Below are 55,897 nucleotides of genomic sequence, written 5' to 3' on the forward strand. Positions count from 1 at the left end.
CCCGCACCACCCGGTCCATGTCCAGCAACGACGGCATATCCGCGGCATGGCTCACCGAATCGAGCGCACGGGAATACCAGGCGCCCATCTGCTGGCGATACACCGCCAGGCCCTGATGAAAGCCATTCAGCTCATGTTCGATAGAGGCAATGTGGGCGGCGTGGGTCATCCGTGACGTCTCGGCAGGGGGCAAGGCGTCGGAGTCTGCCGCAGCAAAAAGCGGCTGGATGAACGGTTGGGAAAATCAGAATGGGCTTACGACAGCGGCGTAAAAGTCAGCGCCAACTCGCGCTGAAGGGCTACTTCAAATAACGACCAAGCTCATTGACGAGCATTGTCCCTGCGCCTCTTTCAACTGGCTTTCAAACGCTGTCAGCCCTGCGTGCATTTTCTGCAACTCGGTAATCTGCGCGGCCAGCTCGCGTTTTTTGCTGGCGATGGCGTGGTCTGCCCGGTCCCAGGGCAAGGTTTCTCGTGGGCTGTCGCGCAGAATCTCCTGCAACTCCTTGAGCTTGAACCCCAACTGCTGCGCGCACTTGATAAACATCAGCAGCTCAACGCTCTGCTCCGAATAGACCCGGTACTGGCCCTGACGCTGCGGCGCCGGCAGCAGGCCTATGGCCTCATAGTGACGAATCGCTTTGATGGTGGTGCCCGACCGTTGCGCGGCTTTGCCGATGTACATGAAAACTCCCTTTTCCAAATAGTGCGCCGGCTTGTTTGAGCCATCTGTCCCGTTGTGCCGGTGTAGAGCCGAGTACCGGCCCGAACAGCAGCGTCTTGATCGGCTTGATGCCACAAAACGCCAGCGTGGCCTTGCGCATCTGATGCACGCCCGGCATGTGCTGGAACCAGCGGTAATACCACGGCGGTGTGTCCAGGGTCACTAACAAATGCGCAGTCTTGCCGTGTAATAGCTTGTCAGGGAATGCCTTGCCCGCACGGTATTTGAAGGCAAAACCAGGTAGGAAAATACGGTCGATAAACCCCTTCATCAACGCTGGAATACCACCCCACCAGATCGGGAACACGAACGTCAGATGAGTAGCCCAGAGGATGTCGGATTGGGCGCTTTGCAGGTCGGCCTCCAATGGCTGGGTCTGTGTGTAACCGTCGTGCAGGACGGGGTCGAACACCCGATCGCCCAAGCGCAGTACACGGACTTCGTGGCCGGCGGTTTTTGCTGCGTGGGTATAGGTGTCGGCGAGGGCTGAACAGAGACTGGTGTTGGACGGGTGGCCGAGGACGACCAGGATGCGTTGGCTCATGTGAACAGCTCCTGAAATGAGATTCAGGGTAGGGGGTGCCGTATAGGGGAGAGTCAAGAGAGAGGATTGCAATACGTCGATTTGCAAAGGCCAGCAGGACCGTTCCGCAAGGTTTGAAGGGCGCTTCCTGAAGTATTCATAAGCACTTGTGACGGCACAGGTCTGTGCCTAGTCTGCCGAAAACCCAAACGTGAGACGGGCATGAGCAACGTATCTACCGGCGTGACCGCATCGCCTGAGGGCTACAGCGATTGGCTGACCGACCTCAAGGGCCGTATTCATACGGCGCAGCAACGCGCAACATTCGCCGTCAACCGCGAGTTGGTGCTGCTCTACTGGAAAATCGGACACGATATTTTGACCCGCCAAAGCGAGCAGGGTTGGGGTAGCAAGGTTATCGACCGGCTCGCTCAGGATTTGCGCGCGGCTTTTCCCCAAATGAAGGGGTTTTCGCCGCGTAATCTGAAGTACATGCGTGCATTTGCCGAGGCCTGGCCGGATTTGGAGTTTGTGCAACAAGCTGCTGCACAATTGCCCTGGGGTCACAGCGTGGTAATGCTCGACAAACTTCCGGGCCCTGAAACCCGCCGCTGGTACATCGCCCAGGCAATCGAACACAACTGGTCACGCAATACGCTGGTGATGCACATCGAAAATCGTCTGCTGGAGCGCAGCGGCAAGGCTGTCAGCAACTTTGAGAGCCATTTGCCAAAGCCGCAATCGGATCTCGCGCGCGAGTCGCTGAAAGATCCCTATCGTTTTGATTTCCTTGGCCTGGCCTTGGATGCGCAGGAGCGCGACATAGAAAACGCCCTGATCAAGCACGTGACCGACTTTTTGCTGGAACTGGGGGCAGGTTTCGCTTTCGTCGGCCAACAGGTACTACTGGACGTGGGTGGCGATGAGTTCTTCATTGACCTGTTGTTCTATCACGTGAAGCTGCGCTGTTACGTCGTGATCGAACTCAAAGCCGGAAAATTCAAGCCAGAGCACCTGGGCAAACTGAGTTTTTACCTCGCCGCCGTGGATGCCCAACTCAAACATCCCCAGGATGGCCCGACCATTGGACTCTTGTTGTGCAAGAGCAAGAATGAAGTAGTGGCCGAATATGCGCTGCGCGACAACAATCGGCCGATTGGCGTGGCGCACTATCAATTAAGGGAGGCGTTGCCGGCAGCGCTTCAAACCAGTTTGCCGAGCATCGAACAGATCGAGCGGGAGCTGGCGGGATAGGAAGAGCTCCACACACCTGCTTTGCAGCACAGGTCAGTCGCCGGGTTTGCTTCTGATGAGCCGTCAGCGCTGCATAACCCTTCATCCAACGTGCGTAGAAAAATCTCACGCGTGAGCTATTGAGCATAGCGAACATTACCTGTAGATTTTCTCACGCGTGAGTTTTTCACAACGAGGTCAGTACCATGAAAAGCAGCTCTCCATCGAGCCCGCCAGCAGGGCCCGAGACAGATTCACCAGGCCGTAAGGGAGAGCGCTTGAAACCGTCCGCGAAAAAGCCATCGAGCTTTTACATGAAGCAGATGCGCGCGGGCCTGGCGGCGGCCGGTTATGTGAAACACGAAACTTGGGTGCTTCCCGAAAACCGAAGCCTGCTCAAGCAAATGGAGAAACAGCTCCGTCAGCCGATTCTGGCGGGCTCATTCATATCGGAGAACTACATGAGCGCAGGTACCAACTGGAACATCGACCGCCTCTTCAGTGCGCTTCAGGCTCTGGACGAAGTGGTTGCCAACGACATTACGCTGTCTCTGGTTCAAGGTTCCGAATCCAGTATCAAGCTGGAGATGAACGATTTCGGAGGCTTGCCGATTTACATCGCAGTAGTGGGCGAGCAGATCATCGTCGATACCGTGCTGGTCGACATCGAGTCCATCACTGACGTAACGGCATTCAATGATGCCGTGCTGCGCAGCCGGGAAATGTTCCCGCTGTCCTCGATCGGTATCGAGTCCATGCCCAACGGACAGGTGGTCTACAACATGTTCGGCGCATTGAGCTCCGACTCCAGCCTGACCAACATCGTGACCGAGGTGAAAACCCTCGTCGATAACGTGCAGCGCGCCAGCGAAGCCTTCGAACGTTTCTTCAATTAAGTATTCGGGAGTATCCAATGACTCAATCCATCTGGAGCAAATTGTTCACCGCGCTGCGTGGCGGTGCCAGCGAAGTCGGCGAATCGATCGTCGACCAACAGGCCCTGCGTATCCTCGATCAGGAAATTCGCGATGCCGACACCGCGTTGGCCAACGCCAAGCGTGAGCTGGTCAGCATCATGGCCAAGCACAAACTGGCGGCTGATCGCGTCGGCGAGTACGACGCCAAGATCAAGGACCTGGAATCCAAGGCGATGGCCGCTATTCAGGCCAACCGTGAAGACCTGGCCCTGGAAGTGGCCGAAGCTATTTCTACCCTGACCAACGAGCGCGACGTCGAGCAGAAGCAGACCACCGAATTCGGTGGGTACGCCGACAGCATGCGCAAGGACATCACCAAGGCCGAAAGCCGGATTAAAAGCCTGCGCCAGCAAGTGGACATGGCCAAGGCCGCGAAAGCGTACAGAAGGCCCAGGTCAGTGCGTCCATCGCCAGTGGCGGTGCCAACGGCAAGCTGGAAACCGCTGTCGGTACGCTCAACCGCTTGCAGGCCAAGCAGCAGCAACGCGCCGCCGAACTGCAAGCCCAGGATGAGCTGGCTGAGGCCTCGACGGGGACCGACCTGGAGCGCAAATTGCGCGAGGCCGGCATCACGCCGAACGAAGGCAGCGCGAATGCGATTCTGGAACGCCTGAAGCAAAAGTCGGCCGAGTAAACGACGTCGCCGCGAGAAGGGCATCAGTTGCCCTTCTTTTTTATGTCGAGGTGTCGAGGTCGGGATGGGTGCCCTTAAGGGTTTCAAGATAATCGCAGGCTTGGCCCTGTTCATGGTCGCGCTGCAATTGCTCAATGCCGTGACCGGTTACAGCCTTATGGCGTTCGGACTGATCCCGAGAACGATGCACGGGTTGCCCGGCATCCTCACCTCACCGTTTTTGCACGCATCCTTTGCCCACCTGAGTGCGAACCTGATTGCCTTTTTGATACTGGGCACCCTGGTCATCATCGAAGGGGGCAAACGGTTTATGGCCGTCAGCGCGATCATTATTGTGCTGGGCGGCTCGCTGGTCTGGTTGTTCGGTTTCGCAGGTCTGCACATCGGTGCCAGCGGCTGGGTATTTGGGCTATGGGCCTACCTGTTGTCTCGCGCCTGGTTTCACCGCAGTTGGAGCAACCTGATAACGGCCAGTGTCGTGGCTTTATTGTACGGCGGCCTGGTCGTTGGCTTTCTGCCTCGCCAGGGCGTTTCCTTTGAAGGCCATCTTTTTGGTGCGTTCGCCGGATTTATTGCAGCCAAGGTACTTCTCTCGACGCCGCGCAGCAGGTTTAATGCCGGCTGAATGCGCGATAGCCTCCAGACGTAGAGGCGACGCCATGAGGGATCAAGTACCCCAGGGAGCCAGGGACGATATGTCGATTTTTCTTTTATTGCGCCTGTACGCATCGTCCCTCTTTCACCGATTCGGCTGGGCAGGCCTGGTCGTTGCCCTGGGAATACACCTGAGCACGGCCTATCTGGGCCTTGTATTGCTGGGCGAACAGCACCTCACCGCTGCGGCCACGTTCGTTTACTTCTATCTCACCACCACGCTTACCGTCGGCTACGGCGATCTTGCGCCGCAGACAGCGGCGGGGCGCGTTTTTGTGGCTACCTGGGTCATGCTCGGGGGCATTGCGCTGTTGACGGCAGCCATCGGCAAAACCACCAGCAGTGTTATCGATGCATGGAGAAAAGGCATGAAGGGCAAAGGCGATTTCACCGGCAAGGTTGGCCATACGGTGCTCATTGGCTGGGAAGGGGCGTGCAGCGAGCGGGTCATTGAATTGTTGCTTCAGGACGAAACCTCGAACGACAACCTGATCGTCATCTGCGACTGCACCCTCGAGGAAAACCCGATGCCGGGCAAGGCGGCGTTCATTCGTGGTGAAAGCCTGTCCTCTACGGCGTTCTTACTGCGTGCCGGGGTTCCGGGGGCCGAGCGTGTGCTGGTGCGTACCCCGTCCGACGATCTGACCCTGGCCACCGTACTGGCGGTGAATCAGTTGAGTCCTGTCGGGCATGTGGTCGCCCACTTCAATGAAAGTGAAATCGCCGCCCTCGCCAGCTCCTACGCGCCCCGCCTGGAATGCACCTCAAGCATGGCTATCGAGATGTTGGTACGCGCTTCCCAGGATCCGGGTTCGTCCGTCGTCATTAATGAGCTGCTGTGCGTAGGGCAAGGTGCCACTCAATACCTGATGAAATTGCCCGAGGCTTTTGAAGCCACGTTCGGCGATCTGTACACGCAGATGAAAGAGCACCACAACGCTACCCTTATCGGCTATCGCGCCAAAGGTGACCGGCAGCCCTCGATCAACCCGCCCAGTGCAACGCGCGTTGAAGGCGGCGAACTCTTCTATATCGCCTCCACCCGCCTCAAGGAAATTTCCAATGGGATGGCTTAAACAATTGATGGGGCTTGAAGCCCCAAACGCAAATACAGCGTCCAAAGGCACTGCCGGCGCCACCCTGCCAACCACGGGGCCGTTGGGCCTGGCACCGGGCAAAGGCGTGATGTTCGACGCGACCCTGAGATTGTTGCTCGACGAGAAAACCTCGGTGGTGATCCCCGGCTCCCAGGAGATCTGGAGTAACGGCACCGTTGACCTGGGGCAGTCGACCTGGCTGTCGCGCTACTACATGAACGACGAAGATTACTGGCTGCAGGTACACACTACAGGTGACATCGCCGGGCAGGTCGAGTCGGTGATCCTGTTCAACTACCTGAGTTACGTCACTATCAGCAGCGAAGCGGAACTGCGTCGGCTGGCGGGTCCACAAAGCCTGATCGGGTTGCCGACCTACACCCACAACGGCGTGGAATACGCCCGCGTATGGGGGAGCGAGGAGGGGCAGACAGAACTGGTGGCGATGAGCGAGCAAGTGATCAATCCAGAAGATTCCTACATCGTCGAACACCGTTCAATGCTGTACGCCCGCGATACAGGCCTGACCGACCGTCGAGAGTTTTTGCTGTTTTCCGTCGAAGAAGACACCGAAGGCACCGTCAGCCTGAGCACGTCGCTGGGCATTTCGCTGTACACAACCGACCTGAATGCGCTCTGAAAAAGGAAGTCGTCCATGCTAGAAGCTCTCTCCATCTCCCTGAACAAAGCGGCTGTGTTCGGGTTTGTCAGCTACCTCCTGGGGGCTGCCGTACTGTTCGCGCTGTTTCAGTTCGTCTACACCCGCCTCACACCGCACAAGGAATTCGAACTGATCCGTGCGGGCAACGTGTCGGCTGCGGTCGCCTTGGGCGGCGCCATCATCGGCTTCGCCATTCCAGCCAGCAACGTCATTGCCTACTCGATCAGCATCCTCGACTTCGTGGTTTGGGCATTGATTGCGGCCATCGTCCAACTGTTGGCGTTCCTGGTGACCAGCCTGGTGCTCAAAGGCACTTCTGCGCGCATCAAGAAAGGCGAGCTCGCCGCCGGCATCTACGTGGCCGCGGTGGCCTTCAGCGTCGGCATGCTGAATGCCGCGTGCATGACGCCTTCCCAGAACTGATTGCGCACGGAGCCCACGATGAAACGAAGCAAGTACGTCCAGCTTTCGCTGGCCGCGTCGGTCGCCATGGCGATATCCGGCTGCGGGCCGACGGAAAAAACCTACGATTTGCAAAAGAAGTACAACTTCCAGTCGGTCCAGCAATGTGCCGATGAAAAGCTGCCGGTGGACGTGTGCTCGGACGCCTATATGACGGCCATGGCCGAGCATCGCCGCATCGCCCCGGTGTACGCCAGCCAGGCCGATTGCGATGCCGACTTTGTCGCCGGCTGGTGCCAGCTGGACTCCAACGGCCAGTTCATCCCCAAGCTGGGCGGTTTCGAACTGACCGCCGAAGGCCAAGTGACACAGTCCCAGGTGGACGCTGCCCAAGCGCAAGTGCCTGGCTCGCAAGTGAGCAATGGCGGCTCAGGCTTCTCCACCAGCAGCCTGCTGACCGGCCTGCTGATCGGCAACATGCTCAGTAGCAATCGCAACAGCTACCGCTCCGAGCCGGTGTATCGCTACCGCGATGATCGCGGCGACTATGGCAACTCGACACTCAATCAGCGCGTCTCCAATGGGGCGACATTCGGCCGGTCCAACCAGGCCAGGTATGGCAGCAGCGATTACGCCAATACCCTGCGTTCCTCCAGCAAGTCGAGCGCCGTTGCCTCGGCCACCTCCCGTGGCGGCTTTGGCAGCAAGGCCAGCGCACGCAGTGGCTGGGGCGGCGGCGGGTCGAGCAGTTAAGGAGCCCGGGCCATGAAGAAGATCCATTGCGCAGAGCGTCATGACTGGAAACAGACCGCCGACAGCCTGGGCTTTCTGTTCCATACCATCGACGGCGAACCTTACTGGGACGAGCGCGCGTATTACCAGTTCACCCTCGAGCAAATCGAGCGCGACCTCGAAGACCCGACCACCGAGATCCATGACATGTGCATGGACCTCGTGGCCCGTGTGGTCCAGAGCGAGGCGCTGCTGGGGCGCCTGAGCATTCCCGCGCCGTTCTACGACATGATTCGCACCTCATGGCTCGAAGGCCACCCGCATCTGTATGGCCGCATGGATTTTTCCTATAACGGCACCGGGCCGGCCAAATTGCTGGAGCTCAACTACGACACGCCAACCAGCCTGTATGAGGCGGCGGCGTTTCAATGGGGCTGGCTGGAGCAGTGCATCGAACGCGGCTTGCTGCCCAGGCACGCCGACCAATTCAACAGCATCGACACCAAACTGCATCAGGCTTTCGCTCAATTGCAGCTCAACCAGCCGTTCTACTTTGCTTCGATGAAAGACTCGATCGAAGACAAAGGCACCACGGATTACCTGCGCCTGGTCGCGGAGAAAGTCGGCATCGAATCACGTCACATCGATATCGAAGACATCGGCCTGACCAGCGAAGGCCGTTTCGTCGACCTGCAGGATCGCTGGATTCCTCACCTGTTCAAACTGCACGCTTGGGAGTTTATCTTCCACGAACCCTTTGGTACCGCGATTGCTCAGAGTGACACGCAGTTTTTCGAGCCTGCGTGGAAGTCCATTCTTTCCAACAAAGGCATCCTGCCTCTGTTGTGGGAGTTCAACAAAGGCCACCCCAACCTGCTCGCGGCCCACCTGGATACCGAGCCAGGCCGAGCCGTGCCAAAGGGCTGGGTGCGCAAGCCGTTCTTCTCGCGCGAAGGCGCCAACATCGAACTGCAAACCGCCGATGGTCTGATCGTCAAAGAAGACGGCCCCTACACCGATGCGCCTTTCATCCTTCAGGAATTTGCACCGTTGCCGAAATTTGGCGACAGCTACACGCTGATCGGGTCTTGGGTGATTGGTGATCAGGCGGCGGGGATTGGTGTGCGGGAGGACAACAGTTTGATCACCAAGGATTCGAGCCGGTTTCTGCCGCATTTGATCCTGGATTGACGGGACGTGATTTTGAGCGTTCCCCTGGCGTAGCAGCTGTCGAGCCCTGGCGAGGCTGCGTCGACGGCGTGTCAGACACACCGCCCACGCAGCCTCGCCAGGGCTCGACAGCTGCTACGTATTACCCTATTGAAGGGATGTCGTTACCTTAGCCTTGACGGCAGTCAGCGCCGAGTAGCTGTTCATCAAATTGCGATAGTTAGGAATCCGCTGGGACAACAAATTCCCCAGCCCTTCGATGTCGTTGCGCCAGTCGCGGTGCAGCTCACAGGCCACCGAGAACCAGTTCATCATCTGCGCGCCGGCCTGTGTCATGCGGCTCCAGGCTGCTTGCTGCACCGTGGTGTTGAAGGTGCCGGACGCATCGGTCACGACAAACACATCGAACCCTTCCGCCAGCGCCGACAAGGTCGGGAACGCTACGCACACATCCGTGACCACACCGGCAATGATGATCTGCTTGCGGCCGGTGGCCTTGATCGCCTTGACGAAGTCTTCGTTGTCCCAGGCGTTGATCTGACCGGGGCGGGCGATGTACGGCGCGTCCGGGAACATCGCTTTGAGCTCCGGTACGATCGGGCCGTTGGGGCCTTGCTCGAAGCTGGTGGTGAGGATGGTCGGCAGGTCGAAGAACTTGGCCAGGTCGGCCAGGGCCAGCACGTTGTTCTTGAACTCGTTGGGCGAGAAGTCCTGCACCAGGGAGATCAGGCCGGTCTGGTGGTCGACCAGCAGAACAATGGCGTCGTCTTTGTTCAAGCGGTTGTAGGTTGCAGTGCTCATGGTTGAATCCTTTTTGTTTAAGTGGGTTTGGGCGTTGCGTTCAACATGGGCACAGATTAATGGGTGGCGATGCGTTGATAAATTGGCTGTTGCGTGTCTTACCGTCAACTCAAAGGAGACAATGCGGGCGGGGGCATCACCGGGGGGCGAGGGTTTCCAGGCCGCACAGGACTGTGTCGACATAGAACGCAAAACTCTCATCCAGCGCCGCGTCTACGCCGTTTTGCCAGCGCAGGCTGAAACCGCGATTGCTTAACCGGTGCATGTTTTGCGCGAGGGTGGGGTGTTGTTCGGCGTCGACCGATTGCAGGCTTTGCTGCACCTGATCCTGCCACGTGTGGGTGTTATCCGGCAGCGGCGCGAACTCCAGCGTGGTGAAACCGGCGAGAGCGGCGATAAAGGTGTTGTACGCCCCAACCAAGGCCGGACCGCTGAAACCGGCCTGTTGCAAGGCGGCCAATACGCCCTCCACCAGCGTGAAGTCGGTACGGCTGTTGGACACCAATTGCGCCCCGAGCAATGGCGCAATATTCGGGTGTCGACGCACGGCGTCATGGCAGTTGAGCATCGCCGCACGCAGGTAATCCTGCCAGCGTGCCTGGGGCGGCGGCGCCACAGACGCCAGGACTTTGGCCAGCACTTCGCTCAACAACAGCTCGCGTGAAGAGACATACCAATAGATAGCCGTGGGGTACACGCCGAGTTGATTGGCGAGGTGACGCAGGCTGCATTTGTCCAGGCCGTCGCGGTCGATCAAGGCCAGCGCGGCGGCGATGATTGTGTCCTTGTTCAGCACACCTTGTGACGCTTCGCCCACGGTCTTTTTACGCCGGCCCCGTGGGTTTGCGGTTTTGCTGGTCATGGGTTTTGTTCCGTTGAGCGACGGCGCAAGAATAGTCGCTCACCGACGCGCTGTCGCTCAAGCGGACGCCGGTCAATCGCTGCGCAACAGGCCGCCATAGCGCTCGACAAAGCGATGGGTTGCCGTGATCAGCCGGATCAATTCCTGCTCCGTCAACGGCACGCTCAACGCTAACAAGCCGCGCCGGGCGCTGTAGATCCCACATTCGAGCAGGTGAAAAAAGAACAGGTCCCGTAGGTGGTTTCGATCCGTTGGACTGTCCGACGGGCGCCGGATCGGCGCGGCCGTGGGGTGCAGGTTCATCACCGACCCTTGCCCGCTGAAGTGCATCGGCAGGCGCGCCAGCACCGCATTGAGCTGCGCGCGCAACCAATCGCCCCGCGCGTTCAATGCCGCCGCTGCGTCACGGGTGTACACCTGCTCCAACCCGGCGATGCCGGCGGCCATGGTCAATACATTGTTGTTGAAGGTACCCGCGTGGGACAGGCACCCACCGCGGGGGGCGAACTGGGCCATGATGTCCCGGCGCCCGCCAAGAATGCCACACGGCATGCCGCCGCCCAGGTATTTACCGAGGGTGATCAAGTCGGGGGTGACGCCAAGTTTTTCCTGTAAGCCGCCAGCGCCCAGGCGCGAGGTCATCACCTCATCGAAAATCAACAGCGTGCCGTGGGCCTGGCTCATCTCCCGCAGACCTTCCAAAAAGCCTTCTTCGGCGCAGATACAGCCGCTCGCACCGAGCATCGGCTCCACCAGGATGGCCGCGAACTCACCGGGATGCCTTGCCAGTAATTGCTCGACGTCGCTCAAATCGTTGTAGTCGGCGAGGTGCAGACGATGCGGCACATTCATCGGCGTGTGCGGCCCGGCAAAACTCAACACGCCACCGTGATAGCCGCCGTTGAACGCAAGAATGGCGTCGCGTCCGGTGTAGGCCTTTGCCGCGGCCAATGCGAGCAGATTCGCCTCGGTACCGGAGTTGGTGAAACGTACCTGCTCGATACATGCGAAGCGCTCCACGATCAACGTGGCCAGCCGCGCCTCCAGCTCCGTGTGGGCGCTCAGGTTCAGCCCGTTGGCCATCGCGGTGGTCAGCGCATGGGTGATCACCGGGTGAGAGTGGCCGTACAGCGCCGCCGTGTATTCGGCCAGGAAATCGACATAACGATGCCCGTCCAGGTCATCCAGGAAGCAACCGATCCCCCCCGACATCACCAACGGAAACGGCTCGTAGAACAGTACCGAACGCGTATTACCGCCGGGCATCACCCGCGCGGCCCAGCTCAATTGATGGGCACTGTTCGGGTTGGCCTGGATATAACGTTCGATGCAGCGCTCCAGCGCGAGCTTTTCAGGCGTTCCAGACATCGTTCACCTCCTTGGTCGCAAGAGGCTTGGGATACGCCAGCAACAACAGTGCAAACCACGCCGACGCTACATAAAAGGCTTCACGGGTTTCCGGATCGCGGATCACCAACACGGTCAGCACCCCAAGAAAACCCAGTACCAGCACACTGCTCACCCTGGCCCAAGGCAAGCGATACGCCACCTCGGGCGTCTCACCCCGTCGTACCTTGCGCCGGTAAGCCATATGCGCCGCGATGATCACCGTCCACACCCAGATCAACAGCCCCAGAATCCCGGTGATCAGCAGGCTGAAAATGCGCTCCGGTATCCAATAATTGAGCAACACCCCCACCAGCAACACGGTGGTCGACACCATCAGGCAACGCACTGGCACCTGGCGTGTGCTCAATACCTGCAACCGTCGCGGCGCCTGCTGCAGATGCGACAGCGCAAACAACATGCGGCTGGTCGCGAACAGCCCGGTATTGCACGATGAGGCCAGCGCACTGATCACCACAAAGTTGATAAATCCCGCCGCGACGCCCAGGCCGATACTGTCGAACACCATCACGAACGGGCTTTGTGCCGTATCGATCTGGTTCCACGGGTACAACGCCATGATCACCGCAATCGACCCAAGATAAAAAATCGCCATGCGCCAGATGAGGCTATTGATCGCCCGTGGCAAGGTGCGCTGCGGCTCGGCCGTTTCTGCGGCCACCAAACCAATCACCTCCACCCCGGCAAAGGTGAACGCGGCAACCGGCACCGCATACCAGAAACCACTCCAGCCATTCGGAAAAAAACCGCCATGGCGCCACAGATTGGCCAGCGAAGGTGTGGCCTGCGCCGAGGTCTCCAGCCCGAATAACAAAATCACCAGCCCCGCGCCGATCAGCCCGACAATCGTCAACACCTTGATCAACGCCAGCCAGAACTCCACTTCGCCAAACGTCTTTACCGCAAACAGATTGATCACCGTCAACACCCCGACCGTAACCAGCGCGGGGATCCACTGCGGTAACTCAGGGAACCAATACTTCATCAACACCCCGATCCCGGTGACCTCCAGCACGCCCACCAGAATCCAGATCAGCCAATACGACCACCCCGTGACAAACGCCACGCGCGGCCCCAGAAATTCCTGCGCATAAGTCGCAAACGAACCGCTGCCGGGTCGATACAACGACAGCTCCCCCAACGCCCGCGCAATCAAATAAATCATCCCGCCACACAACGCATACGCCAGCAACAACGCCGGCCCCGCCGTGGCAATCGCCTTGCCCGAGCCCAAAAACAGACCAGCCCCGATAATGCCGCCGATCGCAATCAACATGACATGCCGCTCCTTGAGCGAACGCGCCAGGCCGTGGTTGGAAGAGTGAAGCGGTGTAGTCGCCATCAGCATTCCCCTGGCTGCGGTGGGCAGCGGTGGTAGAGGGTGAACCGGCTTGAGGGTGGTTTTATTGTACGGTGTGCAATAAGCAGGTTTTGGGCCAAAAAATGCTGGGCGATGGGGAATGGGTGGGGCAGAGGGGTTTGTAGGATGTTTCGTTGGGACGGTTCTGGGGACGGGGAGGAGAGACAGTGTCACCGCGGGATACGGGTGGGTGGGGGTAACACAGAGATAGTTCGGACGTGATTTTCAAAGGCTAGCAGGTCGGATCCCTTTCATTTGCAGGACGTTTCCGAGAGCCTTTTAGTCGCTTGCACCGGCGGAATGGGATGACTAGGCTGCGGTACATTGCTGACCATTCAGTGATCGGGTTTAGTCGCCCGGATTCGATTGGTACACACTTTTAATTGGAGTTGTGCCATGGAAAATGTTACTTCAGATTTGTCGTCTTCTAGTGCTCTCAATCCATTTACCGTCAATGAAGAACTGAGCTTCGAAGATGCCTGGGTGCGAGTTGCTGAGTTGCTGCAATGCGCAGTGGCGACATCGCAAATGCTCGGTGAGCCGGTGCCTGCGCCGCAGAGGGCGGTGATGCATTTGGTGGAGATGGCGAAGATGGTGGCGGATCGGGCTGTGGAGTGTTTGCAGGTGGAGTAACACGAGGGCAAAGGCGGGTAGCGCAATATGCTGCCCGCTGAAATCGTGCAGGCATTAAAAAGCCGGCTTGTGGCCGGCTTCTCGCTGACTGCTTCAGCTTGTTTTTGACAAACCTCAGCAGCCTTCAAATCGCTCAGCCCACGTCGTGTCGGGCTGAATAGTAGGGGCATCCGCGGGAACTCCTCCGCTTCGCCGGGCAGGGTGGATAGCGTTGCGCCGCCCCCTGCCAAATGTGCGGCGCATCATACCCACATTCACTTCAGTTGCCCACCTCCGGATCCGTTTTAGAGCCTTCCCAGCCCAGCAGGTGTTCATCCAGCGGGACGGGTGGGCGGCGGTTGTTGAGGGTGGACCACCAGAAGACCCAGCCCACGATCTGGAAGTTTTGCTCGAAGCGTTGTTCGTGGGTGAGGTACTCGTCGGGGTGTTCGCCGGCGTTGTGGCTGCGCATGCGCAGGCCGCCGCCGGGGCGGTTGTAGAGGTATTTGATGCGCAGCATGCCGTCGTGTTCGACGGCGTAGATTTCACCGTCGATGATTTGCGTGCGGCCTCGGTCGATGGCCAGGGTGGCGCCTTGTTGGATGATGTCGATCATGCTGTTGTCGACCATGTAGGCGCCTACCGCGCGGTCGGGGTTGACGCTGAGGGTCTGGAGCGTGTGCAGCGAGATGCGGATGCGTTCGGTTGAGGTGAACGTGGGGTGGAGGGGGATCTCCACGTCGAGTTTTTCCGGGGAGCAGGCGGGGCCCGTGAGGTATTTACCGCGTCCTTCGCGAGTGCTGGCGAGTCCTCTTCGAGTGTCCGGGCCTTCCAGCAGGAAGTTGGCCGGTGGGTGTTTAGGGCCTTCGCCGGTGCGCAGCCAGCGACTGGACACGCACAACAGTTCTGCGAACTCGTTGAGTCGGCCCATGGGCACGCCGCGCTTGAACCAGTTGTTCACGTGTTGAGGCGTGACGCCGCGGTTCTTGGCAAAGTCGGAGGCGGAAAGATGTACTTCCCGTAATAGCGCTTTTAAACGATCACCTGATTTATTCATAAACGCGAGTTTACTGGCCGGAAAAACAAAGCAAATAAACCATGCGTTGAATTAGGCGTGTAGGTTTTTGCTTAGTTGTGGCCTATATTTTCAGTTTTTCATTGTTATTAAACATAAGTGGTTGCCGGTTGAACTTGATGTTTAATCTTGCCCATAAAAAAGCCCCGAATAATCGGGGCTTTTTTACATTGCCAGGCAATGAGTAGCGGGTATCAGCCTTTGTAGGCCGCGACCGACTTCATGATCTCGGCGCGGGCGGCGTCTGCGTTGCCCCAACCGTCGATCTTCACCCATTTGCCTTTTTCGAGGTCTTTGTAGTTCTCGAAGAAATGCTTGATCTGTTCCAGCAGCAGCGGCGGCAGATCGGTGTATTCCTTCACGTCCACGTACAGCTGGGACAGCTTGTCGTGTGGGACTGCGATAACTTTGGCATCGCCGCCGCCGTCGTCGGTCATGTTCAGGATGCCGACCGGACGCGCGCGAATTACCGAGCCTGGGGTCACCGGGTAAGGGGTGACGACCAGCACGTCGAGGGGATCACCGTCGTCAGCCAGGGTGTTGGGGATGAAACCGTAGTTGGCCGGATAGAACATCGGGGTGGCCATGAAACGGTCAACGAACAGGCAGTCGCTGTCTTTGTCGATTTCGTATTTGATCGGCGCGTGGTTGGCCGGAATCTCGATGGCGACGTAGATGTCGTTCGGCAGGTCTTTGCCAGCCGGAATCTTGCTGTAGCTCATTGGGCGTTGCCCCCGTTAATTGGCCAAGAAACTTGGCCGGATTGGCCTAAAAGTGGCGGCGATTATAGGCATATTCCGTTGCCGATGCCATGCGCCAGACGTCGTACGGTCATTCGTCTTGTGGCTGATAACGCGGATCGCGCGCTTGCAGGTGGATCAGGCGGGTCAGGGGATCCTGGCGGTAAAAGCGGCTGAGCTGGGCGTACACCTGTGGATAACTGTCGACCAGCAGATCCGGGGCACTGAAGAAATATTCGCTGGTGACGGCAAAGAATTCCGCCGGGTTTTCCGCGGCGTAGGGGTCTATGACCGTGTCTACGTCGGGGTCGGCGTCGAGCTGGCGGTTGAGATCGTCATAAGCGCTCTGCATCACACTGGCCCACTCTTGCACGCGCATGTCGTTGTGCAGCGGCGGCAGGCCATTGGCGTCGCCGTTGAGCATGTCGAGCTTGTGCGCCAGTTCGTGGATCACCAGGTTGTAGCCTTCCCATTGGCCGCTGGCGAGCACGCCGGGCCAGGCCAGGATCACCGGGCCTTGTTGCCAGGCTTCGCCGCTGTGTTCGCCGTCCCACTCGTGTTCCACACCGCTGGCGTCGCGATGGCGTTGCGGGCTCAGAAAGTCGTCGGGATACAGCACGATTTCGTGGAAGCCCTGGTACCAGTCGAGGTCGCCGAGGTTCATCAAGGGCAGTTGCGCCTGGGCGGCGAGCAGCAGGCGGTGTTCCTGGTGCAGTTCGACGCCGGGCAGGGCGGTGAGGTGTTTTTCGTCGAGGAACACCACGCAGGCTTCACGCAGCCATTGGTCCTGCTCGGTGCTGATGCCATCGAGGAAGGTCAGGTGGTGGCGCACCCGCTGCCAGGTGTCATCGGCAATCGGGTGCTTGGCCAGCAGGCGCCGGCGACGCCAGGCGCTGAGGGACCACATCGCGGTTTACTGCGACTTGGCTTCGGACGATGCGCGGCCAAAGCGGCTGCGGACCACGCCAATAATCATCGGCACCAGCGACAGCAGGATGATGAACACCACCAGCAACGACAGGTTTTTCTTGATAAAGGGCACGTTGCCGAAGAAGTAGCCCAGGGTCACCAGGCCACCCACCCAAAGAACGGTGCCCAGCACGCTGAAGCCGAAGAAGCGCGCGTAGGGCATTCTCGCGATGCCGGCGACGAACGGCGCAAAGGTGCGCAGGATCGGCAGGAAGCGCGCCAGGGTCACGGTTTTGCCGCCGTGTTTGTCGTAGAAGTCGTGGGTTTTTTGCAGGTAGTCGCGACGGAAGATTTTCGAGTTCGGGTTGCTGAACAAGCGTTCTCCCGCCGTTCGCCCGATCACGTAGTTGGTGCTGTCGCCGAGGATGGCGGCGAGCATCAATAGGCCACCCAGCAACACCGGGTCCATGCCGCCACCTGCGGCTACGGCGCCGGCGATAAACAGCAAGGAGTCACCCGGCAGGAAGGGCATGACCACCAGGCCGGTTTCGCAAAAGATCACCAGAAACAGAATGGCGTAGATCCACGGACCGTAATTGGTTACCAGCAGGTCGAGGTAAACATCGAGATGCAGGATAAGGTCAAGCGGGTTGAAATCCATTGGTGGCACCTGTGTGAACGGCCCTGCTCTGCAGGCCTGTGCGGAAGCTCGGGTAATAAGGCTACACCTGTATGCCGTATTTCTTACAACCCTGAAAGGGCCGCATTATACGGATTGAATGGTGAAAAGCGTGTTGGTTTTGTAGCGGGGAATGTCGTGGTGCGCGACTTGGGAACCGCTGAAGACTCAACTGTGGGAGGGAGCACGTCGCACCGCCCCTCCCACAGGGGATCTGTGTTGTTTGGTCTGTCGAACTTAATCCTCGCTGATCGGCAAGGTGTAGTTCTTGAACTCCGTGTCCTCGCGAAACCCGATCGACTCATACGTCTTCTGCGCCACTTCATTGTCGCTGCTGGTCGATACCCGCAGCCGCACCGCGTGGGTCTCCTTGGCCATTTTCTTCGCCGTGCGCATCAGGTTGTCCGCCACCAGTTGCCGGCGTGCGTCTTCGGCCACGTAGATATCGTTAAGAATCCACACCCGCTTGAGCGAGAGCGACGAAAAGCTCGGGTACAGCTGACAAAACCCAAGCACCTTTTTGTCGTCATCGTCGGCCAGGGCCAGGTAGATCACCGACTCCTTGCGGCGCAGGCGCTTCTCCAGGAAGGCGCGCGATGAGTCCGGGAAGGGCAGGGCCCCGTAGAATTCGCGGTATTTGACGAACAACGGGGTCAGCAGGTCCAGGTGTTCCAGGGTCGCTTGAGTGATCCGCATGCCAGGCCTCAACTTCCAATGGGTATGACCACACGCGCGGCCGTAACTTGATGCTGCCTAAAGACACCCAAAAGCGCAATCGTGCCGGGATCAGTCGGTGGGTGGGCTGAGCAGGAAGTTGCCCTTCATCAGGTCCGGGTCGTTGGACTCGATGGTCTGCACCTGCGCCTCGTCCTTGAGATTGACCCCCGACAGCTGCCGGCGGCACGCCTCTTTCATCAAGTACAGCAAACGATGGGCCGCCATGCCATAGCTCAAGCCTTCCTGACGTACATTGGAAATGCAGTTGCGGTAGGCATCGGTGAGGCCGACCTTGGGGTTGTAGGTGAAATACAAGCCCAGGCTGTCCGGCGAGCTGAGCCCTGGGCGTTCACCGATCAGGATCACCACCATTCTGGCGCCGAGCAATTGTCCGATCTCATCGGCCACGGCCACGCGACCCTGCTCCACCAGAATCACCGGCGACAGCGACCAGCCCTCGGCGTGGGTCTGTTCTTCCATGCGTGTCAGAAACGCGAGCGTATGTTTATGCACCGCCAGCGCTGATAAGCCATCGGCCACTACCACCGCCAGGTCCACGCCGCCAGGGTTGGCCGCCGTATGCGCGCGCAGCGCCTGGGCCGATTCGTCGCTTAAACGTCGGCCCAGGTCCGGGCGTTGCAGGTAGCTGTGCCGATCCGTCGCGGCGCTGTGCAGCAACAGGCTGTCACGTCCACGTTCGGCCAATTGACGGCTGAGGCCCGCATGATCGAAGGGCAAGTGCACCGCATCCCGCGCCTGGGCGTGGGCGAACTGGAAGTCCAGTTGCGCGCTGGTGGGGATGCTGGTACCGGTGCGGCCCAGGGCAATACGCGCCGGGGTCAGGCGGCGCAATTGCAGCCACGGATTGTCAGGCAAGTCTGGTTGCACGGTAGGCTCCTTCATCCCAATTGCGCCAATGCGTGGCGAAACGCCGGTGGCAGGCTGTTGCCGAAACGTACCTTGCCATCGGCCTGCGTGAAGATGCCCATTTTCGCCAGCCACTGCTCAAACTCCGGCGCCGGTTTTAACCCCAGGGTTTGGCGAGCGTACAAGGCGTCGTGGAACGAAGTGGTCTGGTAGTTGAGCATGATGTCATCGGAGCCTGGGATGCCCATGATGAAGTTGATCCCGGCCACGCCGAGCAGGGTCAGCAGGGTGTCCATGTCGTCCTGGTCGGCTTCGGCGTGGTTGGTGTAGCAGATGTCACAGCCCATCGGCACGCCCAGCAACTTGCCGCAGAAATGGTCTTCGAGACCGGCGCGGATGATCTGCTTGCCGTTGTAGAGGTATTCGGGGCCGATAAACCCGACCACCGTGTTCACCAGGAACGGCTTGAAGTGCCGTGCCACCGCATAGGCGCGGGTTTCGCAGGTTTGTTGGTCGACGCCAAAGTGCGCGTTGGCCGACAAGGCGCTGCCCTGGCCGGTTTCGAAATACATCAGGTTTTGGCCCAGGGCGCCGCGGTTCAGGCTCAAGCCCGCGTCGTAGCCTTCCTGCAACACACTCAGGCTGATGCCGAAACTGGCGTTGGCCGCCTCGGTGCCGGCAATCGACTGGAACACCAGGTCCAGCGGTACGCCACGGTTGATCGCCTCAATGGAGGTGGTCACGTGGGTCAGCACGCAGGCCTGGGTGGGGATTTCATAGCGCTGGATGATGGCGTCGAGCATCTCCAGCATGGCGCAGATCGAGGCGATGCTGTCAGTGGCCGGGTTGATGCCGATCATGGCGTCGCCGTTGCCATACAGCAGACCGTCGAGGATGCTCGCGGCGATGCCGGCCGGTTCGTCCGTCGGGTGGTTGGGTTGCAGGCGCGTCGACAGGCGCCCGCGTAAGCCCATGGTGCCGCGAAACTGCGTGACCACGCGGATCTTCTGCGCCACCAATACCAGGTCCTGCACACGCATGATCTTGGAGACGGCGGCGGCCATTTCCGGTGTCAGGCCGGGCGCCAAGGCTCGCAGGGAATGTTCATCGGCCGCATCGCTCAGCAGCCAGTCGCGCAACCCGCCGACGGTGAGGTGGCTGACCGGAGTAAACGCCTGTTTATCGTGGGTGTCGATGATCAGTCGGGTGACTTCATCGCTTTCATAAGGAATCAGCGCTTCTTGCAAAAAGTGCTTGAGCGGGATATTCGCCAGCGCCATCTGCGCGGCGACCCGTTCGCCGTCGTTCTGTGCCGCCACGCCGGCCAGAAAATCTCCGGAGCGTGCCGGGCTGGCCTTGGCCATCACGTCCTTGAGGCTGTCGAAGCGGTAGGTTTGTGTACCGACCGCGTGGGAAAAGCTTGCCATACAGTGTCTCCTTGGCGACGCGGGCAAGGCGCCCGCGCCGAGGTTTACGGCAGTCAGTGCAAGGCGGCCTCTGCGGCCTGGATCGCCGCGAATTCCTCTTCGGGCGTGCCTGCTACCAAGTGATGCCGGCTGTAGAAAGCAAAGTAAGCAATTAATACTCCATAGATGATCGCAGCGCCAATCACCACCCGAGGATCCACCAGAAAGCCCGCCACCACGGCGACGCAGGCCAGTACCAGCGCCACGCCGGAAGTGAAGATGCCACCCGGTGTGCGGTAAGGACGTTCCATTTTGGGGCGGCGGATGCGCAAGGTGATGTGCGCGGCCATCATCAGCACGTAGGAAATGGTCGCGCCAAACACGGCTACCAGGATCAGTAAATCACCCTGGCCGGTCAGCGACAGGCCAAAACCGATGATGCCGGGGATCACCAGCGCGAGTACCGGCGCCTTGCTCTTGTTGGTCTGCGACAGCTTGCGCGGCAGGTAGCCGGCGCGGGACAGGGCGAAAATCTGCCGTGAATAGGCGTAGATAATCGAGAAAAAGCTCGCAATCAGCCCCGCCAGGCCGACCAGGTTGACGAAGCTGCCCATCCACGTCGAGCCACCGTACGACAGTGCCAGCGCTTCCACCAATGGGTTACCGGATTTGATCAGTGCATAAGTCCCCGCGCCGCCTGGTGCGATCACCAGAATCAACAGGGCAAAACTGGTCAGCACCACAATGGCGCCGATCAAGCCGCGAGGCAGGTCGCGCTTGGGGTTCTTGGTTTCTTCGGCCGCCAGTGGCACGCCCTCGACCGCCAGGAAAAACCAGATCGCATAAGGGATTGCGGCCCACACGCCAACGTAGCCGAAGGGCAGGAAGGTGCTGGCGCCCTTGGCTTCGGTCACTGGGATGTCCAGCAGGTTGGCGACGTTGAAGTGCGGCACCATCGCCACCAGGAACACACCCAGCGCAATCGCGGCGATGGCGGTGATCACAAACATCAGCTTCAAGGCTTCACCGACGCCAAAGATATGGATGCCGATGAAGATGATGTAGAACGCCAGGTAGATCATCCAGCCGCCAATGCCGAACAACGACTCGCAATACGCGCCGATAAACACCGCAATGGCGGCAGGGGCGATGGCGTATTCGATCAGGATCGCGGTGCCGGTGAGGAACCCGCCCCAGGGCCCGAAGGCGCTGCGGGCAAAACCGTAGCCGCCGCCGGCGGTGGGAATCATCGAAGACAGTTCGGCGAGGGAAAAACACATGCACAGGTACATGGTGGCCATCAGCAAGGTAGCGAGGAACATCCCGCCCCAGCCGCCCTGGGCCAGGCCGAAGTTCCAGCCGGCGTAGTCGCCGGAGATCACGTAGGCAACGCCAAGGCCGACCAATAACACCCAGCCGGCGGCGCCTTTTTTAAGTTCGCGTTGTTGGAAGTAGTCGGTGTCGACTTTTTCGAAGTCGACGGAAGAGCCAGTGGGTTCGCTAGGCATAGGGAAGTACCTTTCATTGTTATTGTTTTTAACTCGGCATCTTTGTGCCGGATGCACATCGCAAGTACTTATGGGGATTTAAATGTGGAAGGAGGCTTGCCCCTCCCACAGTTGATTGCATTTCAAACGTGGGAGGGGAAGGTTGGTTAGAAGAAGCCCAACGGATTAATGTCGTAGCTCACCAGCAAGTTTTTAGTCTGCTGGTAATGATCCAACATCATCTTGTGTGTTTCACGGCCCACGCCGGACTTCTTGTAACCGCCAAACGCGGCATGCGCCGGGTACAGGTGGTAGCAGTTGGTCCACACGCGCCCGGCCTTGATCGCCCGGCCCATGCGGTAGGCGCGGTTGATATCGCGGGTCCATACGCCGGCGCCCAGGCCGAACTCGGTGTCGTTGGCAATCGCCAGGGCTTCGGCTTCGTCCTTGAAGGTGGTGATGCTGACCACCGGGCCGAAGATTTCTTCCTGGAACACGCGCATGTCGTTGGTGCCCTTGAGCAGGGTCGGCTGGATGTAATAGCCCCCAGCCATGTCGCCGCTGAGCTGCTCGACCTTGCCGCCGGTGAGCAGTTGCGCACCTTCGCCCTTGGCGATTTCCAGGTAGGACAGGATTTTGTCGAACTGCTGCTCGGACGCCTGGGCGCCGACCATGGTGTCGGTGTCCAGCGGGTCGCCGCGCTTGATCTGTTCGATTTTCTTCATCACCACTTTCATGAAATCGTCGTAGATCGATTCTTCAACCAGCGCACGGGATGGGCAGGTGCACACCTCGCCCTGGTTGAAGAACGCCAGCACCAGGCCTTCCGCCGCTTTTTCGATGAACGACGGCTCGGCTTTCATGATGTCGGCGAAGAAGATGTTCGGCGACTTGCCGCCCAGTTCGACGGTGGACGGAATAATGTTCTCGGCCGCCGCGTGCATGATGTGCGAGCCCACCGGGGTAGAGCCGGTGAAGGCGATCTTGGCGATGCGCTTGCTGGTGGCCAGGGCTTCGCCAGCTTCTTTGCCGAAACCATGCACTACGTTCAGCACGCCTGGTGGCAGCAGGTCGCCGATCACTTCCATCAGCACGTTGATGCCCAGCGGCGTTTGCTCGGCGGGCTTGAGCACCACGCAGTTGCCCGCGGCCAGCGCCGGGGCGAGTTTCCAGGCGGCCATCAGCAGGGGGAAGTTCCACGGGATGATCTGGCCGACCACGCCCAAGGGTTCGTGGAAATGATAGGAGGCGGTGTGTTCATTGATTTCGGCGCTGGTGCCTTCCTGGGCGCGGATGCAACCGGCGAAATAACGGAAGTGGTCGGCAGCCAACGGGATATCGGCGTTAAGGGTTTCGCGCACGGCCTTGCCGTTGTCCCAGGTTTCGGTGATGGCCAGCAGTTCGAGGTTCTGTTCGATACGATCGGCGATTTTCAGCAGCACCAGCGAGCGGTCCTGCGCCGAGGTCTTGCCCCAGGCGTCAGCGGCGGCGTGGGCGGCGTCCAGCGCCTTGTCGATGTCTTTGGCAGTGGAGCGCGGGAATTCGGCGATAGGCTTGCCGTTGACCGGCGAAGTGTTGGTGAAATAGTTGCCGTCGACCGGCGCAACAAATTCGCCACCAATGAAGTTGCCGTACTTGGCCTTGAACGAAACGATCGCGCCTTCAGTACCGGGGTGTGCGTAACGCATGGTGGGTATCTCCTGGCTTTTATGTTTATTGGAGTGCAGCGCTCAAGCGCTTGATAAAGCGTAGAGCAAAGGTCGGGCCAGCGCCTTGCAGGCAGGTAAATCAAGGGGTTGGAGATTGTTGCGACGCATGACTGTCACGCTCCCGGGACAGGTGAAGTGACAATCTGTGCCATAAACGGTACAGCCTGTGACCGGTGGGTCGGGCCGGGATTGCATTGGTGCAAAGCCTGGGGGATGCTGGGCGTTCTCACGCAGGGAGAACAATAAGAACATGCACAACGATCATTTCAGTCGCCATGCCCAACAGGTACTGACCGTTGCACGCGGGCACAGCCTGCCTCAGGGCCCCGCCAGCGACCCGTCCATCGCGCGCTCCTGGCTGCGTTGCCTGGAGGACTACCACCTCGACCCTGCGCAGACCATCGCTCCCACGGTACTGGAACATGGTCGCGTGCTGGAGAGCCGCGAGCGCCTGCAACAAGTCCTGCACATCGCCGGCACGGAGATGAACAGCCTGCACCAGCAACTCTCCGGCGCCGGCCACGCGGTGCTGCTCACCGATGCCCGCGGGGTGATCCTCAACTGTGTCACCGCGCCGTCCGAACGCCGGATTTTCGAGCGCGCCGGGCTGTGGCTCGGTGCCGATTGGAGCGAAGCCTGTGAAGGCACCAACGGCATCGGCACCTGCCTGGTAGAGCGTCAGTCACTGACCATTCACCGTGATGAACACTTTCGCGGCCGGCACACCGGGCTGACATGTTCGGCGAGTCCGGTGTTCGATCCCCATGGCGACCTGCTGGCGGTGCTGGATGTGTCATCGGCCCGCGAGGCGGTGTCGCGCCAGAGTCAGTTTCACACCATGGCGTTGGTGAACCTGTCGGCCAAGATGATCGAGAGCTGTTACTTCCTGCGCCATTTCGAGCACCACTGGCTGCTGCGCTTTCACCTGCAGGCCGAATCGGTGGGCTTGTTCAGTGAGGGGCTGCTGGCGTTCGATGGGGAAGGGCGGATTTGTGCCGTCAACCAGAGCGCGCTGAATTTGCTCGGCCAGGTGCGCGACGGCTTGCTGGGGCAACCGGTCGACGCGTTTTTCGACTGTTCGCTGGACGCATTGCTCGGTCGCGCCAGCGCCAATGCCACCGCCAGTTGGCCCCTGCGCACCCGCGATGGGAGGCATCTGTTTGCGGCCTTGCGTGGTCAGCCACGCACGGTGCCGGCTGCCGTGGTCAAGGCGCAGCCGGCACCTGTGCCCGGCATCTGCCTGGGCGACCCGACGCTGCAAACCAATTTTCGCAAGGCGCTGCGCGTATTCGAGCGTGACGTGCCATTGCTGATCAACGGCGAAACCGGTTCCGGCAAGGAAGCCTTCGCCAAGGCCGTGCACCACGCCAGCCAGCGCGCGGGTAACCCTTTCGTGGCGCTCAATTGCGCCGCCATCCCGGAAAGCCTGATCGAAAGCGAACTGTTTGGCTACCGCGGCGGTAGCTTTACCGGTGCGCGCAAGGAGGGCATGCACGGCAAGTTGCAACAGGCCGACGGCGGAACGCTGTTTCTCGATGAAATCGGTGATATGCCCCTGGCCCTGCAAACCCGCCTGTTGCGTGTGCTGGAGGATCGCAAGGTGGTGCCGCTGGGCGGTGAACCCCAGGTGGTGGATGTGCGCATCATCAGCGCGACCCATAGGAATTTGCTGGCGCGTGTGCAGGACGGCAGTTTTCGCGAAGACCTGTACTACCGACTCAACGGTCTGGAAATCGCCCTGCCACCCTTGCGCGAGCGCAGTGACCGATCCCAGGTGCTGGACTTCCTGCTCGCCGAAGAGGCCGGGGCGCACTCGGTGCAGCTGGACCCCGATGCTCGCCAGGCGCTGCTGGCCTTTGCCTGGCCGGGCAACCTGCGCCAGCTGCGGACGTACTGCGTACCCTGGTGGCGCTGTGTGATGACGGCCGAGTGGGGTTGGCGGACCTGCCTGCGCTGCTTCATCCGTCACCGATGCCGCCGCCGATCACCGAGTGGCCGCTGGAAGATGCCGAGCGCCAGACCCTGATAGCCGCGCTGGAGCGTCAGCATTGGCACATGACGCAGACCGCCGAACACTTGGGCGTAAGTCGCAATACGTTGTATCGCAAAATGCGCAAACATGGCATTAACCGCTCTGCCTCGTTGTGAGTTCGGTCTGTCAGTTGTTGTGCTCGTAGCGTGTCAGTGATACTGGGTTTTTATTGTTTAGTTGGAAACGTCATGCGTGTTGAGTTGGGCTGCGCTGACAGGAACTGTTCAGCGAAAAAGGCTCACTTAATTAAGGCAACTCGCAACAGTGTTTTCAAACAACAATAATTGCTCGGGTGAACGCGATGAGAATTACAACACCAACCGCTCCTTTTATTCCTGCACACCTTAATTCTTCACAACAGCCAGCGGTGAAAGCGCCCTCTACGCAGTCGGCCTCCTATGACAACGACGTGTTTGATCAGCCGTTGGGGCGCAGTAAGAGAGCGCTCAAGAATTTTCCCTGGTTTGGAAAAAAAATTTCCCCGCCGCCACTCCCTCCAAAGCCTGCTCCTGCCGGGCAGCTCTCCGTCCCACCCAAGCCTCAGCCAAAGCCTGGTCCGTCTGCAAAGCCTGGCTCGAATCTGGTGCAGGAAAAATTCAAGGGGACGGGGCAGGCGGTCATTCACGCCAATAAAATCAAGGTTCAGGATGAGTTGCTGCTGACCAACCTGCGTAAGCAGGCGCCGATCAGCGTGGCGGATGCCGCCAAACGTTTGATCGATGCTGACAAGCTAGTCAAAGCGGGCGTTATTTCCACGGCACCCAATGCCAGTCGCGTGGCCCGTGATGCGTTTATCAGCGCAGGTATCACCGGGATCGTCAGCGCGCCCATCAATGTGGCGTCCTATGCCGGCTCGGTGGCCACCGGCGAGTCGATCAAAGCCAACTATGCGCCGGGCGTGTTGCCGCCACCTTTTTTGCCGGGGGCGGGCAGCGCACCGAAACCCCAGGCCTCCTCGTCGACTGAATCGACACCGTCCGCGCCAGACCCGATCAATGCTCGGTTGGAGGAAGCCGAGATGAAGGTGCTGGGCATGGCGTCTACCGTAATGTTTATCCTCGGTGATACGCGCAGTGTCTTTACCAAAGATGAAGGTTGGCCTACCGATAATGCCGCACGTTTGAACAACCTTGAGAAGTTGCTCGGTGTATCGGAACAACAGCTGAAAAAAGCGGCTCGGCAAAACGGCCTTGTGTTCAAACCGTATAAGCCTGGGGACGCTATTCCCACAAAACCGGAACAGCGCCTTGATCTGATCGATAAGAAATTCGAACGCATGGTCGACACGCATGAGAAGTTGCGCTTTCTTGCCGCGATGAAAGAGGCTGAAAATAAAGCTGGGGCTGTAACGACCGCCTGAACAGCGTTGCGGCCGAGCAAAGGTCCCAGCGACACGTTGCTCGGCCGCAGGCTGTATAAAGGGTGCGATTTCATACGCCCTGCGCTAACCTGCCTCGATGTTCAAGAGGTCAACCATGCATATTCATATTCTCGGTATTTGCGGCACGTTCATGGGTTCGATGGCGGTTCTTGCCAAAGAACTGGGCCATCATGTCACCGGCTCCGATGCCAACGTTTACCCGCCCATGAGCACGCAACTCGAGGCTCAGGGCATTGAGCTGACCCAAGGTTACGACCCCGCGCAATTCGACCCCGCGCCCGACCTGGTGGTGATCGGCAATGCCATGTCCCGTGGCAACCCTGCGGTCGAATACGTACTCAATAAGGGCTTGCCCTATGTCTCCGGCCCGCAATGGCTGGCTGACCACGTGTTGCAAGGGCGGTGGGTATTGGCCGTTGCCGGCACTCATGGCAAGACCACCACCAGCAGCATGCTCGCCTGGGTGCTGGAGCATGCGGGCATGAGCCCCGGCTTCCTGATCGGCGGTGTGCCGCAGAACTTCTCGGTGTCGGCGCGCCTGGGCGATACGCCGTTCTTTGTGATTGAAGCGGACGAATACGACAGCGCGTTTTTCGACAAGCGCTCCAAGTTCGTCCACTACCGTCCGCGCACGGCGATCCTGAACAATCTGGAGTTCGATCACGCGGATATCTTCCCCGATCTACCGGCGATTGAGCGTCAATTTCACCACCTGGTGCGCACCATTCCGAGCGAAGGCCTGGTGATTCACCCCACCACCGAGCCGGCCTTGCAGCGCGTGATCGAGATGGGCTGCTGGACCCCGGTGACAACCACGCGCCGGCGGACAGTGGCAGGTCAAATTGCTCAGCGAAGACGGTTCCAGGTTTGAAGTGCTGTTCGAAGGCGAAGCCCAGGGCATCGTCGAATGGGACATGACCGGCCAGCACAACGTCGCTAACGCCTTGGTGACGTTGGCGGCTGCGCGGCATGTGGGCGTAGTGCCATCCATGGGCATTGCTGCGTTGAGCGCGTTCAAGAGCGTGAAGCGGCGTATGGAAAAAGTCGCCGATGTGAACGGGATTACCATCTACGATGACTTTGCCCACCACCCCACGGCGATCGCCACCACACTGGATGGCCTGCGCAAGCGTGTGGGAGATGCTCCGATCATTGCGATCATCGAGCCGCGCTCCAACTCCATGAAGCTCGGCGCGCACCGCGATGGCTTGCCCGAAAGCGTCAACGATGCCGATCAGGCCGTGTGGTATGCGCCGCCCAACCTCGGCTGGGACCTGCCGGGCATCGCAGCGTTGTGCACCGTGCCGTCGACGGTTTGCGACAGCATTGAAGGCATTATCGAGTACGTCAAACAGCAGGCCAAATCGGGCACCCACGTGGTGGTCATGAGCAACGGCGGCTTTGGCGGCCTGCATGGCAAGCTGGCCGAGGCGCTCAAATGAGCGGCCCTGAACGCGTTACCCTCGCGATGACCGGCGCCTCGGGTGCGCCCTATGGTCTGCGCCTGCTCGACTGCCTGGTGCGCGAAGGCCGCGAGGTGCACTTTTTGATCTCCAAGGCCGCGCAACTGGTGATGGCCACCGAAACCGACGTGGCGCTGCCGGCCAAGGTGCAGACCATGCAGGCGTTCCTCACCGAGTACACAGGTGCGGCGGCGGGGCAGATCAAGGTCTATGGCAAAGAGGATTGGATGTCGCCGGTGGCCTCGGGCTCCGGTGCTCCTGCGGCGATGGTGGTGGTGCCGTGTTCCACCGGTACGCTGTCGGCGATTGCCACGGGGGCCTGCAACAATTTGATCGAGCGTGCGGCGGACGTGACCTTGAAAGAGCGTCGCCAGTTGATCCTGGTGCCGCGCGAGGCGCCGTATTCGAGTATTCATCTGGAGCACATGCTCAAGTTGTCGAATATGGGCGTGACCATCCTGCCGGCGTCGCCGGGCTTCTATCACCAGCCGCAAACCATCGATGACCTGGTGGACTTCGTGGTGGCGCGCATTCTCAACCTGTTGAACATCCCGCAGGATATGCTGCCGCGTTGGGGCGAACACCATCTGAGCAGCGATGAATAAGGCGCTGCTGCTGGTGCTGGCGCTGCATCTGACGGGCTGCGCCACCGCGCGTACGCTGGACGCCGCGCAACCCGGCGCGCCGGTGGTATATGCCGGCACGCGGCTGGACTTGTATGCGATCAATGGCGGCTGCTGCGCCAAGGATCGGTTTGGCGCCGAGGCACCGAGTTACCCCGGCGTCGACCTGCCAGCCAGTGCGCTGCTCGATACCTTGCTGTTGCCGTTGTCGGTGTTGACGGTGCTGGGGGTTGGGTTTAACGCCACGGGCGGGTTATGAGGTAAATTCCTGCGGCAACACAAAACCAATGTGTAAGGTCTTTAGATCGCCTTACTTACCGAGTTTGCGCAGCTCATCCGACTCCACCACGCGCACCCCATCCTGCTCTTCCAGCGCCAGCCGCCACATGGCTCGCGCCAGTTCGCACACTTCAATGCCGTGGTATTTGCCCGGGATCAACCGCGACAACGGCCCGGCCAGTTGTTCGGCCAGACGCGGTTCCAATCGCTCCCCCAACAACAGCGATGGCCGCACGATGGTCAGTTGCGGCCAGTTCTGGGCCTTCAGCGCCTGCTCCATTTCGCCTTTGACCCGGTTGTAGAACACCGAGGATTTCGCGTCGGCGCCGATCGCGCTGATGACGATCAGGTGCCGTGCGCCCAGTTCCCGCGCGCGCTGGGCGAAGGCCACGACCAGGTCCAGGTCGACGGCGCGGAAGGCTGCTTCGGAACCGGCTTTTTTCAGGGTGGTGCCCAGGCAACAGAAGGCGATGTCCACCTGGCCACTCAATTGCGGGAGCAACGCCGCCGGGTCGCCCACCGGGTTTTCCAGGCGCGGGTGTTCGGCCAGAGGTTTGCGGCTGGGCGCCAGTACGCGGGTAACGGTGGGTTCGTTGAGCAGGCGATCGAGCAAGTGTTCGCCGGTAAGGCCAGAGGCGCCAGCCAGCAGGATATGCTGCGGTGTCAGGTACATGGTGTTTCCCCCTTGTTACACGTTACAGCTTAGTTGCCTTTGGCTTCCTTGCTATTCATTGAGACGCTTTCCAGCGCCTTTCGTGCCTGCTGTTTACGTAATAATTGCCAGTGGGCGATCACCCCCTTGGGGGCCCAGATTTGTGGTTCGGACGCTTCGAAGTTGTCCGCCTGTTCGCGTTCGGCCACGTGCAGTTGCGCCAGCTTGAAGGCTTGCTGCAAGTCGTCGGTCTGGTTGAAGGCTTGAGCGAAGAGAGCGTCGCCGAAGTAAGTAAAGTCCGCTTCCTCCGAGCAACCGAAGGACACCCGGTCAGCCCGCGAGGCGGTCATGATCAGCGTGCGATCGTCTTTGAGCGCCGGGATGAAACCGCCGGAGTAGCAGGCGGAGATCACCACGATCTTGTCGCGGTTTTTCAGCGGTGCCAGTACGGCGGCCAGTTCATCGGCCGGCAGGTCGGCCAGCTCCATGCGCGGCTGGTCCAGCACCAGTTCGTGTTCGTGGGTGCCGTGGCTGGTCATGTAGATAAACACAAGGTCCTCCGGCCCGGTGCGTTCGGCCAGGGTTTGGACCGCCTGGCGCAGGCTTTCGCGGGTGGCCAGGGGGCGGTCGGCGATATGGTCGCGGTGGTTGACCAGACGGACCTGCCCGCGTGCACCGAAGCGCGAGGCAAGCAGGTTGCTGACGTAATCCGCTTCGCGCAGGAATACGCTTTGTTTGCCGTCGCCGGCCAGCACCAGGGTATACAGCTCCACGGCGGGGGTGGATGCGGGTACGGCGGCCAGGGCTTCATCGAGCAAGCGGCCCTGGGCCAGTACGCCGAGTTCCAGCGGGTCGGGCAGTAATTTGCCGTCGGCATCGCGCACGCGCAGGCCATTGACCCAGGTGCCGGCTTGCACCGTGCCGTCGGTAAGTACCAGCGTGCCGCGACCCTGGTAATTGTCGCTGTCGAAGCCACCGATATAGAAGCTGCCGTCGGTGAGGTTCAAACGGCCCTCGCCGCTGAAGCGCCAGTCGCTGAACTGGCCGACATAATGGCTGCCGTCCACGCCGATCAACTCGCCCTTGCCGGTGAGCGCGCCTTCCTTGAACTGGCCGATCCACACGTCACCGTCGGCGTTTTCGTAGCGGCCCTTGCCGTTGAGCTGGTTCTGTTTGAACTGGCCGACATAGATGTCGCCGTCGGCGCTGTTGAAGGTGCCGTTGCCTTCCAGCTGACCTTCGACGAAACGCCCGCTGAACTGGTTGCCGCTGTCGTCGTTGCGCTGCCCTTCGCCGTTGGGCTTGCCGTGGGCGAATTGACCCTGGTACTGGCTGCCGTCGGCCAGTTCCAGCGACCGAGGCCGGAGTACTGGTCGTCCTTGAATTCGCCGCGATAGGTCATCTGCCCTTCTTTGAGGGTGCCTTCGCCGTTGCGCCGGCCCTTGCTGAACCCGCCGACATAGTGGCTGCCCGCGGTGGTCAGGCTGCCCTGACCGTCGAACAGGCCCTGCTTGAACTGGCCTTTATAGACTTCGCCATTGCTGCCATGCCACTCACCCTGGCCGTGCCACTGGCCTTTGTCGAACGCGCCGGCGTACCAGCTGCCGTTGGGGTAGTCGACGCGACCCTGGCCTTGCAGCAGGCCGTTGACCACATCGCCCCGGTAACGACCGCCATCGGGCAGGCGCGCGTCGGGCGGCAACAGCGATTCGCCGTCTCCGCAAGCGGTGAGCAACAGGACTAGGGCAAGGGGAGCGAGTGGGCGCATAGCGGGATCCGGATAATTGAGCGCCGAGTATGCCGCAGCTGCGAGTTTCATACATAAATTTACATACCCTGTGGTGAGTTTCAGTGCCTCACCACAGGGAACGCCTTACACGAAACAGAGTGACAGCGACTCTGCGATGTAAGCCGGTTTTTCCTGACCTTCGATTTCCAGGGTGGCGGTGGCCTTGAACAGCCACTGGCCGGGTTTTTTCTCGGTGACGTCGGTGAGGCTGACGTTCAGGCGCACCTTGGAGTTGACCTTCACCGGCTGGATAAAGCGCACGCTGTCCAGGCCATAGTTGATCGCCATCTTCAGGCCTTCGGGCATGATCAGGATGTCTTCCATCAGCTTGGGCATCAGCGACAGCGACAGGAAGCCGTGGGCGATGGTGCTGCCGAACGGGGTTTGCGCGGCCTTGACCGGGTCGACGTGGATGAACTGATGATCGCCGGTGGCCTCTGCGAACAGATTGATGCGTGCCTGATCAATGGTGAGCCATTCGGAACGTCCCAGTTCCTTGCCGACATAATCGTTGAGCTGCGCTACGGGTACATAGGGCATTGCGTCTCTCCTTGGTTCATCGATACGGTTTTCATGGGTGACAGACAACCAATGTAGATCATCATGGGCAACCGGCACGGTCAACCCACCATGCTCTTGGCGAATGCCGATCCATAGCGCCGGCATGCTTATAATGCGGGCGAGTTTCGAGGGGAGAGAGCGAATGCTGTTACGTGGCCTGACCTGGCTGGTGCTGTTTCAATTGATCGGTACGGCGATCAATCATTTGCTGTTGCCGGTATTGCCGGGTCCGATTATCGGCCTGCTGCTGATGCTGGGTTTCCTGATCTGGCGTGGCGAAGTCGGCGAGCCACTGAGCCTGGCGGCGAGCAGCCTGTTGCGCTATTTGCCGTTGCTGCTGGTGCCGCCGGCGGTCGGCGTGATGGTCTACGCCAAGGACATCGCTGCGGATTTCTGGGCCATCGTCGGTGCGCTGGTGCTGTCGCTGGTGGTGGCCATGGCGTTTGTCGGTGTGCTGATGCAGCAGATGGTCAAGCGCAAGGAGAAGGACCAATGATGTTCGACTGGCAGGGGGCGTGGACGGCGGTGATTCATCACCCGCTGTTCGGCATCGGCATCACCCTCGGCGCCTATCAACTGGTGCTGGCGGGTTTCGAGAAAACCCGCTGGATCTTCCTGCAGCCGGTGCTGGTCTCCATGTTGTTGGTGATCGGCGTGTTGCTCAGCTGTGGCCTGAGCTACGTCGAGTACCGCAAGAGCACCGAGATCATGGGCATCCTGCTCGGCCCGGCCACGGTGGCCCTGGCGGTACCGCTTTATCTGAATCTGCGGCGGATTCGCCAATTGTTCTGGCCGATTTTTACTACGCTGGTGTTAGGCGGGGTGTTGGCTACCGGGCTGTGTGTGCTGCTGGGTTGGTGGTTCGGTGCCGAGCACATGGTGTTGATGACCATGGCGCCCAAGTCGGTGACTTCGCCGATCGCTATGCTTGTGGCCGAGCAGATCGGCGGCGTGGCGGCATTGGCGGCGGTGTTTGTACTGATCACCGGCGTGGTCGGCGCGATGGTCGGCCCGGCGTTGCTCTCGCGTCTGGGCGTGCGCAGCCCCGAGGCGCGCGGCATGGCCCTGGGCATGACCGCGCACGCGGTCGGCACCTCTGTGGCCCTGCAGGAAAGCGAAGAGTGCGGCGCCTTTGCGGCGTTGGCCATGAGTCTGATGGGCGTGGCCACGGCGGTATTCCTGCCGCTGGCTGTGTCGGTAATTGTTTAAACCAGGTTTAAGGACGCTTTTATGAGTCTGGCGCTGTTCCCGCTCAATACCGTGCTGTTTCCCGGCTGCACCCTCGATCTGCAAATATTTGAGGCGCGCTACCTGGACATGATCAGCCGCTGCATGAAAAAGGGTGAAGGCTTCGGCGTGGTGTGCATCCTCGAAGGCAAGGAGGTCGGCATCGCCCCGGATGGCTACGCCCTGATTGGCTGCGAAGCGCTGATTCGCGACTTCAAACAGCAGGACAACGGCCTGCTCGGCATTCGCGTCGAGGGCGGCCGTCGTTTCCGCGTGCGCGACGCCGGAGTGCAGAAGGACCAACTGCTGGTAGCCGATGTGCAATGGCTGCAAGAGGTGCCGGACCAGCCATTGGACGAAGAAGATGCCGACTTGCTGGCGTTGCTTGAAGCGCTGGCCGAGCATCCGATGGTTGCGTCGCTGGACATGGACGCCCGCGCCGAAGGCCAGCAGGCCCTGGGCAACCAACTGGCGTATTTGTTGCCGTTTACCGAGGCCGACAAGATCGAACTGCTGCAACTCGACGACCCGCAGCAACGCCTAGATGCGATCCAGATGTTGCTGGATGAGTTGCAGGGCGAGTTGTTTACCTGAATCTCAGGACTATCCTACGTATCTTTCAGGCATTTCTGTGTCTCTGCGGTAGTCGACTCAACTAGTTTCCGATCACTCAATCATGATCTGGGGATGAAAAATGATTCGGCTGACGCAATCGGAACAAGCGACCTGGGATGCCTTTTTTGTCAGTGTCACTACGCAATTGATCCAGCACCATGAGCAGCGTGGCCCGGAGTACATTGTCGAGCGCGCCGCTGAAATAGCTGACGAAATGTTGCTGGAGCGACGGGAACGCTGCGCCGAACGGCGAACCGCCGCGGTGGACTGGATCGGCCCTGCCAAGGGTCAGTAGGCATACCTGAGCAGCGCGTGGGAGGTGCCGGTGAGTGCGATAAAACCGAGCACCGCGACCACGGCGGGCAGCACCAGCCACCAGGCCTTGGCCGACATCGGCGGCAGCGGGCTGCGGTACTCGCTGGCTGTGAGGCTGAACGCGCACACGGTCATTGCCAGCAGGGTCCCGGCGAGAATATCCGAGGGCCAATGGACACCGAGGTACACCCGCGAAAGTGCGATGAAGGCTGCGGGAATGCACCCCAGCAGCAACCACGTCAACCGCAGTCGCGTGGGTTGGCCGCGCCCTGCGAGCACCGCCAGGGCCAGGAAAAACGCAAAGGCCCCCGAGGCATGGCCGCTGGGCATGCTGAAACTGGTCAAAGGATCTGTCAGGATTTCCGGGCGACCGCGCGCGAAAAACAGCTTGCTGGCCGTATTGATCACGGCGGCGCCGGCCAGGGTTACGCCCACGAACAGCGCGTGGCGCCATTGTCGAGCCGCCAGCAGCAGGCCGGTGAAGATCGCGCTGGCGACGAACATCTTCTTGAACTCGCCCAGTTGCGTCACCCTCACCATGGTTTCATCCAGCCACGGGCTGCGATGCTCCTGCACCAGTGCGCTCAGGCCCTGGTCGAAGTCGTCCAGGTGCGGGTAGCCGATAAACAGCGCGATCAATAGCGTCAGGCTGGTGCAACCGATCCACATTGTGGCGCGTCGATGCTCGCGCAGGCTGCTGTTCAGGCTCAGCCCCAGCAGCGCCGCCAGACACGCCGTCACCACCCCAGCCTCGGGCCAGAACCCTTCGGGCAACGGCAGACGGAACGCGGCGCCAGCGGCCCAGCCCGGCAGCAGGTAGGCTACCGTCCAGCCGGCTGCGGCGAGCACGCTCACCAAGGCAAAACGCGGGAACGGCATGTCGCACATCCCGGCGACCATCGGCAGCATGGGACGCAACGGGCCGATGAAACGTCCGACCAACAGGCTGGCAATGCCGTACCTGTGAAAGTAGGTCTCTGCACCGTTCATCCATTCGGGATGATGGCGCAAGCCGGGCAGCCGGCGGATGTTCTGGTGGAAGTGCCGGCCCAGGAAGTAGGAGATCCCGTCACCCAATAATCCGCCCAGAAAACCCAGCATCAGGGTTTCGCTCAGCGACAACGCACCGCTGCCGGCCAGTGCGGCAAAGGCAAACAGCAATACCGTGCCCGGCACGATCAGTCCGGCAATCGCCAGGCACTCCACGCACGCGACGATAAACACCGCCGCAGCCAGCCATTGCGGGTTCAGGCTCAGCCAGCCGGTGATGCTATCGAGCCATTGGCCCATACAATCCACTCCATCTCTGTAATGCATATGCTGAAACGCTGATGATCAACTGTGGGAGGTGTTGTGTGCATCTACCCGGTCAGATCAAAAAGTAGTCGCGGCCTTCGACCTGGCCCCGGCGCAGCGGGTTCCGCGTGCAATATGGCGCGTAGCCTGCATCGACGAAACGGTACATCAAATGCTCATCACGCCCACTGGGAATGCCCAGTCGCGTAGTCTGGATGATCTGCGTCGGCACCTGGCCCACGTCTTCCACATACAGCAACTCCTGGTCGAAGCGCTTGGCATCCCACATCGGCACTTTCAGGCCCAGCGCCTTGCACAGCAATGTCTGGCCGGCGCAGAGCTTTTGCGACGGGCGCGGGCTGCCGTCGGCAGTCGGGTTGTTCAGCAGCATCTGCGCCAGGCTCGCCGGGCCGGAAATTTCATCGACCCACGGATAGGCCGACTTGATCAGCACGGCGTTGCCCGGGCCCTGGGCGCTGAAGTTCAACGAATCACCGCCACGGGCGTAGTACATGTAGATATGACCACCATCCAGAAACAAAGCCTTACGCTTTTCTGTGTAGCCGAGCGAGGCGTGGCTGCCTTTTTCCGCCACGTAATAGGCTTCGGTTTCAATAATTCGTGCTGAAAGCCACAGGTCGCCGACACGATGACGTATGACTTTTCCCAGCAGTTCGCGCGCGAGGATTTGTGCATCGCGGTCGAAGAAGCTGTCGGGCAGGGCATTGGCGGGCAGTTGGAGCGAAGTGCTGGGCATGGCGGTAGAGGTAAATACGGCTAAATGTGACGGAATCATAACAACTCCCACCTTAATTACCGCTGAACCTCAGGTTTTTACAGTTCATTTCGACCATCCGCCCCTCACCGCTGTCAGTCGAGCGGCGTCACAGCTATAATCTGCCGCTTTCCTCTTTGCCAAGACTCCCTGACCATGACTGAGTCCGTTCTTGACTACATGACCCGCCTGGGTCGCGCTGCCCGTCAGGCCTCGCGGTTGATCGCCCGTGCGAGCACCGCGCAGAAGAACCGTGCCCTGCTGGCCGCCGCCGACGCTCTGGATGCTTCGCGCTCCGAGCTCGCCGCCGCCAACGAACTGGACCTGGCCAGCGGCCGCGCCAATGGCCTGGAGCCGGCCCTGCTGGACCGCCTGGCGCTAACCCCGGCACGTATCGACGACATGATCGAAGGCCTGCGTCAGGTGGCCAAGCTGCCTGACCCCATCGGTGAAATCCGCGACATGCGCTACCTGCCGTCCGGCATCCAGGTCGGCAAGATGCGCGTGCCCCTGGGCGTGATCGGCATCATCTATGAGTCGCGTCCCAACGTGACCATCGACGCCGCAAGCCTGTGCCTCAAGTCCGGTAACGCCACGATCCTGCGCGGCGGTTCCGAGGCGATCAACTCCAACCGCGCCATCGCCGCCTGCATCCAGCAAGGCCTGGCCGTGGCCGAGTTGCCGGCCGACGTGGTGCAGGTGGTGGAAACCACCGACCGTGCCGCCGTCGGCGCGTTGATCACCATGCCCGAGTTCGTCGACGTAATCGTGCCGCGTGGCGGCAAGAGCCTGATCGAGCGCGTCAGCCGTGATGCCAAGGTGCCGGTCATCAAGCATCTGGACGGCGTGTGCCATGTGTTCATCGATATCGCCGCCGATATCGACAAGGCAATCCGCATCGCCGACAACGCCAAGACCCACCGCTATGCGCCGTGCAACACCATGGAAACCCTGCTGGTGCACGTTGGCATTGCCGAGCGCGTGCTGCCGCCGCTGGCCGCCATCTACCGTGACAAAGGCGTGGAGCTGCGCGGTTGCGAACGCACCCGTGCGCTGTTGGGCGCGGACGTGATCGAGGCGACCGAGCAAGACTGGTACACCGAATACACGGCGCCGATCCTGTCGATTCGAATCGTTGACGACCTGGACCAGGCCATCGAACACATCAACAAATACGGCTCCAAGCACACCGACGCGATTGTTTCCGAGCATTTCAGCGATGCCCGTCGTTTTCTCAACGAAGTGGACTCCGCTTCGGTGATGGTCAACGCTTCGACACGCTTTGCCGACGGCTTTGAATATGGCCTGGGCGCGGAGATCGGTATTTCCACCGACAAGCTCCATGCCCGTGGCCCGGTTGGCCTTGAAGGCCTGACCAGCGAGAAGTATGTGGTGTTCGGCGACGGTCATGTGCGCACTTGATGGCTAAACGCATCGGGCTGCTCGGCGGTACTTTCGACCCCGTGCACATCGGCCATTTGCGCAGCGCCCTGGAAGTCGCGGATGCCCTGGCGTTGGATGAACTGCGCCTGATCCCCAATTTCCGGCCGCCGCATCGCGACACGCCGCAGGTGTCACCACAGCAGCGCCTGGAAATGGTGCGCCTGGCCGTGGAGGGCATAGCGCCGCTGGTGGTGGACGACCGCGAACTCAAGCGCGATAAACCGTCCTACACTGTCGACACCCTGGAACTGATGCGCGCCGAGTTGGCCGCCGATGACCAGGTGTTTCTGCTTTTGGGCTGGGACGCATTTTGCGGCCTGCCCTCTTGGCATCGCTGGGAGGAACTCCTCCAGCATTGCCACATCCTGGTTTTGCAACGCCCGGATGCCGACAGCGAACCGCCGGATGCCTTGCGCAACCTGCTGGCCGCGCGGTCGGTAAGTGACCCCTTGGCCCTGACCGGGCCGAACGGGAATATTGCATTCGTCTGGCAGACCCCGCTTGCGGTGTCCGCCACCCAGATCCGTCAACTGCTGGCCAGCGGTAAGTCGGTACGTTTCCTGGTGCCTGACGCGGTCCTGGCCTACATCGATGCGCACGGGCTTTACCGTGCGTCGAACTGAAAAGGCGCGCTTGTCGCTACGCACCGTCGTGCAGCGAGCGCCCGAACATACGAGCAAAACGAGTTTTATATGACGAACAAAGACGTAAGCAAAGTTAAGCGCAAAGGCACCTTCAAAAGCGCTCCGCTGCCGGTTGAAGCCCACGTTGGCCCTGAGCTGGCTGGCGAAGAGCTGGTGAAAGTCGCCGTGGCTGCCCTGGAAGACGTGAAAGCCCAGGACATCCAGGTGCTGGACGTGCGCGACAAGCAGAGCATCACCGACTTCATGATCATCGCCACCGGTACCTCCAACCGCCAGATCGGCGCGATGCTGGACAAGGTGCGCGAAGCCGTCAAAGCCCAGGGCGTCAAGCCGCTGGGTGAAGAAGGCAAGGGCGACAGCGACTGGGTGCTGCTGGACATGGACGACGTGATCGTTCACATGATGACTTCCAACGCCCGCCAGTTCTACGACCTGGAACGCCTGTGGAAGGGCGCCGAGCAGAGCCGTGCCGCCGATGGCAAGCACCACAGCCCGGAAGTGGGCCATGCGCACTTCGACAAGCTCAACAAAGACCAGGAATAAGGAACGGCTGTGCGCCTGCGTCTGATCGCTGTCGGTTCACGCATGCCCAAGTGGGTGGAAGAAGGCTGGCACGAATATGCCAAGCGTCTGCCCGCTGAGCTGTCGCTTGAACTGGTGGAAATACCGCTCAACACCCGGGGCAAGAACGCCGATGTGGCGCGGTTTATCCGCCAGGAAGGCGAAGCCATGCTGGCCAAGGTCGGCCCCAACGAGCGCATTGTCACCCTCGAAGTGCACGGCAAACCCTGGAGCACCGAGCAATTGGCGGTGGAACTGGACCGCTGGCGCCTGGATTCGCGCACCGTCAACTTCATGGTCGGCGGCCCCGAAGGGCTGGCGCCGGAAGTCTGTGCGCGGGCGACAGCGCTGGTCGTTGTCGGCATTGACCTTGCCGCACCCGTTGGTAAGGATCCTGATCGGTGAACAGCTGTATCGCGCCTGGACAGTGCTGTCCGGGCACCCTTACCACAAATAATCTGCGCCTTTCCCGATGACTCAGCCGATCCGCATCAAGGACCACGAGAAAGACGCACGTCTGGTGCGCGCGCGCGTGGTGTTTGGCGCGATCATGGTAGTGACGTTGATTGGGGTGCTGATCGCTCGCCTGTATTTCCTGCAGGTGATCCAGTACGACTATCACTCCACGCTGTCGGAAAACAACCGGGTGCACGTGCAGCCGATTCCGCCGACCCGTGGGTTGATCTTCGACCGCAATGGCGTGGTAGTGGCGGATAACCGGCCCAGTTTCAGCCTGAGCATGACCCGCGAACGTTCCGGCGACTGGCAGCAGGTGCTCGATGTCATCGTCGAAGTGCTGCAACTGACCCCGGAAGACCGGGTGATCTTCGAAAAGCGCATGCGACAGGGGCGCCGGCCATTCGAACCGGTGCCGATCCTGTTCGAGCTGACCGAAGAGCAGATCGCCCGGATCGCGGTGAACCAGTTCCGCTTGCCGGGTGTGGAAGTGGTGGCGCAGTTGGTGCGCCATTACCCGCAAGGGCCACACTTTGCGCATTCCGTCGGCTACATGGGACGTATCAACGAGAAAGAGCTCAAGAGCCTCGATCCCGTCAACTACAGCGGCACCCACCACATCGGCAAGACCGGCATCGAGCGTTTCTACGAGCCCGAGCTGCACGGCCAGGTGGGTTACGAAGAGGTCGAGACCAACGCCCGCGGTCGCGTCTTGCGTGTGCTCAAGCGTACCGACCCGGTGCCGGGCAAGGACATTGTGCTGAGCCTGGACATCAAACTGCAGGAAGCCGCGGAGATGGCCCTGGGAGGTCGGCGTGGCGCGGTCGTGGCACTGGACCCGAAGACCGGCGAAGTGCTGGCGATGGTCAGCCAGCCGAGCTTCGACCCGAACCTGTTCGTCACCGGTATCAGTTTCAAGGCGTATGCCGAGCTGCGTGACTCCATCGACCGGCCGCTGTTCAACCGGGTGCTGCGTGGTCTGTACCCGCCGGGTTCGACCATCAAGCCGGCGGTAGCGATTGCCGGCCTGGACGCCGGTGTGGTCACCGCATCGAGCCGAGTCTACGACCCCGGCTACTACATGCTGCCCAACTACGATCACAAATACCGTAACTGGAACCGCACCGGTGACGGCTATGTCGACCTGGACACCGCGATCATGCGTTCCAACGACACCTATTTCTATGACTTGGCCCACAAGCTGGGGATCGACCGTTTGTCTGCCTATATGGGCAAGTTCGGCCTCGGTCAGAAAGTCTCCCTGGATATGTTTGAAGAGTCCCCAGGCTTGATGCCATCGCGGGAGTGGAAGCGTGCAACCCGCCGGCAGGCCTGGTTCCCGGGCGAAACCCTGATTCTGGGGATCGGCCAGGGCTATATGCAGGCAACGCCATTGCAATTGGCGCAAGCCACGGCGCTGGTGGCCAACAAAGGCATCTGGAACCGACCGCACCTGGCCAGGACCATCGAAGGCGAAAAGCCGGTGGATGAGAACCCGATTCCGGACATCGTGCTGCGTGATCCCTCGGACTGGACCAAGGTCAACCACGGTATGCAGCAGGTGATGCACGGTGCCCGAGGCACCGCGCGCAAGGCGGCGATCGGCGCGCAATACCGCATTGCCGGCAAGAGTGGTACGGCCCAGGTGGTCGCGATCAAGCAGGGCGAGAAATACGACCGCTCCAAGGTCCAGGAACGCCATCGCGACCACGCCTTGTTTGTCGGCTTCGCGCCGGCGGACGACCCGAAGATCGTGGTCGCGGTGATGGTCGAGAACGGCGAGTCCGGTTCCGGCGTCGCTGCACCGGTGGTGCGCCAGGTGATGGACGCCTGGTTGCTGGCCGACGACGGCAGGCTCAAGCCCGAATTTGGCGGCCCCCCTTCAATTCCCGAGGTTACGGCCAGTGAAGAGTAACTTTGACCGCATCCTCTCCAGCGAAGATGTGATGCGTCGCCGTGCGACGTTGCTGCAACGTATGCACATTGATGGCCCGTTGCTGATCCTGCTGCTGACTCTGGCGGCCGGCAGCCTGTTCGTGCTGTATTCGGCCAGCGGCAAGAATTGGGACCTGCTGATCAAGCAGGCGTCCTCGTTCGGCCTGGGCCTGTTGTCGATGGTGGTCATCGCTCAACTGGAACCGCGCTTCATGGCGCGCTGGGTACCGTTGGGGTATGTCGCCGGCGTGTTACTGCTGGTGGTGGTGGACGTCATGGGCCACAACGCCATGGGCGCGACCCGCTGGATCAATATTCCGGGGGTGATTCGCTTCCAGCCGTCGGAATTCATGAAGATCCTGATGCCGGCCACGATTGCCTGGTATTTATCCAAGCGCACCTTGCCGCCGCAGCTCAAGCATGTGGGGATCAGCCTGATCCTCATCGGCGTCCCGTTTGTACTGATCGTGCGTCAGCCGGACCTCGGTACCTCGCTGCTGATCCTGGCCGGTGGCGCGTTCGTGCTGTTCATGGGCGGGCTGCGCTGGCGCTGGATCCTCAGCGTGCTGGCCGCCGCCATTCCCGTGGCCGTGGCCATGTGGTTCTTCTTTATGCACGACTACCAGAAACAGCGGATTCTTACCTTCCTCGACCCGGAAAGCGATCCGCTGGGCACCGGCTGGAATATTATCCAGTCGAAGGCGGCCATCGGCTCCGGCGGCGTATTTGGCAAGGGCTGGCTGCTGGGCACCCAGTCCCATCTGGACTTTCTGCCCGAGAGCCACACCGACTTCATCATTGCGGTGATGGGCGAAGAGTTCGGCCTGGTGGGCATTTGCGCGCTGCTGCTGATCTATTTACTGCTGATCGGGCGCGGCCTGGTGATTACCGCTCAGGCGCAGACGCTGTTCGGCAAATTGCTCGCCGGCAGCCTGACCATGACTTTTTTTGTTTACGTTTTCGTCAACATCGGTATGGTCAGTGGCCTGTTGCCGGTGGTGGGGGTGCCGTTGCCGTTCATTAGCTACGGCGGAACTTCGCTGGTGACATTGATGTCAGCGTTTGGGGTTTTGATGTCGATTCATACGCATCGCAAGTGGATCGCGCAGGTTTGAATAAGGTGAAGATGTCAATGCAAGTAATGCGCGGCTGGGCGACTCGGCATGCGTCCTGGATGAGCCTGATTGGGCTGCTGGGCGCGACGCAAGAGGCGCTGGCCGGTGACTACGATGGTTCACCCCAGGTCGCCGAATTTGTCGGTGAAATGACCCGCGACTACGGTTTTGCCGGTGAGCAACTGATGGGCGTATTCCGCGAGGCGCAGAGAAAGCAGGCGATCCTCGATGCCATCTCCCGCCCCGCCGAGCGCGTGAAGCAGTGGAAGGAATATCGTCCGATGTTCCTCACCGACGCTCGCGTGGCCCGAGGTGTGGACTTCTGGCGCCAGCATGAAGCCGTGCTGGCCCGCGCCGAGCAGGAATATGGCGTGCCGGCCCAGGTGATTGTCGCGATCATCGGCATTGAAACCTTTTACGGGCGCAATACCGGCAGTTACCGGGTGATCGACGCCTTGTCCACCCTGGGCTTCGACTACCCGCCCCGCGCCGACTTCTTTCGCAAGGAATTGCGCGAATTCCTGCTGCTGGCCCGCGAAGAGCAGGTCGACCCGCTGACCCTCAAAGGTTCCTATGCCGGTGCCATGGGCCTGCCGCAGTTCATGCCGAGCAGCTTTCGCGCCTATGCCGTGGATTTCGACGGCGACGGGCACATCAATATCTGGAGTAACCCGGACGATGCCATCGGCAGTGTGGCCAGCTACTTCAAGCGCCACGGCTGGGTGGGCGGCGAGCCTGTGGTGATCCGCGCCGATGTGGCCGGGGAGCGCGTCGATGAGGGCCTGACCCAGGGCATCGAGCCGGCCAAGACGGTCGGGGAGTTGCGGGCGCTGGGCTGGTCGAGTCAGAATGCGCCACGCGATGACATGCCGGTCACGGCGTTCCGCCTGGAAGGCGAAAATGGCCCTGAATACTGGATGGGCCTGAAGAATTTCTACGCGATCACGCGTTATAACCGCAGTGTGATGTACGCCATGGCCGTGCATCAGCTGTCAGACATGCTGGTCCAAGCACGGGGCAACAAGTAATGCGGGCATCGCTGTTCAATCAACCGCTCAAGCTGGTGGCGTTCGCCGCGTTGTCCCTGCTGGTCGTCAGTTGTTCCACCAGCCGCGGGCCGGCGCAGAAGGCCGGCGGCACCGCGGTGCGTTCCCAGCCGGGCCTGGACATCAACCGCGCGCACAAAGACGGCGCGCCGTGGTGGGATGTCGATGTGTCGAAGATCCCGGATGCCACCCCGACCCTGCACACCGGCGCCTACAAGGCCAACCCTTATACCGTGTTGGGCAAGACCTATTTCCCGCTGCAGGATTCCAAGACGTACGTGCAGTCGGGCACGGCGTCCTGGTACGGCACCAAGTTCCATGGCCAGAACACCGCCAACGGCGAAGTGTATGACCTGTACGGCATGAGCGCGGCGCACAAGACCCTGCCGCTGCCCAGCTATGTGCGCGTGACCAATCTCGACAACAACCGCACAGTGATTTTGCGGGTCAACGACCGTGGGCCGTTCTATTCGGACCGGATCATCGACTTGTCCTACGCCGCCGCGAAGAAACTCGGCTACGCCGAAACCGGCACCGCACGGGTCAAGGTCGAAGGCATCGACCCGGCGCAGTACTGGGCCCAGCGTGGCAAACCTGCGCCGTTGATGCTCAACGAACCGCAGGCCCCACAACCACAGGTAACCGCGTCGGCCGGCAAGATCGAGCAGTGGACACCGCCGCCCCAGCAGCACGCCCCGGACACCGTGGTGGTGCCTCGTGCGGCACCGGGTGCCTCGGCAGCGGGCGGGCAGTACCTGCAGGTGGGGGCTTTCGCCAACCCGGATGCGGCGGAACTGTTAAGGTCCAAGCTCAGCGGCATGGTCAGCGCGCCGGTGTTCATCAGCTCCATCGTGCGTAACCAGCAGACCCTGCACCGTGTACGGATGGGGCCGATCGGTTCGCCCAGCGAAGTGGCGCAAGTACAGAACAGTGTGCGTCTGGCCAACCTGGGGCAACCCAGCGTAGTGACCGCCGAATAAAAGATTGATGGTCCGGGCGCGTGCGCGTGCCTGAACCCTGGTTGTTGGCTCGTTGAACAATAAAAACCCGAAGGCAAGGGGTGAGCGAGCAACCGAACACGTGACAGTCTGGTAGCGGGCTGTCTGAATAAAAAGTTTTGCCCGCGAGGGCAAGTTTCCATAAGCAATTTCGAGAGACGGATGAACATCACCACCTTAGCCAAACGCACGTGCCTGCTTCTTTCGCTGATCATCACCCCGGCCGCCTGGGCGGTTGAAATGGTGCCGGCCTCACCGCAACTGGCCGCCAAGGCCTGGGTGCTCATGGATGCCGCCAGCGGCAACGTGCTGGTGGAGAACAACGGTGACCAGCGCCTGCCACCGGCCAGCCTGACCAAGCTGATGACGGCCTACATCGCGACCCTGGAAATCCGTCGCGGCCAGATCGGCGAGAACGATCCGGTGACCGTCAGCGAAAACGCCTGGCGCACCGGCGGTTCGCGGATGTTCATCAAGGTGGGTTCGCAAGTCACCGTGAGCGACCTGCTGCACGGCATCATCATCCAGTCCGGTAACGACGCCAGCGTCGCCCTGGCCGAGCACATCGCCGGCAGCGAAGACGCCTTCGCCGACATGATGAACAAAACCGTGGCCGACCTGGGCATGACCAACAGCCACTTCATGAACCCGACCGGCCTGCCGAACCCGGAGCACTATTCGTCGGCTCACGACATGGCGATCCTGGCCCGCGCGATCATTCGTGTCGACCCGGTGCACTACGCGATCTACTCCCAGAAGGAATTCTTTTGGAACAACATCAAGCAGCCTAACCGCAACCTGCTGCTGTGGCGCGACAAGACCGTCGACGGTCTGAAAACCGGCCACACCGAAGAAGCCGGCTACTGCATGGTGTCGTCCGCCGTACGTGACGGCCAGCGCCTGATTGCCGTGGTCTTCGGCACCAACAGCGAGCAGGCCCGTGCGGCCGAGACGCAAAAGCTGCTGACCTATGGTTTCCGCTTCTTCGAAACCCAGACCTTCTACCAGAAGGGTGCTGAGCTGGCGACCGCGCCGGTGTGGAAAGGCGCCACCTCGCAAGTCAAGGCCGGCCTGGCCGAAGACCTGACCCTGACCATGCCTAAAGGCCAGCTGAAAAAGCTCGCTGCGAGCATGACCATGAACCCGCAATTGGTTGCCCCAATCGCCAAGGGTGACGTGATCGGTAAGGTCGAAGTGAAGCTGGACGACAAGGTGGTGCACAGCGCCGACCTGATCGCACTGGACGCCGTCGACGAAGGTGGTATCTTCCGCCGCGTGTGGGATAGCATCCGTCTATTCTTCTACGGCTTGTTCAACTGATAGTGTGCACCTGCAAGGCCCCGTGTTGATCCGACACGGGGCCTTGCCCGTCGCCACGGCTTACGCTTACGAGGCCGTTACGCCATGACCGATAAAGAAGTAAAGGCGCCAAAAATCGAATTCCCGGTGACCGATTACCCTATCAAGGTGATCAGCGACACCGGTGTGGGCCGCAAAGACCAGATTCTCGACATCGTGCGTAAACACGCGACGATCAACGACAACCGCGTGGACGAACGATCCAGCTCCACCGGTAAATATACGACGATCCAGTTACACATCGTTGCGACCGGTCAAGACCAGCTCTACGACATCAACAGCGAACTGCGGGCCACCGGCTTCGTGCACATGGTGTTGTGATGTCACAGGTCCTGGGCTTTCGCGAGCTCGGCCGGATGGCGTACGAGCCGGTCTGGCACGCCATGCAGCGCTTCACCAACGAACGCGGCAGCTCGGCGCCCGATGAAGTCTGGCTGGTGGAACACCCGCCGGTGTTCACCCAGGGCCAGGCCGGCAAGGCTGAGCATCTGCTGCTTCCGGGGGATATTCCGGTGGTGCAGGTCGACCGAGGTGGCCAAGTGACTTACCATGGGCCCGGTCAGCTTGTCGCTTATTTGCTGCTGGACGTGCGCAAGCTGGGTTTTGGTGTGCGTGATCTGGTGAGCCGCATCGAGGCTTGCCTGATCGAGCTGCTGGCCAGTTACGGCGTGACCGCCGCGGCCAAGCCGGATGCACCGGGCGTGTACGTCGACGGCGCGAAAATCGCCTCCTTAGGGCTGCGTATTCGTCATGGGTGTTCCTTTCATGGCCTGGCCCTGAACGTGGACATGGACCTGGCACCGTTTCGGCGCATCAACCCGTGCGGTTATGCCGGGTTGGCGATGACGCAACTGAGCGACCACGCGACACCGATTAAATTTGCCGAGGTAAGTGCCCGGCTGCGCGCGCAGCTCGTCAAACACCTCGACTATGCTGAGCAGACGACCCTCACGGGCGGAATCGACTGATTATGACTACTGATGCAGTGCAAACCATGATCCCGACGCTGGACGTCACCGAGCGTCCGGCCCCGGCCCCGCGTGCCAAGGTGGAAGCCGGCGTCAAGCTGCGCGGCGCCGAGAAGGTTGCACGCATCCCGGTGAAGATCATTCCGACCACCGAACTGCCGAAAAAACCCGATTGGATCCGCGTGCGCATCCCGGTTTCGCCGGAAGTCGACCGTATCAAGGCGCTGCTGCGCAAACACAAGCTGCACAGCGTCTGTGAAGAAGCCTCCTGCCCGAACCTGGGCGAGTGCTTCTCCGGCGGCACCGCCACGTTCATGATCATGGGTGACATCTGCACCCGTCGCTGCCCGTTCTGCGACGTCGGCCACGGCCGTCCGAAGCCACTGGACGTGAACGAGCCGGAAAGCCTGGCCATCGCCATCGCTGACCTGAAACTCAAATACGTGGTAATCACCTCGGTAGACCGCGATGACCTGCGCGATGGCGGTGCCCAGCACTTTGCCGACTGCATCCGCGAAATCCGCAAGCTTTCGCCGAACGTGATGCTCGAAACCCTGGTGCCGGACTACCGTGGCCGCATGGACGTCGCGCTGGAAATCACCGCTGCCGAGCCGCCGGATGTGTTCAACCACAACCTGGAAACCGTGCCGCGCCTGTACAAGGCCGCGCGTCCGGGTTCGGACTATCAGTGGTCGCTGACCCTGCTGCAGAAATTCAAGCAGATGATGCCGCACATCCCGACCAAATCCGGCCTGATGCTGGGCCTGGGCGAAACCGACGAAGAAGTCATCGAAGTCATGAAGCGCATGCGCGAGCACGACATCGACATGCTGACCCTGGGCCAGTACCTGCAGCCGTCGCGCAGCCACTTGCCGGTGCAGCGTTTCGTGCACCCGGACACCTTCGCCTGGTTCGCCGAGGAAGGCTACAAGATGGGCTTCAAGAACGTCGCGTCGGGCCCGCTGGTTCGTTCTTCGTACCACGCCGACGAACAGGCCAAGCTGGTCAAGGCGAGCCTGGTTTCGTAATACAGATCTGCGCTACACCGCAGGTCCAATGTGGGGTGGGGGCAAGCCCCTCCCACATTTCGTTCCGCGTTAGTTAGGGAGAGTTGTATGGCAGCAGCCGTTCCAGCCCTTCGTGCTGAAGGCACCATCGCTCTGATCGCCCCCGCCGGCCCTGCCGCGCTGGACGTTGAAAAGGCCGGGCAATGGATGCGCGCCCGCGGCTACGACCTGCATATCTTCACCGGCGTCTATGAGCGCGACGGCTATCTCGCCGGCAGCGATGCAGTGCGCCTGCGCGACCTGCATGCCGCTTTCGCCAATCCCGATATCGATGCGATCTTCTGCCTGCGCGGCGGCTACGGTACCCCCCGTTTACTGGACGCGCTCGATTTCGAACTGATCCGTGCCAACCCCAAACCATTCGTCGGCTACAGCGACATCACCGCCTTGCACTTGGCGATCAACCGCTACGCCGGGTTCGTGACCTTTCACGGCCCGATGCTCAATGCCGATCTGCTCGGCGATAAGCAGGCACCGACCGAATCGTCCTTGCTGAGTATGCTGCGTGGCCAGCTCGGTACGGGCGCCGAGCTTAAGCACCCGGTGGCCTGGCCGTTGACCACGATTGCGCCAGGCATCGCCTGTGGGCGCTTGCTGGGCGGCAATCTGTCGATGATCGCCGCCGTGATGGGCACACCGTACGAAATCGACGCAGAAGGCGTCATCCTGTTTATCGAAGACGTCAACGAGCCGATCTACCGCATCGACCGCCTGCTCACGCATTTGCGCCTGGCAGGCAAACTGGCTCAGGTGGCCGGTGTGCTGGTGGGGGATGTGGCGGGCGTGGATAAGGTCGCATTGGATCGTCTGCTGAAGCAGACCTTCGAGCCGCTGTGCATTCCGGTGTTGTCCGGATGGCGCAGTGGGCACTGTGATCCGAACCTGACGTTGCCGATGGGGGCGCAGGTGCGGTTGGATGCGGGGGCGCAGCGGGTAGTGTTGGAGCAGGAGGTGATCTTCAGGCCCTGAAGCTGTTGTCGTCTGCTGAACCGCTATCGGGGGCAAGCCCCCTCCCACATGATCCGCGTACACTCTTTGGAATGCGGTCCAGTGTGGGAGGGGGCTTGCCCCCGATAGCGGTAGTCGCCATAAGCCAATCTAGCGGTTCTGCAACGACTCCAGCAACTTAACCGTCGGATACCCATCCGCCGGCCAGCCCAGCGCCTGCTGCGCCGCACGAATCGCTTTGCGTGTGTTGGCGCCGATAATCCCGTCCGGGTTGCCCGCGTCGTAGCCTTTGGCGCTCAGCGCCGTCTGCAAATCGATACGCTGTGAACGACTCAGCGGCAGCTCATCCTTGGGCCATTCGCCGCGAATCACACCACCGCCACCAAAGCGCTCCGACAGCAGGCCAACCGCCAGTGCGTAGGACGACGAGTTGTTGTACTTGAGGATCGCGCGGAAGTTATCCAGCACCAGGAACGCCGGGCCACGGTAGCCGGCCGGCAGCAGCAGGGCGGCGGACAGTGGGTCGACGTTGGGCGGCATGCTCGCGCCAGGTGGCAGCTGGATGCCCAGCCTCAGCCACTCGGCCACGCTCTTGCGCACGCCACCGTCGGCCAGGGCGTAATCGAAGTTCGCCGGCAGTTGTTTCACTTCGAAGCCCCACGCTGGCCTTTCTGCCAGCCGGAGCTTTGCAGGTAGTGCGCAGTGGAGGCGAGTGCGTCGGCCGGGCTGTTCCAGATATCGCGGCGGCCGTCGCCGTCGAAGTCCACGGCGTGGGTGTTGTAGGTGGTCGGGATAAATTGGGTCTGGCCCATTGCGCCGGCCCAGGAGCCTTTCATCTGGTCGGCCTGGATATCGCCGTGCTGGATGATCTGCAGCGCCGCCAGCAACTGCGCCTGGGCAAAGGCCGGACGGCGACCTTCGTAGGCCAGCGTTGCGAGGGAGCGGATCACCGAGTTGTTGCCCTGGAATTGGCCGAAGTTGCTCTCCATGCCCCATACCGAGACCAGCGCCTGGCGGTCGACGCCATAACGTTGCTCGATGCTTTGCAGGATGTCAGCGTACTTGATCAGCAGTGCCTGGCCATTGCGCACCCGCACTGGCGACAAGGCGCCGTCGAGGTATTCCCACACCGGCCGGGAGAACTCCGGCTGGCTGCGGTCGGCTCGGATCACCGCCATGTCCGGGGTGACATTGGCGAAGGCGTTATCAAACACCGCCGCTGTGATCCCGGCTTTCAAGGCGTCCACACGGAAACCTGCCTGCCATTCGGCGAAGGTCTGGGTCGGTTGGATATCGAGGTTGTCCACTGCCAGCGGGGCCACGACAGCGGGCGCGACCACGGGGGCGGTCGACAGCTTCGGCAGCGGTTGGGCGTCGGCGGCTGTCGGTTTTTCGGCGCAGGCGACAAGTAGAATGAGGCTGGAGGCAGCGATCAATTGGCGAAGGTGCCAGCGACGGGAAAGACTAGAGGGCATGCACAGGTCCAGGGGTTACAGATCAGATGCAGACCTTATCATGCCGGAGGGGCGCTTGCCTTCAGGCAGCCAGAAAGTAAGAAGCCTCCCAGCTATTAGACTGGAAGGCTTCGCGGCGGTAGCTGCCTTTGCCCTTGCCGGCGCGTTCCTGACGGCTGCGGAACAGTGGCTGGGCGATGATGGATTTGGCCTTGTTGGGGCCATGCTTGGATGGCTTTTTGCTCATGGTTTTGACTCTCTTGGGTGGAGGGAAGCGGTGCAAATAATCTGCCGAAGTCTGGCCGCTGTAAAGCCCGACAAGTTTTTTGAAATGTAAACGCGGTCCAAGTGTGGGAGGGAGCAAGCCCCCACATTGGTTTCGCAGTGTTTTTAGAAGAGGGGTTATTCAGCAGGTAATGCCAGGCGCTGACCAGACATCAACAGCGACAAACGGCTGAGGCTCATCCACGGCGAGCCGGCCGCCTGGCCCTTGATCTGCGCATCGATGCGCTGGGCCTCCAGCAACAGCTGCGCCCAGCGTTGCGCCGAGTGGCGTTGCAGGGCTTTGCTCATCAGGGGTTTGCGCTTGTCCCACACCGGTGGCCGGGCCTGGCTGAAGCATTTGTCCAGTGGTGTGCCCTGGCTGTATTGCAGGGCGATATTGGCCAGTACCCGCAGCTCCCGGGCCAGGGCCCAAAGAATCACCGGCGGCTCCACGCCTTCGCCGCGCAGGCCTTCGAGCATGCGCAGGGCGTGGGCGGGTTCGCCGTTGAGGATCGCGTCCACCAGGCCGAACACGTCAAAGCGTGCGCTGTCGGCCACCGCACCCTGCACGGTCTCGACGGTGATCTGCCCGTCTTCGGCCATCAGCTTGAGCTTTTCGATTTCCTGGGCGGCGGCCAGCAAGTTGCCTTCGACCCGTGCGGCGATCAGCTCTATAGCATCCTGGGTCGCCGACAACCCCGATTGTGAAAGGCGCTGACGAATCCATTGCGGCAACTGACTACTGTCCACCGGCCAGATCTGGATGAACTGGGTCTGTGCCCCTTCCACCAGAGCCTTGCCCCACTTGGTTTTCTGCGCACTGCCGTCGAGCTTGGGCAGGCTGATCAGCAATACCGTGTCCTCGGCAGGCCGGGAACAATATTCCATCAGGGCGGCCGCGCCTTTATCACCGGGCTTGCCCGAAGGCAGGCGCAGTTCCAGCAGGCGTTTTTCGGCAAACAGTGACATGCTCGCGCCGGCTTGCAGCAGCGTGCCCCAGTCGAAACTGGCGTCGGCGCTGAATACCTGGCGTTCATCGAAGCCTTGCTGGCGGGCGGCGGTGCGGATGGCGTCCGCGGCTTCCTGGCACAGCAGCGGGTCATCACCGCTGACAATGTAGACAGGCGCGAGGCCACCTTGCAGGTGTTTGGCGAGTTGGGCGGGAGCGAGTTTCATAGGCAGGGAGAACGGGGCGCCTGGGGCGCCCCGTCTGGCTTACTCGACAGGAACTTCAACAGGCGACTGTTTCGGTGTGTTGTCTTCGTACTCTTGCGCGGCTTTCAGGGCATCGGCGTCAGCCTTGGCCTTGTTGTCAGCAATGTGCTGCAGCTCTTCGAGTTTTTCCGGGGTCAGCAGTTGCAGGCGAATCAGCATGCGCTGGATCAGCTCGCGACGCATTTCCTTGCGCACCTGGAGGCTCTCGGAGTCCGAACCCACCAGGTTGTTGCCGTCGTGGCTCACGACTTTCTGCACCTGAATCTTGTCACTCATCAGAGGCAAATGGTCGCGGCCTTGTATATCAAAGTTGAGCGTAGTCACGAGCTCAACGTCCGACGCGCGGCCGGCACTGGCGTAGCTGATGTTGCGCTGGGTTTCTTGCTCGTCGGCCAGGTACAGTTTGTAGGTGGCGCCGTTATAGACGTGTACGCCACTGTTTTCCAGCGCCTGACGCAGTTGAGTCACGGTCTCGCCGTAGGCGTTACGCGCGCTGACGTCGAGTTCCTTGAGCGACAATTCATTGGTGCCGGTGCCGCGCAGCTGGAAGCCGCAAGCGCTCAACAGAACGGCAAGGCCCATTACCAGCAGATTGCGTTTGATCATTTTGTTGCTCCCCTTGAAACCAGGCGGGCCTTATCGAGGCCCTGAAGGTTTAGTTCGGCGCAGGGCTCAAGCCCCGCGCCCGATCCGATTTAGCTGGCGACGATATTGACCAGTTTGCCAGGCACCACGATCACTTTGCGGATCGTCAGGCCTTCGGTGAAGCGCAGCACGTTTTCGTTGGTACGCGCGGCCGCTTCGATGTCTTCGCGGCTGGCGGTGGCCGGCATGTCGATCTGGCCACGCAGTTTACCGTTGACCTGGATCACCAGCGCCAGCGTGTCCTGGACCAGGGCGCTGTCATCCTGTACCGGCCAGCGCGCATCGATGACCGCGTCGCTGTGGCCCAGACGGCTCCACAGTTCGTGGCTGATGTGCGGCGTGATCGGCGCCAGCAGCAGGGTGACCGTTTCCAGGCCTTCCTGCAGCAGTGCGCGGTCTTGCTCGGTTGCCTGCGGGGCTTTTTCCAGCACGTTCATCAGCGTCATCACCTGGGCGATGGCGGTGTTGAATTTGTGGTGCTGGCCGACGTCCTGGCTGGCTTGCTTGATGGCCAGGTGGGTGCTGCGGCGAATGGCTTTTTGCTCGTCGCTCAACGACGCCACATCCAGCTTGGCCGGCAGGCCCTGGCTGACATGGGCGTGCGCCAGGCGCCACACGCGCTTGAGGAAACGGTGCGAACCTTCGACGCCGGAGTCGGACCATTCGGCGCTCATGTCGGGCGGCGAGGCAAACATCATGAACAGGCGGCAGGTGTCGGCGCCGAACTGGTCGATCATCGACTGTGGGTCGACGCCGTTGTTCTTCGACTTGGCCATCTTCTCGGTGCCGCCGATTTCCACCGGCAGGCCGTCGGCGATCAGCTTGGCGCTGATGACCTTGGCTTTGCTGTCACGCTCCAGCTCGACGTCCGCCGGGTTGAACCAGGTGTAGGCGCCATTGGCTTCGCGGCGATAGTAAGTCTCGGCGATGACCATGCCCTGGGTCAGCAGGTTCTTGAACGGCTCATCGGAGCTCACCAGGCCTTCGTCACGCATCAGCTTGTGGAAGAAGCGCGCGTACAGCAGGTGCAGGATGGCGTGTTCGATGCCGCCGATGTACTGGTCCACCGGCAACCAATGGTCGGCCGCGGATTTCTCCACCAGGCCGCCCTCGTAGTGCGGCGAGGCGTAGCGGGCGTAGTACCACGAGGACTCGACGAAGGTGTCCATGGTGTCGGTTTCACGCTTGGCGGGCGCACCGCATTTGGGGCAGCTGCATTCGTAGAACTCGGGCATGCGCGCCAATGGCGAACCGGCGCCGTCCGGTACCACGTCTTCCGGCAGCACGACCGGCAGTTGCTCTTCCGGTACTGGCACGTCGCCACAGCTGTCGCAGTGGATGATCGGGATCGGGCAGCCCCAGTAGCGCTGACGGCTGATGCCCCAGTCGCGCAGACGGAACTGGGTGCGCGAGGCGCCGAGGTTTTTCTTGATCAGGGCGACTTCGATGGCGTCGAAGGCGCGGCGAAGTCCAGGCCGTCGAACTCGCCGGAATTGATCAGGGTACCGTGCTCGCCGTAGGCGTCCTGCCACGGCGCCGGGTTGGTATCGCCCGAGCTGGTACGCACGACCGACTTGATCGGCAGGTTGTACTTGGTGGCAAATTCGAAATCGCGCTCGTCGTGGGCCGGCACCGCCATCACTGCGCCGTCGCCGTAGTGCATCAGCACATAGTTGGCGACCCATACCGGCAATTTCTCGCCGGTCAGTGGGTGCTCGACGAACAGCCCGGTCGGCAGGCCTTTTTTCTCCTGGGTGGCGACGTCGGCTTCGGCCACGCTGCCGCCTTTGCAGTCGGCGATGAACGCCTGCAGTTCAGGGTTGTTCTGTGCGGCCTGGGTGGCCAAGGGGTGCTCGGCGGCCACGGCGACATAGGTGGCGCCCATCAGGGTGTCCGGACGGGTGGTGAACACCTTGAGCGCCCCGGCTTCGCCGATCGAGTCGACGTTGTACGGGAACTGCACTTCCATGCCTTTGGATTTGCCGATCCAGTTGCGCTGCATGGTCTTGACCTGTTCAGGCCAGCCCGGCAGGTCGTCGAGGCTCGACAAGAGTTCATCCGCGTAGGCAGTGATCTTGAAGTAGTACATCGGGATCTGGCGCTTTTCGATCACTGCGCCGGAACGCCAGCCGCGACCGTCGATCACTTGTTCGTTGGCCAGTACGGTCTGGTCGACCGGGTCCCAGTTCACGGTGCCGTTCTTGCGGTAGATCACGCCTTTTTCGAACAGGCGCGTGAACAGCCACTGTTCCCAGCGGTAGTAGTCCGGCTTGCAGGTGGTCACCTCGCGGGACCAATCCACCGCCAGGCCCAGGCTGCGCAGCTGGGTCTTCATGTAGGCGATGTTTTCGTAGGTCCACTTGGCGGGGGCCACGTTGTTTTTCATCGCGGCGTTTTCCGCCGGCATGCCGAAGGCGTCCCAACCCATGGGTTGCAGGACGTTCTTGCCGAGCATGCGCTGGTAACGGGAAATCACGTCGCCGATGGTGTAGTTACGCACGTGCCCCATGTGTAGCTTGCCGCTGGGGTAAGGGAACATCGATAGGCAGTAGTAAGTCTCCTTGCCTGGCTGTTCACTGACTTCAAAGGACTTTTGCGCGTCCCAGAAGGTTTGGGCGGCGTTTTCTATTTCACGGGGCTGGTAGTGTTCGTGCATGGCTACTTTTGAACTGAATAGGGGTGGCCTAATCCTCTTCGCAGCGTTGTCCGGGTAGATCGACACCAAAAAGCGGCGCGTGCATGCCCAAACCCTGCGGGAAGTGGAGTTACAGGAAGCGCCGTAGCATACATGACCCCACTCTATCGAGGGAAACCCTGATTACACGGTAAGGGCCGTCTGTCGCGGCGCCAGGCAGGCGCAGCCACGGGGGCTACGCTGTTTAGTGGGGAGCAAGTCTTTCTTCAATGAGGTGAGGGGATGGTTGAATCGCAGCGAATCGCAACGAAACCGGACATCTACGAGGGATTGATCGACCGCTTGGGTCGTGCATTGGATGCAGCAAGGACAGCAGGCCGATTGCGAGATGAACGGCCTGTGGAGTTGGAACTGCGCGGGTTGAGCCGCGCGGAGCTGGAACTGATCAAGGCTTACCTGGAACGCAATGAGCGCAGTGCGCCTCCGAGGGTGGCAACCCCGCCAGCCAAAGAGCCTCCGCACTCTGCCAAGGTGGTGTGGCTAAAAGACTTGCCGGCCGGTCGTGGCCCGGAAACACTCCGGTCCGCCCGCTCCAAGTAGTTCACTCCCCGTGCAGCCGCACCCGTGTGTTATGTCACCGTAAAGATTGTCGCTAAACCCCGTTACACCTTAGGCTTCGGGCATCTTTGGAGATGCCG

The 55,897-nt window shown here is 60.8% G+C and carries 51 protein-coding genes and 7 pseudogenes; 33 read left to right on the forward strand and 25 right to left on the reverse strand.

From position 1 onward, the window contains the following. Positions 1-304 precede the first annotated feature (304 nt). Both JWR98_RS19180 and JWR98_RS19185 read right to left on the reverse strand, forming a co-directional pair. On the reverse strand, positions 305-685 hold the full coding sequence (locus tag JWR98_RS19180; protein ID WP_078734840.1) for a MerR family transcriptional regulator: 381 nt from the start codon (positions 683-685) through the stop codon (positions 305-307). Further along, positions 624-1,268, reverse strand: a complete 645-nt coding sequence (locus JWR98_RS19185) for an NAD(P)H-dependent oxidoreductase (RefSeq protein ID WP_205490935.1) — start codon at positions 1,266-1,268, stop codon at positions 624-626. The genes JWR98_RS19180 and JWR98_RS19185 overlap by 62 nt, the downstream gene beginning before the upstream one ends. A gap of 201 nt (positions 1,269-1,469) precedes the next feature. Here JWR98_RS19185 and JWR98_RS19190 point away from each other — a divergent pair, with 201 nt between their 5' ends. The 9 genes and pseudogenes from JWR98_RS19190 (at position 1,470) to JWR98_RS19230 (ending at position 8,828) form a co-directional block, all read left to right on the forward strand. Next, entirely contained in the window at positions 1,470-2,501 is a 1,032-nt protein-coding gene (locus tag JWR98_RS19190; RefSeq protein WP_205490937.1) for a PDDEXK nuclease domain-containing protein, read from the forward strand. 293 nt (positions 2,502-2,794) lie between these two features. Then, the gene (locus JWR98_RS19195; protein ID WP_179119963.1) at positions 2,795-3,376 is read left to right on the forward strand and encodes a YjfI family protein; all 582 of its coding nucleotides are present in this window, start codon (positions 2,795-2,797) and stop codon (positions 3,374-3,376) included. Positions 3,377-3,393: 17 nt separating this feature from the next. Further along, a pseudogene (locus JWR98_RS19200) lies at positions 3,394-4,091 on the forward strand (PspA/IM30 family protein). Between the two features lie 64 nt (positions 4,092-4,155). After that, positions 4,156-4,716: a rhomboid family intramembrane serine protease gene (locus tag JWR98_RS19205; RefSeq protein WP_078734835.1), complete on the forward strand. Its 561-nt coding sequence runs from the start codon at positions 4,156-4,158 to the stop codon at positions 4,714-4,716. A 70-nt stretch (positions 4,717-4,786) separates the two neighbouring features. Then, positions 4,787-5,821 carry an ion channel gene (locus JWR98_RS19210; RefSeq protein ID WP_078734834.1) on the forward strand — a complete coding sequence of 345 codons (1,035 nt, stop codon included), beginning with the start codon at positions 4,787-4,789 and terminating at the stop codon, positions 5,819-5,821. Beyond that, the gene (locus tag JWR98_RS19215; RefSeq protein ID WP_205490939.1) at positions 5,808-6,482 is read left to right on the forward strand and encodes a DUF2491 family protein; all 675 of its coding nucleotides are present in this window, start codon (positions 5,808-5,810) and stop codon (positions 6,480-6,482) included. The genes JWR98_RS19210 and JWR98_RS19215 overlap by 14 nt, the downstream gene beginning before the upstream one ends. A gap of 15 nt (positions 6,483-6,497) precedes the next feature. Continuing rightward, positions 6,498-6,926 (forward strand): DUF350 domain-containing protein, encoded by a 429-nt coding sequence (locus JWR98_RS19220; protein ID WP_205490940.1) that lies wholly within the window; start codon positions 6,498-6,500, stop codon positions 6,924-6,926. 18 nt (positions 6,927-6,944) lie between these two features. After that, positions 6,945-7,658 carry a DUF1190 domain-containing protein gene (locus JWR98_RS19225; protein ID WP_078734832.1) on the forward strand — a complete coding sequence of 238 codons (714 nt, stop codon included), beginning with the start codon at positions 6,945-6,947 and terminating at the stop codon, positions 7,656-7,658. Positions 7,659-7,670: 12 nt separating this feature from the next. Further along, positions 7,671-8,828 (forward strand): glutathionylspermidine synthase family protein, encoded by a 1,158-nt coding sequence (locus JWR98_RS19230; protein ID WP_078734831.1) that lies wholly within the window; start codon positions 7,671-7,673, stop codon positions 8,826-8,828. Between the two features lie 126 nt (positions 8,829-8,954). Here JWR98_RS19230 and ycaC read toward each other — a convergent pair whose 3' ends face one another. The 4 genes from ycaC to JWR98_RS19250 all read right to left on the reverse strand — a co-directional run bounded on the left by ycaC (position 8,955) and on the right by JWR98_RS19250 (position 13,219). Beyond that, complete coding sequence (ycaC, locus tag JWR98_RS19235; RefSeq protein ID WP_205490942.1) at positions 8,955-9,608, reverse strand: isochorismate family cysteine hydrolase YcaC; 654 nt, start codon at positions 9,606-9,608, stop codon at positions 8,955-8,957. Positions 9,609-9,744: 136 nt separating this feature from the next. After that, positions 9,745-10,470, reverse strand: a complete 726-nt coding sequence (locus tag JWR98_RS19240) for a TetR/AcrR family transcriptional regulator C-terminal domain-containing protein (protein WP_078734829.1) — start codon at positions 10,468-10,470, stop codon at positions 9,745-9,747. 72 nt (positions 10,471-10,542) lie between these two features. Then, on the reverse strand, positions 10,543-11,838 hold the full coding sequence (locus tag JWR98_RS19245; RefSeq protein ID WP_078743633.1) for an aspartate aminotransferase family protein: 1,296 nt from the start codon (positions 11,836-11,838) through the stop codon (positions 10,543-10,545). Then, entirely contained in the window at positions 11,822-13,219 is a 1,398-nt protein-coding gene (locus tag JWR98_RS19250; RefSeq protein ID WP_078734828.1) for an amino acid permease, read from the reverse strand. The genes JWR98_RS19245 and JWR98_RS19250 overlap by 17 nt, the downstream gene beginning before the upstream one ends. A gap of 414 nt (positions 13,220-13,633) precedes the next feature. Here JWR98_RS19250 and JWR98_RS19255 point away from each other — a divergent pair, with 414 nt between their 5' ends. Further along, positions 13,634-13,870, forward strand: a complete 237-nt coding sequence (locus JWR98_RS19255) for a DUF6124 family protein (protein ID WP_205490944.1) — start codon at positions 13,634-13,636, stop codon at positions 13,868-13,870. A 259-nt stretch (positions 13,871-14,129) separates the two neighbouring features. Here the strand turns inward: JWR98_RS19255 and JWR98_RS19260 are convergent, their stop codons facing one another. The 9 genes from JWR98_RS19260 to exaC all read right to left on the reverse strand — a co-directional run bounded on the left by JWR98_RS19260 (position 14,130) and on the right by exaC (position 23,417). Further along, positions 14,130-14,906 carry a LexA family transcriptional regulator gene (locus tag JWR98_RS19260; RefSeq protein WP_078734826.1) on the reverse strand — a complete coding sequence of 259 codons (777 nt, stop codon included), beginning with the start codon at positions 14,904-14,906 and terminating at the stop codon, positions 14,130-14,132. A 212-nt stretch (positions 14,907-15,118) separates the two neighbouring features. After that, positions 15,119-15,646: an inorganic diphosphatase gene (gene ppa / locus JWR98_RS19265; protein ID WP_003176323.1), complete on the reverse strand. Its 528-nt coding sequence runs from the start codon at positions 15,644-15,646 to the stop codon at positions 15,119-15,121. Between the two features lie 109 nt (positions 15,647-15,755). Then, positions 15,756-16,571 carry a M90 family metallopeptidase gene (locus tag JWR98_RS19270; protein ID WP_078734825.1) on the reverse strand — a complete coding sequence of 272 codons (816 nt, stop codon included), beginning with the start codon at positions 16,569-16,571 and terminating at the stop codon, positions 15,756-15,758. Between the two features lie 6 nt (positions 16,572-16,577). Further along, complete coding sequence (locus JWR98_RS19275) at positions 16,578-17,234, reverse strand: DedA family protein (protein WP_078734824.1); 657 nt, start codon at positions 17,232-17,234, stop codon at positions 16,578-16,580. A 255-nt stretch (positions 17,235-17,489) separates the two neighbouring features. After that, positions 17,490-17,948 carry a GNAT family N-acetyltransferase gene (locus tag JWR98_RS19280; RefSeq protein WP_003176320.1) on the reverse strand — a complete coding sequence of 153 codons (459 nt, stop codon included), beginning with the start codon at positions 17,946-17,948 and terminating at the stop codon, positions 17,490-17,492. 90 nt (positions 17,949-18,038) lie between these two features. After that, a complete protein-coding gene (gene eutC, locus JWR98_RS19285; RefSeq protein WP_078734823.1) occupies positions 18,039-18,872 on the reverse strand; it encodes an ethanolamine ammonia-lyase subunit EutC in 834 nt (277 codons plus the stop codon). Continuing rightward, positions 18,869-20,263, reverse strand: coding sequence for an ethanolamine ammonia-lyase subunit EutB (locus JWR98_RS19290; RefSeq protein WP_078734822.1), 1,395 nt, complete (start codon positions 20,261-20,263; stop codon positions 18,869-18,871). Before JWR98_RS19290 ends, eutC begins: the two co-directional genes overlap by 4 nt. 53 nt (positions 20,264-20,316) lie before the next feature. Then, positions 20,317-21,750 carry an ethanolamine permease gene (eat, locus tag JWR98_RS19295; protein WP_078734821.1) on the reverse strand — a complete coding sequence of 478 codons (1,434 nt, stop codon included), beginning with the start codon at positions 21,748-21,750 and terminating at the stop codon, positions 20,317-20,319. 146 nt (positions 21,751-21,896) lie between these two features. Then, positions 21,897-23,417: an acetaldehyde dehydrogenase ExaC gene (gene exaC / locus JWR98_RS19300; protein ID WP_003176316.1), complete on the reverse strand. Its 1,521-nt coding sequence runs from the start codon at positions 23,415-23,417 to the stop codon at positions 21,897-21,899. A gap of 271 nt (positions 23,418-23,688) precedes the next feature. Here exaC and JWR98_RS19305 point away from each other — a divergent pair. The 5 genes and pseudogenes from JWR98_RS19305 (at position 23,689) to JWR98_RS19325 (ending at position 29,196) form a co-directional block, all read left to right on the forward strand. Then, positions 23,689-25,586: pseudogene (locus tag JWR98_RS19305) on the forward strand (sigma-54-dependent Fis family transcriptional regulator). 185 nt (positions 25,587-25,771) lie between these two features. Beyond that, entirely contained in the window at positions 25,772-26,830 is a 1,059-nt protein-coding gene (locus JWR98_RS19310) for a hypothetical protein (protein ID WP_078734819.1), read from the forward strand. 115 nt (positions 26,831-26,945) lie between these two features. Continuing rightward, positions 26,946-28,293: pseudogene (gene mpl, locus JWR98_RS19315) on the forward strand (UDP-N-acetylmuramate:L-alanyl-gamma-D-glutamyl-meso-diaminopimelate ligase). Further along, positions 28,290-28,919 (forward strand): flavin prenyltransferase UbiX, encoded by a 630-nt coding sequence (gene ubiX, locus JWR98_RS19320; RefSeq protein WP_205490946.1) that lies wholly within the window; start codon positions 28,290-28,292, stop codon positions 28,917-28,919. The pseudogene mpl and the gene ubiX overlap by 4 nt, the downstream one beginning before the upstream one ends. Next, a complete protein-coding gene (locus JWR98_RS19325) occupies positions 28,912-29,196 on the forward strand; it encodes a YceK/YidQ family lipoprotein (RefSeq protein WP_003176311.1) in 285 nt (94 codons plus the stop codon). Before ubiX ends, JWR98_RS19325 begins: the two co-directional genes overlap by 8 nt. Positions 29,197-29,247: 51 nt before the next feature. On the opposite strand, the gene JWR98_RS19330 is transcribed toward JWR98_RS19325, so the two are convergent. The 3 genes and pseudogenes from JWR98_RS19330 to JWR98_RS19340 all read right to left on the reverse strand — a co-directional run bounded on the left by JWR98_RS19330 (position 29,248) and on the right by JWR98_RS19340 (position 32,197). Further along, entirely contained in the window at positions 29,248-29,889 is a 642-nt protein-coding gene (locus JWR98_RS19330; protein WP_205490948.1) for an oxidoreductase, read from the reverse strand. 29 nt (positions 29,890-29,918) lie between these two features. After that, a pseudogene (locus tag JWR98_RS19335) lies at positions 29,919-31,636 on the reverse strand (C13 family peptidase). A 105-nt stretch (positions 31,637-31,741) separates the two neighbouring features. Further along, positions 31,742-32,197, reverse strand: a complete 456-nt coding sequence (locus tag JWR98_RS19340) for a MaoC family dehydratase (RefSeq protein WP_078734815.1) — start codon at positions 32,195-32,197, stop codon at positions 31,742-31,744. A gap of 163 nt (positions 32,198-32,360) precedes the next feature. Here JWR98_RS19340 and JWR98_RS19345 point away from each other — a divergent pair, with 163 nt between their 5' ends. The 4 genes from JWR98_RS19345 (at position 32,361) to JWR98_RS19360 (ending at position 34,355) form a co-directional block, all read left to right on the forward strand. Continuing rightward, entirely contained in the window at positions 32,361-32,714 is a 354-nt protein-coding gene (locus JWR98_RS19345) for a CidA/LrgA family protein (protein ID WP_003176307.1), read from the forward strand. Next, the gene (locus JWR98_RS19350) at positions 32,711-33,427 is read left to right on the forward strand and encodes an LrgB family protein (protein WP_078734814.1); all 717 of its coding nucleotides are present in this window, start codon (positions 32,711-32,713) and stop codon (positions 33,425-33,427) included. Before JWR98_RS19345 ends, JWR98_RS19350 begins: the two co-directional genes overlap by 4 nt. A gap of 21 nt (positions 33,428-33,448) precedes the next feature. Next, positions 33,449-34,039: an LON peptidase substrate-binding domain-containing protein gene (locus tag JWR98_RS19355; RefSeq protein ID WP_078734813.1), complete on the forward strand. Its 591-nt coding sequence runs from the start codon at positions 33,449-33,451 to the stop codon at positions 34,037-34,039. A 100-nt stretch (positions 34,040-34,139) separates the two neighbouring features. Beyond that, entirely contained in the window at positions 34,140-34,355 is a 216-nt protein-coding gene (locus JWR98_RS19360; RefSeq protein WP_078734812.1) for a hypothetical protein, read from the forward strand. On the opposite strand, the gene JWR98_RS19365 is transcribed toward JWR98_RS19360, so the two are convergent. Both JWR98_RS19365 and JWR98_RS19370 read right to left on the reverse strand, forming a co-directional pair. Next, positions 34,349-35,665, reverse strand: a complete 1,317-nt coding sequence (locus tag JWR98_RS19365) for a bifunctional DedA family/phosphatase PAP2 family protein (RefSeq protein WP_078734811.1) — start codon at positions 35,663-35,665, stop codon at positions 34,349-34,351. The two genes, JWR98_RS19360 and JWR98_RS19365, sit on opposite strands and share 7 nt — an antisense overlap. 79 nt (positions 35,666-35,744) lie before the next feature. Beyond that, on the reverse strand, positions 35,745-36,428 hold the full coding sequence (locus JWR98_RS19370) for a DNA-3-methyladenine glycosylase (RefSeq protein ID WP_078734810.1): 684 nt from the start codon (positions 36,426-36,428) through the stop codon (positions 35,745-35,747). A gap of 174 nt (positions 36,429-36,602) precedes the next feature. Between JWR98_RS19370 and JWR98_RS19375 the strand changes: the two genes are divergently transcribed. The 13 genes and pseudogenes from JWR98_RS19375 (at position 36,603) to JWR98_RS19435 (ending at position 49,007) form a co-directional block, all read left to right on the forward strand. After that, positions 36,603-37,868, forward strand: coding sequence for a glutamate-5-semialdehyde dehydrogenase (locus JWR98_RS19375; protein ID WP_078734809.1), 1,266 nt, complete (start codon positions 36,603-36,605; stop codon positions 37,866-37,868). After that, a complete protein-coding gene (nadD, locus tag JWR98_RS19380) occupies positions 37,868-38,512 on the forward strand; it encodes a nicotinate-nucleotide adenylyltransferase (protein WP_003176299.1) in 645 nt (214 codons plus the stop codon). The genes JWR98_RS19375 and nadD overlap by 1 nt, the downstream gene beginning before the upstream one ends. A gap of 69 nt (positions 38,513-38,581) precedes the next feature. Next, entirely contained in the window at positions 38,582-39,076 is a 495-nt protein-coding gene (rsfS, locus tag JWR98_RS19385; RefSeq protein WP_003176298.1) for a ribosome silencing factor, read from the forward strand. Between the two features lie 9 nt (positions 39,077-39,085). Next, positions 39,086-39,551 (forward strand): annotated as a pseudogene (gene rlmH / locus JWR98_RS19390) (23S rRNA (pseudouridine(1915)-N(3))-methyltransferase RlmH). A 15-nt stretch (positions 39,552-39,566) separates the two neighbouring features. Further along, positions 39,567-41,465, forward strand: a complete 1,899-nt coding sequence (mrdA, locus tag JWR98_RS19395) for a penicillin-binding protein 2 (protein WP_078734808.1) — start codon at positions 39,567-39,569, stop codon at positions 41,463-41,465. Positions 41,466-41,496: 31 nt separating this feature from the next. Beyond that, positions 41,497-42,600 (forward strand): rod shape-determining protein RodA, encoded by a 1,104-nt coding sequence (gene rodA / locus JWR98_RS19400; RefSeq protein ID WP_050784919.1) that lies wholly within the window; start codon positions 41,497-41,499, stop codon positions 42,598-42,600. 17 nt (positions 42,601-42,617) lie between these two features. Further along, positions 42,618-43,628 (forward strand): lytic murein transglycosylase B, encoded by a 1,011-nt coding sequence (gene mltB / locus JWR98_RS19405; protein ID WP_078734807.1) that lies wholly within the window; start codon positions 42,618-42,620, stop codon positions 43,626-43,628. Beyond that, the gene (locus JWR98_RS19410) at positions 43,628-44,626 is read left to right on the forward strand and encodes a septal ring lytic transglycosylase RlpA family protein (protein ID WP_078734806.1); all 999 of its coding nucleotides are present in this window, start codon (positions 43,628-43,630) and stop codon (positions 44,624-44,626) included. The genes mltB and JWR98_RS19410 overlap by 1 nt, the downstream gene beginning before the upstream one ends. 180 nt (positions 44,627-44,806) lie before the next feature. After that, on the forward strand, positions 44,807-45,964 hold the full coding sequence (locus tag JWR98_RS19415) for a D-alanyl-D-alanine carboxypeptidase family protein (RefSeq protein WP_003176292.1): 1,158 nt from the start codon (positions 44,807-44,809) through the stop codon (positions 45,962-45,964). Positions 45,965-46,048: 84 nt separating this feature from the next. After that, a complete protein-coding gene (locus tag JWR98_RS19420; RefSeq protein WP_017528936.1) occupies positions 46,049-46,324 on the forward strand; it encodes a DUF493 domain-containing protein in 276 nt (91 codons plus the stop codon). Next, complete coding sequence (lipB, locus tag JWR98_RS19425; RefSeq protein ID WP_003176290.1) at positions 46,324-46,971, forward strand: lipoyl(octanoyl) transferase LipB; 648 nt, start codon at positions 46,324-46,326, stop codon at positions 46,969-46,971. The genes JWR98_RS19420 and lipB overlap by 1 nt, the downstream gene beginning before the upstream one ends. A 26-nt stretch (positions 46,972-46,997) precedes the next feature. Next, positions 46,998-47,999, forward strand: coding sequence for a lipoyl synthase (lipA, locus tag JWR98_RS19430; RefSeq protein WP_162163623.1), 1,002 nt, complete (start codon positions 46,998-47,000; stop codon positions 47,997-47,999). Between the two features lie 87 nt (positions 48,000-48,086). Further along, entirely contained in the window at positions 48,087-49,007 is a 921-nt protein-coding gene (locus JWR98_RS19435; RefSeq protein ID WP_205490950.1) for a S66 peptidase family protein, read from the forward strand. A 129-nt stretch (positions 49,008-49,136) separates the two neighbouring features. On the opposite strand, the pseudogene JWR98_RS19440 reads toward JWR98_RS19435, so the two are convergent. From JWR98_RS19440 to leuS, 5 genes and pseudogenes are all read right to left on the reverse strand, one after another. Next, positions 49,137-50,461: pseudogene (locus JWR98_RS19440) on the reverse strand (lytic murein transglycosylase). Between the two features lie 61 nt (positions 50,462-50,522). Then, positions 50,523-50,687 (reverse strand): alternative ribosome rescue factor ArfA, encoded by a 165-nt coding sequence (gene arfA / locus JWR98_RS19445; protein WP_003176285.1) that lies wholly within the window; start codon positions 50,685-50,687, stop codon positions 50,523-50,525. A 155-nt stretch (positions 50,688-50,842) separates the two neighbouring features. Further along, the gene (holA, locus tag JWR98_RS19450) at positions 50,843-51,880 is read right to left on the reverse strand and encodes a DNA polymerase III subunit delta (protein ID WP_205490953.1); all 1,038 of its coding nucleotides are present in this window, start codon (positions 51,878-51,880) and stop codon (positions 50,843-50,845) included. A gap of 39 nt (positions 51,881-51,919) precedes the next feature. Then, positions 51,920-52,525, reverse strand: coding sequence for an LPS-assembly lipoprotein LptE (locus tag JWR98_RS19455; protein ID WP_205490956.1), 606 nt, complete (start codon positions 52,523-52,525; stop codon positions 51,920-51,922). An 89-nt stretch (positions 52,526-52,614) separates the two neighbouring features. Next, positions 52,615-55,220, reverse strand: a pseudogene (leuS, locus tag JWR98_RS19460) (leucine--tRNA ligase). 261 nt (positions 55,221-55,481) lie between these two features. On the opposite strand from leuS, the gene JWR98_RS29545 reads away from it, so the two are divergent. Continuing rightward, positions 55,482-55,799 (forward strand): hypothetical protein, encoded by a 318-nt coding sequence (locus tag JWR98_RS29545; RefSeq protein WP_078734800.1) that lies wholly within the window; start codon positions 55,482-55,484, stop codon positions 55,797-55,799. The last annotated feature ends 98 nt before the right edge of the window (positions 55,800-55,897 follow it).

Source organism: Pseudomonas lactucae, from assembly GCF_016937615.1.
Taxonomy (GTDB): domain Bacteria; phylum Pseudomonadota; class Gammaproteobacteria; order Pseudomonadales; family Pseudomonadaceae; genus Aquipseudomonas; species Aquipseudomonas lactucae.

Coding starts and splice junctions, on each gene's coding strand:
- JWR98_RS19180 (WP_078734840.1), bottom strand. CDS start 685: ATGTACATCGGCAAAGCCGCGCAACGGTCGGGCACCACCATCAAAGCG.
- JWR98_RS19185 (WP_205490935.1), bottom strand. CDS start 1,268: ATGAGCCAACGCATCCTGGTCGTCCTCGGCCACCCGTCCAACACCAGT.
- JWR98_RS19190 (WP_205490937.1), top strand. CDS start 1,470: ATGAGCAACGTATCTACCGGCGTGACCGCATCGCCTGAGGGCTACAGC.
- JWR98_RS19195 (WP_179119963.1), top strand. CDS start 2,795: ATGAAGCAGATGCGCGCGGGCCTGGCGGCGGCCGGTTATGTGAAACAC.
- JWR98_RS19205 (WP_078734835.1), top strand. CDS start 4,156: ATGGGTGCCCTTAAGGGTTTCAAGATAATCGCAGGCTTGGCCCTGTTC.
- JWR98_RS19210 (WP_078734834.1), top strand. CDS start 4,787: ATGTCGATTTTTCTTTTATTGCGCCTGTACGCATCGTCCCTCTTTCAC.
- JWR98_RS19215 (WP_205490939.1), top strand. CDS start 5,808: ATGGGATGGCTTAAACAATTGATGGGGCTTGAAGCCCCAAACGCAAAT.
- JWR98_RS19220 (WP_205490940.1), top strand. CDS start 6,498: ATGCTAGAAGCTCTCTCCATCTCCCTGAACAAAGCGGCTGTGTTCGGG.
- JWR98_RS19225 (WP_078734832.1), top strand. CDS start 6,945: ATGAAACGAAGCAAGTACGTCCAGCTTTCGCTGGCCGCGTCGGTCGCC.
- JWR98_RS19230 (WP_078734831.1), top strand. CDS start 7,671: ATGAAGAAGATCCATTGCGCAGAGCGTCATGACTGGAAACAGACCGCC.
- ycaC (WP_205490942.1), bottom strand. CDS start 9,608: ATGAGCACTGCAACCTACAACCGCTTGAACAAAGACGACGCCATTGTT.
- JWR98_RS19240 (WP_078734829.1), bottom strand. CDS start 10,470: ATGACCAGCAAAACCGCAAACCCACGGGGCCGGCGTAAAAAGACCGTG.
- JWR98_RS19245 (WP_078743633.1), bottom strand. CDS start 11,838: ATGTCTGGAACGCCTGAAAAGCTCGCGCTGGAGCGCTGCATCGAACGT.
- JWR98_RS19250 (WP_078734828.1), bottom strand. CDS start 13,219: ATGGCGACTACACCGCTTCACTCTTCCAACCACGGCCTGGCGCGTTCG.
- JWR98_RS19255 (WP_205490944.1), top strand. CDS start 13,634: ATGGAAAATGTTACTTCAGATTTGTCGTCTTCTAGTGCTCTCAATCCA.
- JWR98_RS19260 (WP_078734826.1), bottom strand. CDS start 14,906: ATGAATAAATCAGGTGATCGTTTAAAAGCGCTATTACGGGAAGTACAT.
- ppa (WP_003176323.1), bottom strand. CDS start 15,646: ATGAGCTACAGCAAGATTCCGGCTGGCAAAGACCTGCCGAACGACATC.
- JWR98_RS19270 (WP_078734825.1), bottom strand. CDS start 16,571: ATGTGGTCCCTCAGCGCCTGGCGTCGCCGGCGCCTGCTGGCCAAGCAC.
- JWR98_RS19275 (WP_078734824.1), bottom strand. CDS start 17,234: ATGGATTTCAACCCGCTTGACCTTATCCTGCATCTCGATGTTTACCTC.
- JWR98_RS19280 (WP_003176320.1), bottom strand. CDS start 17,948: ATGCGGATCACTCAAGCGACCCTGGAACACCTGGACCTGCTGACCCCG.
- eutC (WP_078734823.1), bottom strand. CDS start 18,872: ATGAAGGAGCCTACCGTGCAACCAGACTTGCCTGACAATCCGTGGCTG.
- JWR98_RS19290 (WP_078734822.1), bottom strand. CDS start 20,263: ATGGCAAGCTTTTCCCACGCGGTCGGTACACAAACCTACCGCTTCGAC.
- eat (WP_078734821.1), bottom strand. CDS start 21,750: ATGCCTAGCGAACCCACTGGCTCTTCCGTCGACTTCGAAAAAGTCGAC.
- exaC (WP_003176316.1), bottom strand. CDS start 23,417: ATGCGTTACGCACACCCCGGTACTGAAGGCGCGATCGTTTCGTTCAAG.
- JWR98_RS19310 (WP_078734819.1), top strand. CDS start 25,772: ATGAGAATTACAACACCAACCGCTCCTTTTATTCCTGCACACCTTAAT.
- ubiX (WP_205490946.1), top strand. CDS start 28,290: ATGAGCGGCCCTGAACGCGTTACCCTCGCGATGACCGGCGCCTCGGGT.
- JWR98_RS19325 (WP_003176311.1), top strand. CDS start 28,912: ATGAATAAGGCGCTGCTGCTGGTGCTGGCGCTGCATCTGACGGGCTGC.
- JWR98_RS19330 (WP_205490948.1), bottom strand. CDS start 29,889: ATGTACCTGACACCGCAGCATATCCTGCTGGCTGGCGCCTCTGGCCTT.
- JWR98_RS19340 (WP_078734815.1), bottom strand. CDS start 32,197: ATGCCCTATGTACCCGTAGCGCAGCTCAACGATTATGTCGGCAAGGAA.
- JWR98_RS19345 (WP_003176307.1), top strand. CDS start 32,361: ATGCTGTTACGTGGCCTGACCTGGCTGGTGCTGTTTCAATTGATCGGT.
- JWR98_RS19350 (WP_078734814.1), top strand. CDS start 32,711: ATGATGTTCGACTGGCAGGGGGCGTGGACGGCGGTGATTCATCACCCG.
- JWR98_RS19355 (WP_078734813.1), top strand. CDS start 33,449: ATGAGTCTGGCGCTGTTCCCGCTCAATACCGTGCTGTTTCCCGGCTGC.
- JWR98_RS19360 (WP_078734812.1), top strand. CDS start 34,140: ATGATTCGGCTGACGCAATCGGAACAAGCGACCTGGGATGCCTTTTTT.
- JWR98_RS19365 (WP_078734811.1), bottom strand. CDS start 35,665: ATGGGCCAATGGCTCGATAGCATCACCGGCTGGCTGAGCCTGAACCCG.
- JWR98_RS19370 (WP_078734810.1), bottom strand. CDS start 36,428: ATGCCCAGCACTTCGCTCCAACTGCCCGCCAATGCCCTGCCCGACAGC.
- JWR98_RS19375 (WP_078734809.1), top strand. CDS start 36,603: ATGACTGAGTCCGTTCTTGACTACATGACCCGCCTGGGTCGCGCTGCC.
- nadD (WP_003176299.1), top strand. CDS start 37,868: ATGGCTAAACGCATCGGGCTGCTCGGCGGTACTTTCGACCCCGTGCAC.
- rsfS (WP_003176298.1), top strand. CDS start 38,582: ATGACGAACAAAGACGTAAGCAAAGTTAAGCGCAAAGGCACCTTCAAA.
- mrdA (WP_078734808.1), top strand. CDS start 39,567: ATGACTCAGCCGATCCGCATCAAGGACCACGAGAAAGACGCACGTCTG.
- rodA (WP_050784919.1), top strand. CDS start 41,497: ATGCGTCGCCGTGCGACGTTGCTGCAACGTATGCACATTGATGGCCCG.
- mltB (WP_078734807.1), top strand. CDS start 42,618: ATGCAAGTAATGCGCGGCTGGGCGACTCGGCATGCGTCCTGGATGAGC.
- JWR98_RS19410 (WP_078734806.1), top strand. CDS start 43,628: ATGCGGGCATCGCTGTTCAATCAACCGCTCAAGCTGGTGGCGTTCGCC.
- JWR98_RS19415 (WP_003176292.1), top strand. CDS start 44,807: ATGAACATCACCACCTTAGCCAAACGCACGTGCCTGCTTCTTTCGCTG.
- JWR98_RS19420 (WP_017528936.1), top strand. CDS start 46,049: ATGACCGATAAAGAAGTAAAGGCGCCAAAAATCGAATTCCCGGTGACC.
- lipB (WP_003176290.1), top strand. CDS start 46,324: ATGTCACAGGTCCTGGGCTTTCGCGAGCTCGGCCGGATGGCGTACGAG.
- lipA (WP_162163623.1), top strand. CDS start 46,998: ATGATCCCGACGCTGGACGTCACCGAGCGTCCGGCCCCGGCCCCGCGT.
- JWR98_RS19435 (WP_205490950.1), top strand. CDS start 48,087: ATGGCAGCAGCCGTTCCAGCCCTTCGTGCTGAAGGCACCATCGCTCTG.
- arfA (WP_003176285.1), bottom strand. CDS start 50,687: ATGAGCAAAAAGCCATCCAAGCATGGCCCCAACAAGGCCAAATCCATC.
- holA (WP_205490953.1), bottom strand. CDS start 51,880: ATGAAACTCGCTCCCGCCCAACTCGCCAAACACCTGCAAGGTGGCCTC.
- JWR98_RS19455 (WP_205490956.1), bottom strand. CDS start 52,525: ATGATCAAACGCAATCTGCTGGTAATGGGCCTTGCCGTTCTGTTGAGC.
- JWR98_RS29545 (WP_078734800.1), top strand. CDS start 55,482: ATGGTTGAATCGCAGCGAATCGCAACGAAACCGGACATCTACGAGGGA.